The sequence below is a fragment of the Pseudomonas medicaginis genome (assembly GCF_965119365.1).
Classification (GTDB): domain Bacteria; phylum Pseudomonadota; class Gammaproteobacteria; order Pseudomonadales; family Pseudomonadaceae; genus Aquipseudomonas.
The window spans coordinates 5,490,468-5,544,962 of the sequence record NZ_OZ221631.1 but is presented as its reverse complement, the minus strand read 5'-3'; the positions used below and the strand labels follow the sequence as shown (position 1 = coordinate 5,544,962).

Annotated in this window: 54 protein-coding genes, 4 tRNA genes and 1 pseudogene (2 of these 59 running past the window's edge); 35 read left to right on the top strand and 24 right to left on the bottom strand. The window is 59.9% G+C overall.

Annotation, left to right across the window (positions count from 1 at the left end):
• Positions 1–1,199: the 3' portion of a molecular chaperone HtpG gene (gene htpG / locus ACMTA2_RS24270; protein WP_413792103.1), read on the top strand. It extends 706 nt beyond the left edge of the window; 1,199 of the gene's 1,905 nt are visible here — the last part of the coding sequence; its start codon lies beyond the left edge, outside the window; its stop codon occupies positions 1,197–1,199.
• A 68-nt stretch (positions 1,200–1,267) separates the two neighbouring features.
• Complete coding sequence (locus ACMTA2_RS24265) at positions 1,268–1,996, top strand: dienelactone hydrolase family protein (RefSeq protein ID WP_413792102.1); 729 nt, start codon at positions 1,268–1,270, stop codon at positions 1,994–1,996.
• 141 nt (positions 1,997–2,137) lie between these two features.
• On the opposite strand, the gene ACMTA2_RS24260 is transcribed toward ACMTA2_RS24265, so the two are convergent.
• Positions 2,138–2,998, bottom strand: a complete 861-nt coding sequence (locus ACMTA2_RS24260) for a pirin family protein (protein WP_413792101.1) — start codon at positions 2,996–2,998, stop codon at positions 2,138–2,140.
• A gap of 126 nt (positions 2,999–3,124) precedes the next feature.
• On the opposite strand from ACMTA2_RS24260, the gene ACMTA2_RS24255 reads away from it, so the two are divergent.
• Together ACMTA2_RS24255 and ACMTA2_RS24250 are read left to right on the top strand one after the other, a co-directional pair.
• The gene (locus ACMTA2_RS24255; protein WP_413792100.1) at positions 3,125–4,135 is read left to right on the top strand and encodes an amidohydrolase family protein; all 1,011 of its coding nucleotides are present in this window, start codon (positions 3,125–3,127) and stop codon (positions 4,133–4,135) included.
• A gap of 234 nt (positions 4,136–4,369) precedes the next feature.
• The gene (locus ACMTA2_RS24250; RefSeq protein WP_413792099.1) at positions 4,370–4,834 is read left to right on the top strand and encodes a DUF3859 domain-containing protein; all 465 of its coding nucleotides are present in this window, start codon (positions 4,370–4,372) and stop codon (positions 4,832–4,834) included.
• Positions 4,835–5,027: 193 nt separating this feature from the next.
• Here ACMTA2_RS24250 and fabB read toward each other — a convergent pair whose 3' ends face one another.
• From fabB to ACMTA2_RS24225, 5 genes are all read right to left on the bottom strand, one after another.
• Positions 5,028–6,248 (bottom strand): beta-ketoacyl-ACP synthase I, encoded by a 1,221-nt coding sequence (gene fabB, locus ACMTA2_RS24245; RefSeq protein ID WP_053146094.1) that lies wholly within the window; start codon positions 6,246–6,248, stop codon positions 5,028–5,030.
• Between the two features lie 11 nt (positions 6,249–6,259).
• Positions 6,260–6,775: a 3-hydroxyacyl-[acyl-carrier-protein] dehydratase FabA gene (fabA, locus tag ACMTA2_RS24240; RefSeq protein WP_260962987.1), complete on the bottom strand. Its 516-nt coding sequence runs from the start codon at positions 6,773–6,775 to the stop codon at positions 6,260–6,262.
• Positions 6,776–7,022: 247 nt separating this feature from the next.
• Entirely contained in the window at positions 7,023–8,924 is a 1,902-nt protein-coding gene (locus tag ACMTA2_RS24235; RefSeq protein WP_413792098.1) for an ATP-binding protein, read from the bottom strand.
• Positions 8,921–9,853 carry an ABC transporter substrate-binding protein gene (locus ACMTA2_RS24230; RefSeq protein ID WP_413792097.1) on the bottom strand — a complete coding sequence of 311 codons (933 nt, stop codon included), beginning with the start codon at positions 9,851–9,853 and terminating at the stop codon, positions 8,921–8,923. Before ACMTA2_RS24230 ends, ACMTA2_RS24235 begins: the two co-directional genes overlap by 4 nt.
• On the bottom strand, positions 9,854–11,977 hold the full coding sequence (locus ACMTA2_RS24225; protein ID WP_413792096.1) for a TonB-dependent receptor plug domain-containing protein: 2,124 nt from the start codon (positions 11,975–11,977) through the stop codon (positions 9,854–9,856).
• A gap of 199 nt (positions 11,978–12,176) precedes the next feature.
• On the opposite strand from ACMTA2_RS24225, the gene ACMTA2_RS24220 reads away from it, so the two are divergent.
• The 8 genes from ACMTA2_RS24220 (at position 12,177) to ACMTA2_RS24185 (ending at position 18,448) form a co-directional block, all read left to right on the top strand.
• On the top strand, positions 12,177–13,202 hold the full coding sequence (locus ACMTA2_RS24220) for an NAD(P)H-dependent glycerol-3-phosphate dehydrogenase (protein ID WP_053186346.1): 1,026 nt from the start codon (positions 12,177–12,179) through the stop codon (positions 13,200–13,202).
• Between the two features lie 30 nt (positions 13,203–13,232).
• A complete protein-coding gene (locus ACMTA2_RS24215) occupies positions 13,233–13,580 on the top strand; it encodes a DUF4389 domain-containing protein (RefSeq protein WP_413792095.1) in 348 nt (115 codons plus the stop codon).
• Positions 13,577–14,029, top strand: coding sequence for a phosphohistidine phosphatase SixA (gene sixA / locus ACMTA2_RS24210; RefSeq protein WP_413792094.1), 453 nt, complete (start codon positions 13,577–13,579; stop codon positions 14,027–14,029). Before ACMTA2_RS24215 ends, sixA begins: the two co-directional genes overlap by 4 nt.
• Positions 14,030–14,127: 98 nt before the next feature.
• Entirely contained in the window at positions 14,128–14,571 is a 444-nt protein-coding gene (locus ACMTA2_RS24205; protein ID WP_413792093.1) for a hotdog fold thioesterase, read from the top strand.
• A 183-nt stretch (positions 14,572–14,754) separates the two neighbouring features.
• Positions 14,755–15,549, top strand: a complete 795-nt coding sequence (locus ACMTA2_RS24200) for an alpha/beta fold hydrolase (protein ID WP_413792092.1) — start codon at positions 14,755–14,757, stop codon at positions 15,547–15,549.
• Complete coding sequence (locus tag ACMTA2_RS24195; protein ID WP_413792091.1) at positions 15,546–16,397, top strand: alpha/beta hydrolase; 852 nt, start codon at positions 15,546–15,548, stop codon at positions 16,395–16,397. Before ACMTA2_RS24200 ends, ACMTA2_RS24195 begins: the two co-directional genes overlap by 4 nt.
• Before the next feature lie 129 nt (positions 16,398–16,526).
• Positions 16,527–17,345, top strand: coding sequence for a DUF4892 domain-containing protein (locus tag ACMTA2_RS24190; RefSeq protein WP_413792090.1), 819 nt, complete (start codon positions 16,527–16,529; stop codon positions 17,343–17,345).
• 65 nt (positions 17,346–17,410) lie between these two features.
• A complete protein-coding gene (locus tag ACMTA2_RS24185) occupies positions 17,411–18,448 on the top strand; it encodes an AI-2E family transporter (protein WP_413792089.1) in 1,038 nt (345 codons plus the stop codon).
• 95 nt (positions 18,449–18,543) lie between these two features.
• Here ACMTA2_RS24185 and xopAW read toward each other — a convergent pair whose 3' ends face one another.
• From xopAW to ACMTA2_RS24170, 3 genes are all read right to left on the bottom strand, one after another.
• A complete protein-coding gene (xopAW, locus tag ACMTA2_RS24180; protein WP_413792088.1) occupies positions 18,544–19,383 on the bottom strand; it encodes a XopAW family type III secretion system calcium-binding effector in 840 nt (279 codons plus the stop codon).
• 147 nt (positions 19,384–19,530) lie between these two features.
• On the bottom strand, positions 19,531–20,574 hold the full coding sequence (locus ACMTA2_RS24175) for a sensor histidine kinase (protein WP_413792087.1): 1,044 nt from the start codon (positions 20,572–20,574) through the stop codon (positions 19,531–19,533).
• The gene (locus tag ACMTA2_RS24170) at positions 20,574–21,332 is read right to left on the bottom strand and encodes a response regulator (protein ID WP_413792086.1); all 759 of its coding nucleotides are present in this window, start codon (positions 21,330–21,332) and stop codon (positions 20,574–20,576) included. Before ACMTA2_RS24170 ends, ACMTA2_RS24175 begins: the two co-directional genes overlap by 1 nt.
• A gap of 290 nt (positions 21,333–21,622) precedes the next feature.
• Between ACMTA2_RS24170 and pyrF the strand changes: the two genes are divergently transcribed.
• Complete coding sequence (pyrF, locus tag ACMTA2_RS24165; protein ID WP_413792085.1) at positions 21,623–22,321, top strand: orotidine-5'-phosphate decarboxylase; 699 nt, start codon at positions 21,623–21,625, stop codon at positions 22,319–22,321.
• Between the two features lie 122 nt (positions 22,322–22,443).
• On the opposite strand, the gene ACMTA2_RS24160 is transcribed toward pyrF, so the two are convergent.
• Positions 22,444–23,448 (bottom strand): NADP-dependent oxidoreductase, encoded by a 1,005-nt coding sequence (locus ACMTA2_RS24160; protein WP_413792084.1) that lies wholly within the window; start codon positions 23,446–23,448, stop codon positions 22,444–22,446.
• Between the two features lie 227 nt (positions 23,449–23,675).
• Between ACMTA2_RS24160 and ACMTA2_RS24155 the strand changes: the two genes are divergently transcribed.
• The 4 genes and pseudogenes from ACMTA2_RS24155 to ACMTA2_RS24140 all read left to right on the top strand — a co-directional run bounded on the left by ACMTA2_RS24155 (position 23,676) and on the right by ACMTA2_RS24140 (position 28,109).
• Positions 23,676–24,437: an SDR family oxidoreductase gene (locus ACMTA2_RS24155; RefSeq protein WP_413792083.1), complete on the top strand. Its 762-nt coding sequence runs from the start codon at positions 23,676–23,678 to the stop codon at positions 24,435–24,437.
• 205 nt (positions 24,438–24,642) lie between these two features.
• Positions 24,643–26,031 (top strand): aminotransferase-like domain-containing protein, encoded by a 1,389-nt coding sequence (locus ACMTA2_RS24150; protein WP_413792082.1) that lies wholly within the window; start codon positions 24,643–24,645, stop codon positions 26,029–26,031.
• Positions 26,032–26,141: 110 nt separating this feature from the next.
• A pseudogene (locus ACMTA2_RS24145) lies at positions 26,142–27,200 on the top strand (HAMP domain-containing protein); the annotation flags it as partial.
• 27 nt (positions 27,201–27,227) lie between these two features.
• A complete protein-coding gene (locus ACMTA2_RS24140; RefSeq protein WP_413795713.1) occupies positions 27,228–28,109 on the top strand; it encodes a methyl-accepting chemotaxis protein in 882 nt (293 codons plus the stop codon).
• Between the two features lie 159 nt (positions 28,110–28,268).
• Here the strand turns inward: ACMTA2_RS24140 and ACMTA2_RS24135 are convergent, their stop codons facing one another.
• Complete coding sequence (locus ACMTA2_RS24135; protein WP_413792081.1) at positions 28,269–29,027, bottom strand: hypothetical protein; 759 nt, start codon at positions 29,025–29,027, stop codon at positions 28,269–28,271.
• Between the two features lie 371 nt (positions 29,028–29,398).
• On the opposite strand from ACMTA2_RS24135, the gene ACMTA2_RS24130 reads away from it, so the two are divergent.
• The 5 genes from ACMTA2_RS24130 (at position 29,399) to ACMTA2_RS24110 (ending at position 30,718) form a co-directional block, all read left to right on the top strand.
• Positions 29,399–29,474 (top strand) — tRNA-Glu (locus ACMTA2_RS24130).
• Positions 29,475–29,476: 2 nt separating this feature from the next.
• A tRNA-Gly gene (locus ACMTA2_RS24125) sits at positions 29,477–29,552 on the top strand.
• A 105-nt stretch (positions 29,553–29,657) separates the two neighbouring features.
• Positions 29,658–29,733 (top strand) — tRNA-Glu (locus ACMTA2_RS24120).
• Between the two features lie 3 nt (positions 29,734–29,736).
• Positions 29,737–29,812, top strand: a tRNA-Gly gene (locus ACMTA2_RS24115).
• Between the two features lie 273 nt (positions 29,813–30,085).
• Entirely contained in the window at positions 30,086–30,718 is a 633-nt protein-coding gene (locus ACMTA2_RS24110; RefSeq protein ID WP_413792080.1) for a LysE family translocator, read from the top strand.
• Positions 30,719–30,785: 67 nt separating this feature from the next.
• On the opposite strand, the gene ACMTA2_RS24105 is transcribed toward ACMTA2_RS24110, so the two are convergent.
• The 4 genes from ACMTA2_RS24105 to ACMTA2_RS24090 form a co-directional block, all read right to left on the bottom strand.
• Positions 30,786–32,042 carry an aminotransferase-like domain-containing protein gene (locus ACMTA2_RS24105; RefSeq protein WP_413792079.1) on the bottom strand — a complete coding sequence of 419 codons (1,257 nt, stop codon included), beginning with the start codon at positions 32,040–32,042 and terminating at the stop codon, positions 30,786–30,788.
• 62 nt (positions 32,043–32,104) lie between these two features.
• On the bottom strand, positions 32,105–33,250 hold the full coding sequence (locus ACMTA2_RS24100) for a PLP-dependent transferase (protein ID WP_413792078.1): 1,146 nt from the start codon (positions 33,248–33,250) through the stop codon (positions 32,105–32,107).
• Positions 33,247–34,731, bottom strand: a complete 1,485-nt coding sequence (gene amrS, locus ACMTA2_RS24095; protein ID WP_413792077.1) for an AmmeMemoRadiSam system radical SAM enzyme — start codon at positions 34,729–34,731, stop codon at positions 33,247–33,249. Before amrS ends, ACMTA2_RS24100 begins: the two co-directional genes overlap by 4 nt.
• Positions 34,732–34,834: 103 nt before the next feature.
• Positions 34,835–35,548: a YczE/YyaS/YitT family protein gene (locus ACMTA2_RS24090; RefSeq protein WP_413792076.1), complete on the bottom strand. Its 714-nt coding sequence runs from the start codon at positions 35,546–35,548 to the stop codon at positions 34,835–34,837.
• A gap of 189 nt (positions 35,549–35,737) precedes the next feature.
• On the opposite strand from ACMTA2_RS24090, the gene ACMTA2_RS24085 reads away from it, so the two are divergent.
• Positions 35,738–36,169: an Lrp/AsnC family transcriptional regulator gene (locus ACMTA2_RS24085; RefSeq protein WP_063324875.1), complete on the top strand. Its 432-nt coding sequence runs from the start codon at positions 35,738–35,740 to the stop codon at positions 36,167–36,169.
• 80 nt (positions 36,170–36,249) lie between these two features.
• On the opposite strand, the gene ACMTA2_RS24080 is transcribed toward ACMTA2_RS24085, so the two are convergent.
• From ACMTA2_RS24080 to ACMTA2_RS24055, 6 genes are all read right to left on the bottom strand, one after another.
• On the bottom strand, positions 36,250–37,398 hold the full coding sequence (locus ACMTA2_RS24080; protein ID WP_413795712.1) for an MFS transporter: 1,149 nt from the start codon (positions 37,396–37,398) through the stop codon (positions 36,250–36,252).
• Positions 37,399–37,475: 77 nt separating this feature from the next.
• Entirely contained in the window at positions 37,476–38,078 is a 603-nt protein-coding gene (locus ACMTA2_RS24075; RefSeq protein ID WP_413792075.1) for a DUF1349 domain-containing protein, read from the bottom strand.
• 5 nt (positions 38,079–38,083) lie between these two features.
• Complete coding sequence (locus ACMTA2_RS24070; protein WP_413792074.1) at positions 38,084–38,737, bottom strand: HAD family hydrolase; 654 nt, start codon at positions 38,735–38,737, stop codon at positions 38,084–38,086.
• Complete coding sequence (locus ACMTA2_RS24065; RefSeq protein WP_413792073.1) at positions 38,737–39,411, bottom strand: dihydrofolate reductase family protein; 675 nt, start codon at positions 39,409–39,411, stop codon at positions 38,737–38,739. The genes ACMTA2_RS24070 and ACMTA2_RS24065 overlap by 1 nt, the downstream gene beginning before the upstream one ends.
• A 30-nt stretch (positions 39,412–39,441) precedes the next feature.
• Positions 39,442–40,470 (bottom strand): alcohol dehydrogenase catalytic domain-containing protein, encoded by a 1,029-nt coding sequence (locus ACMTA2_RS24060; protein ID WP_413792072.1) that lies wholly within the window; start codon positions 40,468–40,470, stop codon positions 39,442–39,444.
• Positions 40,471–40,778: 308 nt separating this feature from the next.
• Positions 40,779–41,648, bottom strand: a complete 870-nt coding sequence (locus ACMTA2_RS24055; RefSeq protein ID WP_413792071.1) for a response regulator transcription factor — start codon at positions 41,646–41,648, stop codon at positions 40,779–40,781.
• A gap of 298 nt (positions 41,649–41,946) precedes the next feature.
• Here ACMTA2_RS24055 and ACMTA2_RS24050 point away from each other — a divergent pair, with 298 nt between their 5' ends.
• From ACMTA2_RS24050 to ACMTA2_RS23995, 12 genes are all read left to right on the top strand, one after another.
• Positions 41,947–42,144 (top strand): Flp family type IVb pilin, encoded by a 198-nt coding sequence (locus ACMTA2_RS24050; RefSeq protein ID WP_092255763.1) that lies wholly within the window; start codon positions 41,947–41,949, stop codon positions 42,142–42,144.
• 150 nt (positions 42,145–42,294) lie between these two features.
• The gene (locus tag ACMTA2_RS24045; RefSeq protein ID WP_413792070.1) at positions 42,295–42,489 is read left to right on the top strand and encodes a Flp family type IVb pilin; all 195 of its coding nucleotides are present in this window, start codon (positions 42,295–42,297) and stop codon (positions 42,487–42,489) included.
• A gap of 26 nt (positions 42,490–42,515) precedes the next feature.
• Entirely contained in the window at positions 42,516–43,046 is a 531-nt protein-coding gene (locus ACMTA2_RS24040; protein WP_413792069.1) for an A24 family peptidase, read from the top strand.
• A 2-nt stretch (positions 43,047–43,048) separates the two neighbouring features.
• Positions 43,049–44,377: a DUF8689 domain-containing protein gene (locus ACMTA2_RS24035; RefSeq protein WP_413792068.1), complete on the top strand. Its 1,329-nt coding sequence runs from the start codon at positions 43,049–43,051 to the stop codon at positions 44,375–44,377.
• Positions 44,378–44,392: 15 nt separating this feature from the next.
• The gene (gene cpaB / locus ACMTA2_RS24030) at positions 44,393–45,208 is read left to right on the top strand and encodes a Flp pilus assembly protein CpaB (RefSeq protein ID WP_072345784.1); all 816 of its coding nucleotides are present in this window, start codon (positions 44,393–44,395) and stop codon (positions 45,206–45,208) included.
• Between the two features lie 68 nt (positions 45,209–45,276).
• On the top strand, positions 45,277–46,593 hold the full coding sequence (locus ACMTA2_RS24025) for a TadE/TadG family type IV pilus assembly protein (protein ID WP_413792067.1): 1,317 nt from the start codon (positions 45,277–45,279) through the stop codon (positions 46,591–46,593).
• Between the two features lie 8 nt (positions 46,594–46,601).
• Positions 46,602–47,081: a TadE/TadG family type IV pilus assembly protein gene (locus tag ACMTA2_RS24020; protein ID WP_072345788.1), complete on the top strand. Its 480-nt coding sequence runs from the start codon at positions 46,602–46,604 to the stop codon at positions 47,079–47,081.
• Positions 47,081–47,575 carry a TadE family protein gene (locus ACMTA2_RS24015; protein WP_413792066.1) on the top strand — a complete coding sequence of 165 codons (495 nt, stop codon included), beginning with the start codon at positions 47,081–47,083 and terminating at the stop codon, positions 47,573–47,575. Before ACMTA2_RS24020 ends, ACMTA2_RS24015 begins: the two co-directional genes overlap by 1 nt.
• Positions 47,569–48,789 carry an AAA family ATPase gene (locus ACMTA2_RS24010; protein ID WP_072345792.1) on the top strand — a complete coding sequence of 407 codons (1,221 nt, stop codon included), beginning with the start codon at positions 47,569–47,571 and terminating at the stop codon, positions 48,787–48,789. Before ACMTA2_RS24015 ends, ACMTA2_RS24010 begins: the two co-directional genes overlap by 7 nt.
• Before the next feature lie 3 nt (positions 48,790–48,792).
• Positions 48,793–50,235, top strand: coding sequence for a TadA family conjugal transfer-associated ATPase (locus ACMTA2_RS24005; protein WP_413792065.1), 1,443 nt, complete (start codon positions 48,793–48,795; stop codon positions 50,233–50,235).
• The gene (locus tag ACMTA2_RS24000) at positions 50,232–51,218 is read left to right on the top strand and encodes a type II secretion system F family protein (protein WP_413792064.1); all 987 of its coding nucleotides are present in this window, start codon (positions 50,232–50,234) and stop codon (positions 51,216–51,218) included. The genes ACMTA2_RS24005 and ACMTA2_RS24000 overlap by 4 nt, the downstream gene beginning before the upstream one ends.
• A gap of 27 nt (positions 51,219–51,245) precedes the next feature.
• A complete protein-coding gene (locus ACMTA2_RS23995; protein WP_413792063.1) occupies positions 51,246–52,211 on the top strand; it encodes a type II secretion system F family protein in 966 nt (321 codons plus the stop codon).
• 766 nt (positions 52,212–52,977) lie between these two features.
• Here the strand turns inward: ACMTA2_RS23995 and ACMTA2_RS23990 are convergent.
• The 3 genes in view from ACMTA2_RS23990 to ACMTA2_RS23980 are tightly spaced (at most 56 nt apart) and all read right to left on the bottom strand, a layout consistent with a single transcriptional unit that may run on beyond the window.
• On the bottom strand, positions 52,978–53,247 hold the full coding sequence (locus ACMTA2_RS23990; protein WP_413792062.1) for a DUF3613 domain-containing protein: 270 nt from the start codon (positions 53,245–53,247) through the stop codon (positions 52,978–52,980).
• 22 nt (positions 53,248–53,269) lie between these two features.
• Positions 53,270–53,983 (bottom strand): tetratricopeptide repeat protein, encoded by a 714-nt coding sequence (locus ACMTA2_RS23985; RefSeq protein WP_413792061.1) that lies wholly within the window; start codon positions 53,981–53,983, stop codon positions 53,270–53,272.
• Positions 53,984–54,039: 56 nt separating this feature from the next.
• On the bottom strand, positions 54,040–54,495 hold the end of the coding sequence (locus ACMTA2_RS23980; protein WP_413792060.1) for a type II and III secretion system protein family protein. Its footprint extends 768 nt past the window's final position; 456 of the gene's 1,224 nt are visible here — the last part of the coding sequence; the start codon falls outside the window, past its right edge; it ends in the stop codon at positions 54,040–54,042.

Genomic DNA, 54,495 nt, shown 5'->3' with positions numbered 1-54,495 from the left:
CCAGTGCCCTGTGGACCCGTCCGCGCACTGAGGTGAAGGATGAGGAGTACCAGGAGTTCTACAAGCACATCGCCCACGACTACGAGAACCCGCTGAGCTGGAGCCATAACAAGGTCGAAGGCAAGCTGGAATACAACTCGCTGCTGTACGTGCCGGCCCGTGCGCCGTTCGACCTGTACCAACGCGAAGCGCCACGAGGCCTGAAACTGTACGTGCAGCGTGTGTTCGTGATGGACCAGGCCGAGTCGTTCCTGCCGCTGTACCTGCGTTTCATCAAGGGCGTGGTGGACTCCAACGACTTGTCGCTGAACGTTTCGCGGGAAATCCTGCAGAAAGATCCGATCATCGATTCCATGAAGTCGGCACTGACCAAGCGCGTGCTGGACATGCTGGAAAAATTGGCGAAGAACGAGCCCGAGCAGTACAAGAGCTTCTGGAAGAACTTTGGCCAGGTCATGAAGGAAGGCCCGGCCGAGGACTTCGCCAACAAAGAGAAGATCGCCGGCCTGCTGCGCTTTGCCTCGACCCAAGGTGACGATGGCGAGCAGATCGTTGGCCTGGCCGATTACCTGGCCCGCGCCAAGGAAGGCCAGGACAAGATCTACTACCTGACCGGTGAAACGTATGCACAGGTCAAGAACAGCCCGCACCTGGAAGTCTTCCGCAAGAAAGGCATCGAAGTGCTGCTGCTGACCGATCGTATCGACGAGTGGCTGATGAGCTACCTCAACGAGTTCGACGGCAAGAGCTTCGTCGATGTGGCCCGGGGTGACCTGGACCTCGGCAACCTGGATTCGGAAGAAGACAAGAAAGCCGCCGAAGAAGTCGCCAAGAGCAAGGAAGGCCTGGTGGAGCGGATCAAGACGGCCCTGGGCGACGCTGTCAGCGAAGTGCGTGTCTCGCACCGCCTGACCGATTCCCCTGCGATCCTGGCCATCGGTGAGCAGGATCTGGGCCTGCAAATGCGCCAGATCCTCGAAGCCAGCGGCCAGAAAGTCCCGGACTCCAAGCCGATCTTCGAATTCAACCCGGCCCACCCGCTGGTGGAAAAGCTCGACAACGAGCAGAGCGAGGAGCGTTTCGGCGACCTGTCCCACATCCTGTTCGACCAGGCGGCCCTGGCGGCCGGCGACAGCCTGAAGGATCCGGCGGCGTATGTGCGTCGCTTGAACAAGCTGTTGGTTGAACTGTCAGCTTAATCAAGTGAGACAAAACCCGCTTCGGCGGGTTTTGTCATTTCTGGTGTTCAGTCAAAGAGGAGTCCGTCATGAGTCAGGTTACGGTTCGTTCGCTGGTCTATCAGATCGATGGTCAAAGTTATGAGGGTCGCCTGGCCTTCGACGTCAACCAGCAGGGCCCTCGTCCGGGGTTGCTGATGACGCCGAACTGGATGGGCGTTGGGGCGGGCGCCGAGGACATCGCCAAGTCGGTGGCGGCCAACGGTTATGTGGTGTTGATTGCCGACCTGTACGGGCAGGCGGTGCGCCCCAGCAATGCCGATGAAGCAGGGGCGGCGATGATGCCTCTCAAGAACGACCGGGCCTTGTTACGCAAGCGCATGCAGGCCGCGTTCGAACAACTGCAGGGCCAGGGTGAGGCGCAGGTCGACATTTCCCGGTTGGCTGTGTTCGGCTTCTGCTTCGGGGGGTGTTGCGCCTTGGAGTTGGCCCGCAGCGGCGCGCCGCTGAAGGCGGCGATTTCCTTCCACGGCACCCTGGATACACCGAACCCGGCCGATGCGCAGAACATCAAGGGCGCGGTGTTGGTCATGCATGGCGCCTCGGACCCGTTGGTGCCGAAAGAGCAACTGCCGGCCTTCGAAGACGAAATGAACGCCGCCGGGGTCGATTGGCAACTGCTGAGCTACGGCGGCGCGGTGCATTCGTTTACCGACCCGCACGCCAACGTACCGGGCAAGATGATGTACGACGCCAAGGTCGCCGGACGCGCGTTCCGGTCGATGCATAACCTGTTGGATGAAGTGTTCAAGGGCTGAGATTGGGGCGTTTGATACAAAGCCATCGCGAGCAAGCTCGCTCCCACATTTGACCGGGGTGTTCGCAGCACTTTCGAACGACACCGATCCAGTGTGGGAGCGAGCTTGCTCGCGATGACTGCCTGACAGGCAACCTTTAATCTAGGGCAGCTCGATCCGCTCGCTTTCCCCCGGCACCGTCGGCCAGTCCCCGGCCGCCCAGCGCCGACGAGCCTCATCGATCCGCGCCGGGTCGCTGGAAACGAAGTTCCAGTTGATCCGTCGTGGCCCGTCCAGGGGCGCACCGCCGAACAGCACGGCATGGCAGTCACTGTCGGCAAACAGTGTCATTTCTTCCCCTGTTGGCAGTATCACCAGGGAATGGGCCTCTAACGGCTCGCCATCCAATGACGCCTCGCCGCTCAACACATACAGGGCCCGTTCTTCATGCTCGGTGGGGATCAGCAAGGTCGTTGCGGTCTGCAGGTGCAGTTCGGCGTACAACGTAGGCGACAGCACCGGCACCGGCGATTCCAGGCAAAAGCCTGATCCGGCGATCATGCGGATACAGACCCCCAGGTTGTCGCTGACCGGCAAGCTGTGCGCCGGATGGTGGCTGTAATGCCCCGGGCCCTGTTCGTGGGCTTTGGGCGAGGCCAGCCAGACTTGCAACCCGTGCATGACGAAAGGGCTGCCCAGCAGTGAGTCAGGGGTGCGTTCGACGTGGGCGATGGCGGTGCCGGCGGTCATCCAGCTGACATCCCCGGCGTCTACCACCTGGTCGGAACCCAGGCTGTCCTTGTGCTGAAGTTTGCCTTCGAACAGGTAGGTGAGGGTGGACAGGCCGATGTGTGGATGCTGGCGGATGTTCATGCCTTTGCCCACCGGGTAGGGGGTTCGCAACATGTGATCGAAAAACACGAAAGGCCCGACGCTGCGGCATTTGGCGGACGGCAGCGGGCGAAGAATCGGCTGGCCTTCGACGTCTTCGGCGCGGGGGCGAACGGTCAGGAGCGTGGTCATGTTGTCTTCCAGGTTGAACAACGGTTGGGCGAAGCATAACCCGCCCTCGGCAGGCGCGGCACGTGCACCTTGAACCCGAGCGGGACGGTGGGGGTCTATGTTGCTCATGGCTTTTGGAGACTGCCCGTGTCTTTGACCCGTTTGATCCTCGCCTGGCTGCTGGTTGTTTCGAGTAGCGGCGCCGTGGCCCGCGAATATGCCTATAGCGATGCGCACCTGCATTACGTCGATTTCTTTCAAGAAACCGCCGGCATGCCCAAGCTGCTCCAGGCGATGGCGGACAATCGCATTGAGCATGTGATGATTTCCGGCATTCCGGTGGCCAAGAAATGGCATGAGGACGAGCCCAAGCGTCCGCGTTATTACGCCGGCGACGACGCGGACGCCTATTGGTACAGCGCCACCGATGTGGTGGTTGCGGCGGCGGTGAGCAAGCTGACCGACGAGCAACGCCGGCACTTTCATCCGTTTCTATCGGGTTTCAACCCCAACGACAAGAACTCCGCCGCCCACATCCAGCGCATGCTCGATCTCTATCCGGGGTTGTGGCAAGGCATCGGTGAAGTCTTCACACGCCATGACGACCTGACAGCGTTGACCTCGGGCGATACGCCGCGGGCCAACAACGAAGCCATGACCCGGATCTATCATTTGGCGGCCGAGAATGACCTGCCGGTGATGCTGCATTCCAACATCACCTCCAAGCGTGAAAGAAATCCCCTGTACCTGGAGGAAATCGAGGAGCCATTGCGCAATCACCCGCATACGCGTTTCATCTGGGCCCATGCCGGTACCAGCATGGAAATCCACCGTCACCAGACTCGGTTGGATTTTTTGTTACCGACTCTGACTCGCATGCTCGACGCCTACCCCAATCTCTACATCGACCTGTCCTGGAGCCTGCTCACGCCGTACTTGTTGGATGAGGCGGGCAAGCCCCGGGATGAATGGGTAAAACTGGTGGAGCGCTTTCCTGAGCGCTTTATGGTGGGGTCCGATGTGGTAGGGCGTTTCAATAGGCTCGGTAAGAAATTGCACGGCTTCGATCCGTTCCTGGATGCCTTGCCGGAAGAGGTGGCCAGGAAGGTGGCGCGGGATAATTTCCTGGCGGTGTTGCCTCGTTCCGTCCCGCGATAGGGAAGCACCTTGTGGCGAGGGGATTTATCCCCGCTGGACTGCGCAGCAGGCCCAAAACTTCGATGGTGATCGGTCTGACACACCGAGATATCAGGTTTGGGCCCGCTTCGCGAGCCAACGGGGATAAATCCCCTCGCCACAGAGGATTCTCGGTGTATGGGCCAATGCTGGTTTGTCATCAGCCTGTCACTCCCGCGTCATACCCTCGCGCTCATCTCAATCAAGGAGCGCACTATGCACCTCACCCGTTCAAGCGCAGTGGTCGCGCTGTTGTTGACCTGTGGCCTGGTCCAGGCAGAAGTCCGTGTCGAAGGCCCGGTGGAATACGGCGTTTTCGAAGGGCCGCAAGCCGAGCTGCAATCGGGGGAGCGGGTCCTGCGTCGCAGCAACGAGCCGATCCGCCAGACCGAAAGCGTGCCGGCGAAGCTGGGTACCAAGTTCGGCATGCGCTACCAGTTGGCGGGCAAGGTCGCTGACGATCAGCCGTTGACCCTGTTGTACTTCACCCCTGGCATCCGTACCCCTGACGGCATGCGTCACGATAAATTCGAAGTCATCCAGAAACTGGTGCCCGGCGCGCCTCAGGACGTCATGGCCTACGAATTCACCGAAAGCCACGAAGTGGTGCCGGGGGAGTGGCGGTTCATGGTGTTCCAGGGCGATCGGCTGCTGACGCAGCAGCGGTTTGTCGTGCGCTGAATTTCATCCCCCTCAGATCCAATGTGGGAGCGAGCTTGCTCGCGATTGCGGTGTGTCATGCAACAGATAAGTTGACTGGCCTACCGCAATCGCGAGCAAGCTCGCTCCCACAGGGGAACTGTGGCGGATTGGCAGGCAAAAAAAACGCCCCGAACCAGTCGGGGCGTTTTTGTGTGCGGCGTAGCGGCGGGGCTTACTTGCCCTGCCAGCGCTTGAGGACCAGGGTGGCGTTGGTGCCACCGAAGCCGAAGCTGTTGCTCATCACGGTATTGATGGTGGCGTCTTCGCGAGTCTTGGTCAGGATCGGCAGGTCGGCCACTTCCGGATCCAGCTCGTCGATGTTGGCCGAACCGGCCATGAAGTTGCCTTCCATCATCAACAGGCAGTAGATCGCTTCGTGAACGCCGGCGGCGCCCAGGGAGTGACCCGACAGGCTCTTGGTGGAGCTGATGGCCGGCGCCTTGTCACCGAACACTTCGCGCACACCTTTCATTTCCGCGACGTCGCCGACCGGGGTCGAGGTGCCATGGGTGTTCAGGTAGTCGATCGGTGCATCGACGGTGGACATGGCCATCTGCATGCAACGCACGGCACCTTCGCCGCTTGGCGCAACCATGTCATAGCCGTCGGACGTGGCACCGTAGCCGACGATTTCCGCGTAGATCTTCGCGCCACGGGCCAGGGCGTGTTCCAGCTCCTCGACCACGACCATGCCGCCACCGCCGGCGATGACGAAACCGTCACGGTCGGCATCGTAGGCACGGGAAGCTTTTTCCGGTGTGTCGTTACGCTTGCTGGACAGCGCGCCCATGGCGTCGAACAGGAACGACTGGCTCCAATGTTCTTCTTCACCGCCGCCGGCGAACACGATGTCCTGCTTGCCCATCTGGATCTGCTCCATGGCGGTGCCGATGCAGTGGGCACTGGTGGCGCAGGCGGAGGAGATCGAGTAGTTCAGGCCCTTGATTTTGAACGGGGTCGCCAGGCACGCCGACACGGTGCTGCCCATGGTGCGCGTGACGCGGTACGGGCCGACGCGCTTGACGCCTTTCTCGCGCAGGATGTCCAGCGCTTCCATCTGGTTCAGGGTCGATGCACCGCCCGAGCCGGCAATCAGGCCGGTACGCACGTTGGAGACCTGCTCGTCGGTCAGGCCGGAGTCAGCGATGGCGTCCTTCATGGCCAGGTAGGCGTAGGCCGCCGCATGGCCGACGAAACGGTAGATCTTGCGATCGATCAGCTCTTCGAGATTGAGGTCAATGGAGCCGGAAACCTGGCTACGCAGACCCATTTCGGCGTATTCCGGGTTGAACCGGATGCCAGGGCGACTTGCACGCAGGTTAGCGGTGACGGTCTCTTTGTCATTGCCCAGGCACGAAACGATGCCCAGACCAGTGATAACGACGCGGCGCATGCGGATAACCCTTAGAAGTTGTCAGTGGAGGTGAAAACGCCGACCCGGAGGCCTTCGGCGGTGTAGATCTCGCGACCATCCACGGCAACCGAACCATCGGCAATGGCCATGTTCAGCTTGCCCTTGAGGACGCGTTTGATATGAATGTTATAGGTGATTTTCCTGGCGGTCGGCAGGACCTGACCAAAGAACTTCACTTCGCCCGAACCCAGGGCGCGACCGCGACCCGGCAGGCCTTGCCAGCCGAGGAAAAAACCGACCAATTGCCACATGGCGTCCAGGCCCAGGCAGCCCGGCATCACCGGATCACCTTCGAAGTGGCAGGCGAAGAACCACAGGTCCGGAGTGATATCCAGCTCGGCGACCAATTCACCTTTGCCGTACTTGCCACCCTCTTCGCTGATATGGGTGATGCGATCCACCATCAGCATGTTCGGGGCGGGCAGTTGCGCGTTACCTGGGCCGAACAGCTCACCGCGACTGCAGCGCAGCAGGTCTTCCCGGGTAAAGGCGTTTTGTTTGGTCATGCGAGCTCCTCAATAGTCCCATGCGGCAGGTGGGGCAAATCTTCCCGGCCGATCGAAGCGTTCATGCCTCGAATCGACAGCCTACTCATAGACTATTGCGTTGTAGTGAAAGTCACAGCACACGGGAAATGAATGTACACCTGTGCACTGAAATTATTATTCAAGCCCCAATCGAGGCGTGTTCGGGTGCCTAAGACTGCCGCACTTTCGCCTTTCACGCCAGTCACAGATGGTCCAGGGCGCTGTTCTAGTTCACCCAGCGTTGCAGAATCTGCTGCAGGTCGTTTCTTTTGAAGGGCTTGGCCAGGTAATCGTTCATACCCGCCGCGAGGCAGGCTTCGCGGTCACCCTGCAAGGCGTTGGCCGTCAGGGCGATGATCGGCACCTCGTCGCAGCCCGGCAACTGGCGGATCTGTCGCGTGGCTTCGTAGCCATCGATGATGGGCAATCGGCAATCCATGAGGATCGCTTCGAAAATCAGGCTTTCGGCGCTGCGTACGGCCTGGGCGCCATCGGTGGCGACGCTGACGGTGAAACCCAGGCTGCGAAGCATGGCTTCGATCACTGTCTGGTTGACCGGGTTGTCTTCCACCAGCAACACGTTACGGCCTTCGCCATCGCCGCTGCTGGCGGGCAGCCGCGGCGCCAGGGTCGGTGGTGCCTGGCGCGACAGGGCCAGCGGGATCTCGAGGGTGAACACCGAGCCCTGACCTTCTTCGCTCTGGGCCCGTAGCGTCCCGCCCATGCGTTCGGCCAGGGTGCGGGCGATCGGCAGGCCCAGGCCGGTGCCGCCGTAGCGCCGGGAAATCGAATTGTCGGCCTGCTGGAAGGCGTCGAACATGCGCTCCAGGCTCTCGGCGGGGATACCGATGCCACTGTCGCGCACCGTGCAGGTGAACCACAGCAGTTCGTGGTCCAGGGCCTGCCACTGGCATTGCACGGTGACACGGCCTTGCTCGGTGAATTTCAGCGCGTTGCCGATCAGGTTCACCAGGATCTGCCGTATCCGTGTCGGATCGCCCTGGACCTGCAAGGCCTGCATGTCGTCCGGGACCAGCAGGTCCAGGCCCAGCTTGCGTTGCGCGGCGCTGTGCTGGAACGACTGGGCGCAACTGCCCACCAGCTCGGCCAGGTTGAACGGGATGTGCTCCAGTTCCAGGGCCGAGCGTTCGATGCGCGAGAAGTCGAGGATGTCGTTGATCACCTTCAGCAGGTGTTCGGTGGATTCCGACGCCAGCGCTGTGTACTCGTGCTGTTCGTCGGTCATGCGGGTGGTTTCCAACAGCTGCAGCATGCCCAGCACGCCGTTCATGGGCGTGCGCAGCTCATGGCTCATCATCGCCAGGAACTCGGATTTGGCGCTGTTGGCTTTTTCCGCTTCTTCGCGGGTCTTGATCAACTGTGCCATGGCCTGGTGCTGTTCACGGCTGGCTTGTTCCAAGCCGTCGGCCAGGTTGTTGATGTGCCGCGACAAGGCCCCCAGTTCGGCGTCATCGACGATCGGCAACGGGGTGCTGTAGTCGCCTTGTTGGATGGCCTTGACCGCGTTCCCGATGTCACGGATTGGCCGGGACAGGTTGGTCGCCAGCCGACGCGCCACGAGGAAGGTGAATAGCAGCGCGAACAGCGCCAGGATCGCGGCTTTTAACAGGATTTCCTGCTGCCGCTGGCTGAAGGCGTCATTGGACATGCCGACGATCACGCGGCCCAGGTAATCTTCGCCGGACGCCTCCACCGCGGTGCTGGTGCCTTGCAGGAAGTCATTGTTGAGGGTAATGCGCTGCAGGCGCACCGGGGCCTGGAAGACTTCGATCTGCTGGGCGCGGCTATGGACCTGCTCGGGTTGTTCGACGTACACCAGCACCTTGTCGGTGCTGTCCTGTACCTCCAGGAAGCGCACGTGTGGGGTCGCCAGGGTCGCGGTCAGCAGGCTTTCCAGCACTTCGTTGTTGCCGGAAATCACGCCGTACTCCGTGGCGGGGGCCAGTTGATTGGCGATCAGTTGCCCGGTGTGATTGAGCTCTTGGCGCAAGTCCTGGATCCGCACGAAGGTAAAGAAACTGATCAGCAGCATGGTCAGCAGCAACGCCGGGCCGAGGGCGATGAGCTGGGTACGGGTGTTGATGTCCCAACGGCGACGCAAGGTCATGGGCGGTGTTCTCCTTCGGCCAGCGTTGCCGCAACGGATTCGGCGTCAATCGGTTCGATCCCCAGCGAGCGGGAGACCTGGCGGTTGCCCAGGACTTTGAAGCGGTCCGGATACAGCGTGCGCGGCCAGGTCGTGGCGGGGCGGTCGAGCAGGTCGTCGAGAATCGCCAGCCAGTCCTTTTGGTCGCTGTAGGTGCTGGCCAGGCTGCCGGCCTTGACGAATGCGGCGCTGGGCCCGATCAACGCGCGTTGTCGGGCATAGCTGCTGAGCAACAGGTTCTTCACGGTCTTGGGGTTGTACAGGTCAGGGTCATCGAGGCCCAGCAGCACGTCGCTCTGGCCCAGCAGGTTTTGCAGGGGACGGCTGTCGCTGATGTCGTCCCAGCGTTCGCTGACGATCACCAGGCCCAGCGGCGCGGCGGCCTCTCGGATGTCCTTGAGCAGGAATTCACTGTGGGTGTCGTAAAGCACGCCGACCCGTCGCACTTGCGGCAGGATGGTGCGGATCAGCCGCAATTGCCGCGCCATTGGTGGATCGCTCCACAGCAGGCTCAGGTGCGAGGGCGTGGACTCGCCCAGGCGGTCGCGGGCTTGCTGGCGGCTGATGCGCAGGACCAGGGTGGCCGGTCCCCGGGCATCTTGCAGACGCCACTCCAGGCTGGGCAGGTCAAGCAGCACCAGGCGGACATTGTCCGGCAACTTGTCGGGTGCCGGCAGGTTGGCCAACGGGGTAAACCGCACGCTGTCTTCGGGGCGCAAGGTTTTCAGGGCCTGGGTGAAGGACTGCACGCCGGGGCTGTCCTCGGCACCGGTCAACAGGATCTCGGCCGCTCGGGCTTGGAGCGTTGCAAGCCACCCGGCAAACATCAGGCACAGGGCCAGCGTCAGGCGGCCATGGAATGGCGTCTTGCGGGGCGCGCATCGGGACATCTAGAACGACAGCTCCGCGCTGAAGTACACCACATGGCGGGCGTCATAGCGGTTGTCGACGAAGGTCATGGGCTGGTTGTCCAGGCGCTGTTGCAGGACACCCGCTAGTTCCAGGCTGGCCTTGCCGAGGGGAATGCGCCGGGCGAGACGGGTATCCACCCGCTCGAAGCGATAGCCGTTGAGGTGGTCGGCGGCGTAATAGAACAGCGCGCTGTTCCAGCCCTCGCCCCAGTCCCGTAGCCAGCCGGCCGAACCGCTGTTGCGGGCGGTCAATTGTTCGTCGAGGGGGTTGCTGGCCTGGGCGTCGACATAGGCATAGGTCAGGCGCAGGCGGTCGACGCTGGTCATGCGCCAGTCGAACTGGGTCTCGACCCCGGAGAACTGTGATTCGTTGGCATTGCTGGCGATGTACTGATTGTTGCGCAGCGGCTCGCTGATCATGCCGGTGATTTCGTCATGGAACAGCTTCACGTCGACCGCCAGGCCCAGGTTCATGAAGTAACCGTTGTAGCCCAGTTCCCGGGAGCGCATGTGTTCTTGTTCCAGGTTGCCCGGGCCGCGGGTCTGGACGAAGTAACGGGCACTGCTCTGGCCGAAGGCCGCGGGTTGCAGGTTGGTGACTTGATAGCTCCAGTTGACGTTGTTTTCGAACATGTCCGGGGAGCGCACTGCCTCAGAGTACACGGCCCGCAGGCCGTGGCGCGGGGTGATCAGGTAATTGACCGCGACACGCGGCGTCAGCGAGCTGCCGGTCAGGCGGGTGTCTTCGAACATCGCGCCACCCTGCAACAGCCAATGTTCGGTGGCCCGCCATTCGAGCTGGCCGAACAGGCGCCAGGTGGTGTCATCCAGGGTGCCGTTGAAGTAGGTCTCCGAGTCGGCCCGGTCGTAGCGATAGTTAGCGCCGGTGACCAGTCGCAGGCTGTCGGACAGGCTCAGGGTGTCCTGGATCTCCAGGTCGTAGCGCGATTCCCGGGCGCTCTGGTCAATATCGCCGCACAGGGTTTGCGAGGCACCATTGCGCCACTGGTCGAGCACCTGATTGGCCAGCGCCTGTTCCTGTGGCGTGCCGGCTGGCGCGCCGCTGCTGATGTAGCTGGGGATATTGCGCGCCAGCTTCTCGGCATAGAAGGGGTTGAGCTGCCACAGGTCGGTCAGTTGCGGGCTGAAAGACACTTCGGCGTCACAGGCGCGCCAGGTCTGCTGGCGATCCCAATGCTGGATCGAGCCTTGTACATAAAGGCTGTGATCGGGGTCCAGGTCCAGGTTCCAGCGCAGTGAGCCGGCGTAGTCCTTGGCGATGACGTCGGAGTTATCCCCTGCGGCGGTAATCCCTGCAAACACGGGATGGTAGGTATAGGGCCGCTGGTTGGTCCCATCCTTGGCGTTCAATTGCCAGTCGATGCTCTGTCGCTCATCCAGGGTCTGGCTGACGGACAGGTTGAAGCGGTTCAGGCGGCGGCTGTCGCGGTAATCGGCACCGTTGCGGTCGCTGTCAAAGCCATCGTCTTCCTGGCCTGACAGCGACAGCCGCAGGTCGCCGCCTTCCCAGCCGCTGCCCTGGCTGGCGTACCAGTCGCTGATGCCACGCTGGCCCCGGGTGATTTTCAGCCGGGTGCCGTGGCTGTCGGCTGGAGCGCGGGTGATGATGTTGACCACCGCCATCAGCGCGTTGGCGCCGTAGCTGACGGTGTTGGGGCCGCGGAAGACTTCGATCCGCTCGATGTCTTCCATGGCCACCGGAATGTCGCTCCAGTCCACTGTGGCCAGGCCGGCGCGGTACACCGAGCGGCCGTCGATCAGCACTTGCATGCGGCGCGCTTCGCTGGCGTTGGTGCCATGGTAGTTCACGGCGGCCTGGTTGCCGGTGATGTTGCCTACCATCATGCCCGGCACCAGGCGCAGCAATTCGCTGATGTCCCGGGCGCCGCTGGCCTTGATCAGCTCGCTGTCGAGCACGGTCATGCTGCCCGGCACCGCCGCAGGCGATTGCTTCAGGCGCGTGGCCGTCAGGACCTGGGGCAGGGGCTGGCTGTCCACGAACAAGTCGTCGGCCAGCACTGGCGGGCTGATGATCAGTGCCAATAGCAGGGACGAGCCTGAACGGGAAGGGCCAACGGACACGGCACAGCCTATGAGAATGGAGGAATGATCGGCATGTTAACTGAGGTGAACGATTTTTCCATTCACGTTGACAGCATTTTCCTAGGAATTAATGGTCAGCTTCCTACAACTGGCGGTAATTGTTGCCGGGGCTGGTCGCCATCCGGCCGCTCCGTATAATGCCCCGCATTGCCACTTGGTATGGATGAACGGATTGCATATGACTGAACAGCGCCCGATTGCGGTCCTGGGGGGCGGGAGTTTCGGTACCGCCGTGGCTAACCTGCTGGCCGAGAACGGTCACCCGGTGCGCCAGTGGATGCGTGACCCGGAACAGGCCGAGGCCATCCGGGTCAATCGCGAGAACCCGCGTTACCTCAAGGGCATCAAGATCCGCCCGGAAGTAGTACCGGTGACTGACTTGCAGGCCACCCTGGAGGGCAGCGACCTGTTCTTCGTCGCCTTGCCGTCCAGTGCCTTGCGGTCGGTATTGGCGCCCCATGCCGAGCGCTTGAGCGGCAAGCTGCTGGTGAGCCTGACCAAGGGCATCGAAGCCCAGACCTTCAAGCTGATGAGCGAGATTCTCGAAGAAATCGCCCCCAAGGCGCGGATCGGTGTGATTTCCGGGCCGAACCTGGCGCGGGAGATCGCCGAGCACGCGCTGACCGCGACGGTGGTCGCCAGTGAGGATGAGGAACTGTGCCAACAGGTCCAGGCAGCACTGCATGGCCGTACCTTCCGGGTCTATGCCAGCGCCGACCGTTTCGGGGTGGAATTGGGCGGGGCGCTGAAAAATGTCTATGCCATCATCGCCGGCATGGCGGTGGCGCTGGGCATGGGGGAGAACACCAAGAGCATGCTGATCACTCGTGCACTGGCGGAGATGACCCGCTTTGCCGTCAGCCAGGGCGCCAATCCGATGACGTTCCTCGGATTGGCCGGGGTGGGCGACCTGATCGTCACCTGTTCCTCGCCCAAGAGTCGCAACTACCAGGTCGGTTTTGCCCTCGGCCAAGGCCTGAGCCTTGACGAGGCCGTGTCGCGTTTGGGTGAAGTGGCCGAAGGGGTCAACACCCTCAAGGTGCTCAAGGCCAAGTCCCAGGAAGCCGGGGTGTACATGCCGCTGGTCGCCGGGCTGCACGCGATCCTGTTCGAAGGGCGCACGCTTGAGCAGGTGATCGAGTTGTTGATGCGTGGTGAACCGAAGACCGACGTCGATTTCATTTCCACCAGCGGTTTCAACTGAACCGCTATTGACCGCAAGCAGGAGCGAGCCATGAACGATCCGCAAGGGCAACCCCAATACGAATCCATCCTGCTGCGTGTGCTGTGGATGGTGGTCTATCTGCTGGTCTGGCAGGTGGCGCAATTCATCCTCGGCGCCGTGGTGCTGGTGCAACTGATCTATCGGCTGATCTATGGTGCGCCCAGCGCCGGCCTGATGAATTTCGGCGACAGCCTTAGCCAGTTCCTGGCGCAGATCGGCCGCTTCGGCACCTTCCACAGCGACCAGAAGCCTTGGCCGTTCGCCGATTGGCCGACCCCGCGTGCGCCGGAAGGTGAAGCGCCTCACGCCGTGGCGCCGGCTCCGCATCCGGTCCGGGACGAAGAGCCCAAGCTATGAAGCTCTGGGTATTGCGTCATGGCGAGGCCGAACCCTACGGCAGCCGTCCCGATCCCGAGCGGGCCCTGACCGAGCACGGTCGCGAGGAAGTGCTGCGCAGTGCCGCGCACCTGATCGGCCAGCCGTTGGCGGCCATTTATGCCAGCCCCTACCGGCGTGCCCAACAAACCGCGCAACTGGTGCGCGAAGCGCTGGGGTTCGAGCCGGAGTTGATCACCGTCAACTGGCTCACGCCCGAGACCCGGCCGCAAAAGGTCCTGGAACACCTGGCGGATCAGACCCCGGTGCTGCTGGTCAGCCACAACCCGCTGGTGGGCAGCCTGCTGGGCCTGCTGCAACACGGTCATCTGCAACAACCCGAACAGGTGCAGACCGCCGGCCTGGCCGAGCTGGAAGGTGACCTGCCGCTGGCGGGGACGATGACGCTCAAGGGCCTCAATCACCCTTAAGGCAGCGTGCGACAGGCCTGGGAGCAACCCGTGGGAGCAAGGCTTGCTCCCACGGGTTGTCCGGTTTGAGCTCAATGACAACATAAAGGAAAGTAACGATGAGTCTGTGGCGCACCACTCCAAACCTCGAACAATTGAATGCCGCCGGTAAGAACACCATCAGCGAAGTGCTCGACATTCGTTTCGAGTCGTTCGACGACGAATCCCTGACCGCCAGCATGGTGGTCGATCATCGCACCCACCAGCCGTTCGGCCTGTTGCATGGCGGTGCCTCGGTGGTATTGGCCGAAACGGTCGGATCCATGGCGGCCTATCTCTGCGTCGATGCCAGCAAGTTCTATTGCGTGGGCCTGGAGATCAACGCCAACCATCTGCGCGGCGTGCGCAGCGGACGGGTCACGGCCACGGCCCGGATGATCCACCTGGGTCGCACCACCCAGGTCTGGGACATCCGCCTGACCAACGATGACGGTAAGGTCAACTGCGTGTCGCGCCTGACCATGGCCGTGGTGCCACTGGGCGAGCAGCCGCCGGCGCGTTGAGCCGGGGTTAACCCCGGCCCCTGTGGAGAGGGGATAAATCCCCTCGCCACATGAATCTGTGCTCACCGCCTCATGACCCCATTAGCCCAAGCCCGACTGTCATCATTCCTGTCAGTTACGGTCATTGCCGCGCCGTCGGGTTCTGCGGACAATCCGCCCAGTTCCCCCAATGGATCGGCTGTCATGTCGCAACAGATTTTTTTCGCCCACGCCAATGGTTTTCCCTCGGCCACCTACGGCAAGCTGTTCGCCGCGCTGGCGCCGCAGTACCAGGTCGCGCATCTGGAATTGCACGGCCATGACCCGCGCTTTCCGGTGGACGACAACTGGCACAACCTGGTGGACGAATTGATCCATCACCTGGAGCAGCAACCGGCGCCGGTGTGGGGCGTCGGTCATTCCCTGGGCGGTGTGCTGCACCTGCACGCGGCGTTGCGCCGCCCCCAGTTGTATCGCGGCGTGGTCATGCTCGATTCGCCGGTGCTGACCCGTACTGACCAGTGGGTGATCCTGGCCGCCAAGCGCCTGGGGCTCATCGATCGCCTGACCCCGGCGGGCCGGACCCTGGGGCGGCGTGAGGAGTTCGCTGACCTGGAGTCGGCCCGGCAGTATTTTGCTGGCAAGACGCTGTTCCGCGGCTTTGACCCGGATTGTTTCGACGCCTACCTGCAACACGGCCTGCAACGAGTCGGCGACCGGCTGCGGTTGCGCTTCGACCCGGCCACGGAAATCAGCATCTACCGCGGCGTACCGCACACCAGCCCAGGGCGGCCCCGCAAGCTCAAGGTGCCGCTGGCCGTGGTGCGCGGCCGGCAGAGTCGCGTGGTGATGCGCCATCACACCCGTTCGGTGGGGCGCATGCTCCATGGCGAAGCCCTGAGCATGCCCGGCGGCCACATGTTTCCCCTTGAACGTCCCCAGGACACGGCCAACCTGCTCAAGAACCTGTTCCAGCGTTGGGAAGGGCGCAGCGCATGAGTGTGGTCGAGGAAGTCCGCCTGAGCCTGCCGCACATCGAACTGGCGGCCCACCTGTTCGGGCCGGAAGATGGACTGCCGGTCATTGCCCTGCATGGCTGGCTGGACAACGCCAACAGCTTCGCCCGTCTGGCGCCCAGGCTCGAGGGCTTGCGGGTGATTGCCCTGGACATGGCCGGGCACGGTCACTCCGGGCACCGTCCGGCCGGGGCCGGCTATGCCCTGTGGGATTATGCCCACGATGTGCTGCAAGTCGCCGAACAACTGGGCTTGAAGCGCTTCGCCCTGCTGGGGCATTCCATGGGGGCCATTGTGTCGTTGGTGCTGGCCGGTTCCTTGCCGGAGCGGGTGACGCACCTGGGGTTGATCGACGGAGTGATTCCGCCTACCGCCAAAGGCGATAACGCGGCCGAACGCATGGGCATGGCCCTGCAAGCCCAGTTGGATTTGCAGCAAAAACGCAAGCCGGTCTACAAAACCCTCGACCGGGCCATCGAAGCCCGGATGAAGGGGCTGGTGGCGGTCAGCCGCGAGGCCGCCGAGTTGCTGGCCCAGCGCGGCCTGATGCCGGTGCCGGGTGGCTACACCTGGCGCACCGACAACCGCCTGACCCTGCCATCGCCCCTGCGCCTGACCGATGAGCAGGCCATGGCCTTCGTGACACGGGTCGCTTGTCCGGCGCATCTGGTGGTGGCGGCCGACGGCATGCTTGCCCAACACCCGGAACTGCTGGAGCGTCTACCCTTCAGTCATGAGCAGTTGCCCGGCGGCCATCATCTGCACCTGAACGACGAGGTCGGTGCCGGGCTTGTAGCAGACTGTTTCAATCGGTTCTTCACCGTTCCTTGACTTGCGCCAGACAACTGTCGAGGCTGGGCGGGTTGAAAAGGAGACAACCATGACAGACCTCTGTTTGCCAGCCTCGCGGTTCATCGACGACGCCCGTTGTGGCCAGGCGTCCCGGGCCAAGTCGATCCGATGAAATTATCCGCTTATTCACTCGTCCTGCTGGCGTTGGCCTGCTTCAGCCCAGCGTCGTTCGCCGCCGATGTGCCGGGCAGTCGCGATCTGGATCGCGTGCCGCGCATGCCCGACGCACAGATCGTCGATTACCGGCAAGCCAGCGACCTGGAACGCGTCTACCCCATGGGCTCGATCCGCAAGATCAGCGGTCAGTTGCGCTTTGATGGCCAGGTCGACGCCCGTGGGAACGTCACCTCGGTCACCTATGAATTGCCGCCGGAGCATTCCGCGACCCAGGCCTTTACCTCGGCTCGCGAAGCGTTGCAGAAACAGGGCGCCGAGCTGTTGTTCTGGTGCCAGGCCCGCGATTGCGGCGAAAGCAGCCTGTGGGCCAACGAAGTCTTCGGCAATGCCAAGCTCTATGGCGCCGACAACGGCCAGGCTTTCCTGCTGCTGCGCCTGGCGCCGCCCGCGGACAACACGCTGATTGCGCTGTATGCCATCACCCGCGGCAACCGCAAGGCCTACCTGCACGTCGAGCAGTTCGAGGCGAACGCAGCCCTGGGGACCCTGCTGCCGACATCGGCCACCCTGTTGCGCCAGCTCAAGGACACCGGGGTCCTGGACTTGCCGCGTCTTGCCGGTGAGCCGGATGACACCTGGTTGCGCCTGTTGTCCCGAGCGTTGAACCTCGACACGGGCCTGCGGGTCAGTATCGCCGGCCCCCGGGCCGGAGACTGGCTTGAGGCGCTGGCGGGCCTGGGCGTCCGGGCGGCACGCATGGAGATCGCCAGTGGCGAGGCGCAGGGGTTGCACCTGGAGCTGCTGCGCTAAGCTGTGTCGGGGCTGCGGGTTCCACACCGTTGCCCCGGTCCTGTTCTTTTTTTTAGAGACCCTACATGCTCAATAACGATCGGCTATTGGTGCAGATCCTGCTCCTGGTGTTGTTCGGCGCAAGCCTCTGGGTCATGGCGCCATTCTGGTCGGCGCTGTTCTGGGGCGCGGTGCTGGCGTTCGCCAGCTGGCCGTTGATGCGCCTGCTGACCCGCTGGGTCAATGGCCGCGAATCCCTGGCCGCGGCGTTGCTGACGGTGGGCTGGATGCTGTTGGTGGCGGTGCCGCTGGTGTGGCTGGGTTTCAACCTGGCCGACCATGTGCGCGACGCCACGGCCTTCATCAAGGACGTCCAGGTCGACGGGCTGCCCGAAGCGCCAGGCTGGCTGGCCGGCGTACCTTTCGTGGGCGGGCGATTGGTGGGCATCTGGAACAGCATCGACCAGCAGGGGGCGGCGATGATGGTGTCCGCCAGGCCTTATCTGGGCCAGGTCGGCAACTGGCTGCTGGCGCGCAGTGCGCAGATTGGCGGCGGCATCCTCGAGCTGACCCTGAGCATTGTGTTCGTGTTCTTTTTTTATCGCGACGGCCCGCGCCTGGCGGCGTTCGTCCATGGGTTGCTGGAGCGTCTGATCGGCGATCGTGCCGGTTACTACATCGAACTGGTGGCCGGTACGGTGCAACGGGTGGTCAACGGCGTGATCGGCACTGCCGCGGCCCAGGCCGTGCTGGCATTGATCGGCTTCCTGATCGCCGGGGTGCCGGGGGCGCTGGTGCTGGGGATCGTCACGTTCCTGCTGAGCCTGATCCCCATGGGCCCCCCCCTGGTCTGGATTCCCGCCACGGCGTGGCTGGCGTGGAAGGGGGAGTACGGGATGGCGGTATTCCTCGGCATCTGGGGCACCTTCATCATCAGTGGCGTGGACAACGTGCTCAAGCCCTACCTGATCAGCCGTGGCGGAAACCTGCCCTTGGTCATCGTGCTGCTGGGGGTGTTCGGCGGGTTGATAGCCTTCGGTTTCATCGGCCTGTTCATCGGCCCGACCCTGTTGGCGGTGGCCTACAGCCTATTGACGGACTGGAGCAAAAGCCAGGCACGGTAGCCTGAATGCCAAACACCTGTGGCGGGGGAGATTGCTGTGGCGAGGGGATAACCCCCCTCGCCACAAGTGAGTTTCAATCCAGGCTTGCCGGTGAATCAGGTCGCCACGTTCAGGTGCTTCCCTACAGTGGCGACGTTATCCAGCGAGTATTGCCGGCTGAGGTTGGCGATCATCCTGTTCAACGCTTCGCTGACATTGGCCTGTTCGGTGGAGCTGTCGCTGCGATGATTGGCCTGCAAGGCGTTGTTGAATTCGTCGCTGTTGACGTCACCGCTGTTGTCGCTGTCGAGTGCTTCCATCAGCATCGCGCTGGTGTCGGTGCTCGTGGACGTACCGTTGCTGGCCTGCAGGGCACTGCTCAGTTCGCTGGCGGTGACGGTGGCGTCGCCATCGGCATCGAGCTGGCTGAACAGCTCTTCACTGGAGGTCTGTTGCGGTGGTGGCGGTGGCGCGAGGCTGGCGGCGAGTTCGTCGAGGCTGACAGTGCCGTCTTCATTCTTGTCCAATGCCGAGAACACTTGCTGGCTGTCGGCATCGCTGTCCGTGCTGGCCAGGCCGTTGCTCAACTCATCGCTGCTGACTGAGCCATCACCGTCGGTGTCCAGGACGCTGAGTAGCGCATCGGCCAGTTCGGTGTTCGGCGCCTGGTCCCTTGGTGGCGGAGGTGGCGGTGCCATCGCAGCCATTTCCTCGCTGCTCAGGTCACCACTGCCGTCACTGTCCAGGTCGCCAAAGTTATCGCTCAGGCTGACCAGGATGCCATCGTCGCTTTTTTGCGACAGGGCTGTGCTCAATTCTTCCTGATTGACCGAACCGTCCCCGTCACTGTCGAGCTTGCTGAGCAGTTCCTTTTGAAACGGCTGATTGCGGGCATTGCTGGTTGTGGTGCTGCTGGTGCTGGTATAGGTCGAGTAACTGCTGACACTACCAATCATGGGCGCTCTCCTTGGGCTGGGATAGCCGGTGGGTGCACCGGCTTATGCAGCCTCGACGGGGTAGTTGTCGGGGGTGTGTGGAGTTTGTACCGGTGGGCGTACAAACTCCGTCCCGGCGCAGTGTCGAGTGTGGGACATTGGTGGGATTCAGGTGCGAGGCAGGCTGATCACCGCCGTCAAACCGCCCCCTGGCGTCTCTTCCAGGGTCAATTGCCCGCCCAGGCGTTCGGTGGCTTCCCGAGCGATGGTCATGCCCAGGCCGACGCCGCCGGAGTTGCGGTTGCGCGAACCTTCCAGGCGAAAGAACGGCTCGAACACCGCTTCGCGTTTGTCCGCCGCAATACCGGGGCCGTGGTCGATGACCCGGATCAGTAGCTGATGTTGCCGGTCTTGCAGGGTAATCAGGGCATGGCCAGCGTAGCGCAGCGCATTGTCGATGAGGTTGTTGAGACACGAACGCAGTGCCATGGGTTGCACCTGCAGTGGGGCGCAGGCGCCGCTGACCTGCACATCGGCGCCTTGGTCCTGGGCGTTTTCGCTCAATGATTCCACCAGGGCTTGCACGTCCATCCATTGCAGCGCTTCGCTGGTGCGCTGTTCGTGCAAGTAAGTCAGGGTGGCATCGAGCATGCCGATCATGTCGTCCAGGTCCTGGCGCATCTGGCCTTGCAACTTGACGTCATCGATCTGCTCCAGGCGCAGCTTGAGCCGTGAAAGCGGAGTGCGCAGGTCATGGGACACCGCGCCGAGCATGCGCGAACGCTGCTGCACCTGCTCGCGGATCCGTTGTTGCATCAGGTTGAATGTATGGGCCGCTTGCCGTGCCTCGCGGGGGCCGTTTTCATCCAGCGGCGGGCTGTCGAGGTTTTCACTCAAGCGCTCGGCGGCATCGCTCAAGCGTTGTATCGGTCGGGTCAGGAGTTTGGCGCCGTACCAGGCCGCGACAATCAGGAACACGAATTGAAACGTCAGCGGCACTACTGGACCGCCGAACCAGGGACGGGGAGGGCGGTTGGGGCGCGGACCGAATCGCAGCGGGCCTTCGCCTTGCTGGCTCATGCCGGGCGGAGGCCCTGGGGGCGGCTGGTCGTAATGGAAAAACCAGGCAAAGGCCAACAGATGCGCCAGGACAATCGCCAGCAGCAGCACGCCAAACAGGCGACCGAACAGGGAGTCCAGGCGCACTCGCATCAACCGATGTCCCGGGCGTCGAACAGGTAGCCCTCACCGCGTACGGTCTTGATCAGTTGTGGGGCCTTGGGGTCGTCGCCCAGTTTCTGGCGCAGGCGTGACACGAGCAAGTCGATGCTGCGGTCGAACGCTTCGATGGAGCGGCCGCGAGCGGCGTCCAGCAGTTGTTCGCGGCTGAGCACCCGGCGCGGTCGTTCGATGAAGACCCACAACAGGCGGAACTCGGCGTTGGACAGTGGTACCACCAGCCCGTCAACCGAAATCAGTTGGCGCAACACGCTATTGAGCCGCCAGTTGTCGAAACGGATATTGGCCCGATGCTCGCTGCGGTCGTCGCGCACCCGGCGCAGGATGGTCTGGATACGCGCCACCAGCTCCCTGGGTTCGAAAGGCTTGGCCATGTAGTCATCGGCGCCCAGCTCCAGGCCGATGATGCGGTCGGTGGGCTCGCAGCGGGCGGTGAGCATCAGGATCGGGATGTCCGATTCGGCACGCAACCAGCGGCATAACTGCAAGCCATCTTCACCCGGCAGCATCAGGTCGAGCACGACCACGTCGAAGTGCTCGGCCTGCATCGCCTGGCGCATGGCTGCGCCATCGTTCACGCCGCTGGCGCGTATGCTGAAGCGGGCCAGGTAATCGATCAGCAGCTCGCGGATCGGCACGTCGTCATCGACGATCAGCGCACGGGTGCTCCAGCGCTTGTCGTCGTCGGGCATTTTTTGATCGCCAGAATTTGCAACAGGGGTGTTCTGCATGGATGCATCATCTGCCAGGTAGGCTGCCAACGGTATGGAAGGCGGCGAGGGTGAGGCTTCAGCATAGGCGTCGGGCCGCGAGGCGTGAAGCGCTGAAAGCATGGGTTGCGGCGGCGGACGGTAGCGTGTCGAGGTGTTGTACGCATGTCTTGAATGTATCGGCTTCGACACAAAGGCCGGTATCGTCCATGCTGCCGGGGGGACGGTGAGATTTACCGATCATCGGGTCCCGCATGGGCGCTCGTTCCGCTACAATGCGCGCCGATTTCGACTTGCCTGAGAGCCCGCTCATGTCCGCCTGCCAGACGCCCATTATCGTCGCCCTGGATTTTCCCACCCGTGACGCCGCCCTGAAGCTGGCCGACCAGTTGGACCCCAAGCTTTGCCGGGTCAAAGTCGGCAAGGAACTGTTCACCAGTTGTGCTTCGGAAATTGTCGGAACCCTGCGCGACAAGGGTTTCGAAGTGTTCCTGGACCTGAAGTTCCACGATATCCCCAACACCACCGCCATGGCCGTCAAGGCGGCTGCGCAGATGGGCGTGTGGATGGTCAACGTGCATTGCTCCGGTGGTCTGCGCATGATGGCGGCCTGCCGTGAAGTGCTGGATCAGCGCAGCGGCCCGCAACCGTTGCTGATCGGCGTGACCGTGCTGACCAGCATGGAGCGCGAGGATTTGGCCGGGATCGGCCTGGACGTCGAGCCTCAGGAGCAGGTGTTGCGGTTGGCGGCGCTGGCGCAGAAGGCCGGCCTGGACGGTCTGGTCTGTTCGGCCATGGAAGCGGGCGCCCTGAAAGCGGCCCACCCGACGCTGCAGTTGGTAACTCCGGGGATTCGTCCGGCGGGCAGCGCCCAGGACGACCAGCGTCGTATCCTGACTCCGCGCCAGGCACTGGATGCCGGCTCAGACTACCTGGTGATCGGCCGTCCGATCAGCCAGGCCGCCGATCCGGCCAAGGCACTCGCGGCGGTGGTAGCCGAACTGGCCTGACCTGACACCGAAGATCCCTAATGTGGGAGCGAGCTTGCTCGCGATAGCGGTATGTCAGTCAATATCAATGTTGACTGACAGGGCCCCATCGCGAGCAAGCTCGCTCCCACACTTGTTTTGTGTCAGACCTTGAGCACCAACTTCCCGAAGTTCTCCCCACTGAACAATTTGGTCAGCGTCTCGGGGAAAGTTTCCAGCCCTTCGACGATGTCTTCCTTGCTCTTGAGCTGCCCCTTGGCCATCCAGCCGGCCATTTCCTGTCCGGCGGCGGCGAACTGCGAGGCATAGTCCATGACCACGAAACCTTCCATGCGTGCCCGGTTGACCAGCAGCGACAGGTAGTTGGCGGGGCCCTTCACCGCTTCTTTGTTGTTGTACTGGCTGATGGCGCCGCAAATCACCACGCGGGCCTTGAGGTTAAGGCGGCTGAGCACGGCATCCAGGATGTCGCCCCCGACGTTATCGAAATACACATCCACGCCTTTGGGGCATTCGCGCTTGAGGCCGGCGTGGACATCTTCGTTCTTGTAGTCGATGGCGCCGTCGAAGCCCAATTCATCGACCAGGAACTTGCACTTGTCGGCGCCGCCGGCGATGCCCACCACCCGGCAGCCCTTGAGCTTGGCGATCTGCCCGGCAATGCTCCCCACCGCACCGGCGGCGCCCGACAGCACCACGGTTTCGCCGGCCTTGGGAGCGCCGACATCCAGCAGGGCGAAGTAGGCGGTCATGCCGGTCATGCCCAGGGCTGACAGGTAACGTGGCAGAGGGGCCAGTTTCGGATCGACCTTGTAGAAACCTCTTGGCTCGCCAAGGAAATAATCCTGCACACCCAAGGCGCCGTTGACGTAGTCCCCGACCGCGAATCCCGGGTGGTTCGAGGCAATCACCTGGCCCACACCCAGCGCCCGCATCACTTCACCGATGCCGACGGGCGGGATGTAGGACTTGCCCTCGTTCATCCAGCCGCGCATGGCCGGGTCCAGGGACAGGTATTCGTTCTTCACCAGGATCTGGCCGGCTGCCGGCTCGCCCACCGGTACTTGTTGATACGTGAAAGTCTCGCGGGTCGCGGCACCTACCGGGCGTTTGGCGAGCAGGAACTGGCGATTGGTCTGGGCAGTCATGGTTGGCACTCAAGATGAATGAAGTCTTGTTGATAGTCCTTCGAAGCGTTTGCCGCAAGGTTTGCTGATACAGCGAATGCAGTTCGATCCAATGCAGTGATAGTTCGCCCCTGGGCCTTATCACTGGCACCCATGAATGCTCAAACGGCAATTGGATAGTGCTGCCGCGGCGTCGGGACCTATGGCTAGACTGGCGCCATCTCCCGCACTCTTCGAGGAATCTGACAATGAGCATGACGTTTTCCGGACAGGTCGCCGTGGTAACGGGCGCCGCCGCCGGTATTGGCCGCGCCACTGCCCAGGCGTTCGCGGCAGAAGGCCTGAAAGTGGTCGTGGCCGACCTGGATGTGGCGGGTGGCGAGGGCACAGTGCAGTCGATTCGTGATTCGGGCGGCGAAGCCGTGTTCGTACGCTGCAACGTGACGCTGGAAAACGATGTTCAGCACCTGATGGACGAGGTGATCAAGACCTACGGTCGCCTCGACTACGCGTTCAACAATGCCGGGATCGAGATCGAGAAGGGCAAATTGGCCGACGGTACCCTCGACGAATTCGACGCGATCATGGGCGTCAACGTGAAGGGCGTCTGGTTGTGCATGAAGTACCAACTGCCCTTGCTGCTGGCCCAGGGCGGTGGCGCCATTGTCAACACGGCCTCGGTGGCCGGCCTGGGTGCGGCGCCGAAAATGAGCATCTATGCCGCATCCAAGCACGCCGTGATCGGCCTGACCAAATCGGCCGCCATCGAATACGCCAAGAAGAAGATTCGCGTGAACGCGGTCTGTCCGGCAGTGATCGACACCGACATGTTCCGTCGTGCCTATGAGGCGGACCCGAAAAAAGGCGAGTTCGCCAATGCAATGCACCCGGTTGGGCGTATTGGCAAGGTCGAGGAAATTGCCAGCGCCGTGCTCTATCTGTGTAGCGACGGTGCGGCGTTCACCACTGGTCATTCCCTGGCGGTGGACGGCGGGGTCACGGCGTTCTGAGGACGTTTCCCCTGAGCTTGTAGGACAAAGCCCGCACTGGTGCGGGCTTTTTCTTTGGGAGGCGAAAAATCCTTGGAACGGCTCATCAATGTGTTGCAAAGGGTGAGAATCGGCTGTTTTGGCGACGTTGTCGTACATCGTTCGGGGGTGGCCTGTGCTTAACTGTTTCTGGAAATAAAACAAACGCTTAGGAGCTTGGTTACTCATGGAGTTGAGAATCGACCGGCAGGCCTTGGTGCCTGTCGTGCAGCAAATTGTCGACGCGCTGACCGGCTGGATCCGACAGGATGCGATACAACCGGGGACTCGCCTGCCGTCCGTTCGCCAACTGGCGCGGCAGAACCTGCTCAGCCAGTCCTGCGTCAATGAAGCGTGTGAACGCCTGGTTGCCCAAGGTCTGCTGGCGTCCCGGCACGGCTCCAGCTTTTTCGTCGCTCCTCCCCCGGCGCCCGGGCATGCGTCCAGCGACCCGAATCGGCGACTGGATACGCTCGCGGAGGACGCTGACACGCCGCAATGGGCGCTGAATCTGGGGTGTGGCGGGTTGCCCGAGAGCTGGCGTGAAAGCGATGACCTGGGCTATGCGATCCGGCAAGTCACCCGCACCGATATGGCCGGGTTGTTCAACTACAGCACGCCGTTGGGGCTACCCGCCCTGCGTGAGCAGTTGTCCAGGCGCCTGAGGCAATTCAATATCGAGGCCGATAAGACTCAGATCCTGACCACCACCGGGGCCACCCATGGACTGGACCTGATCGTGCGGACACTGTTGCAGCCAGGTGCCTGCGTGGTGGTGGAGAGCCCTGGCCATTCAAACCTGTTCGACCTGCTCAGGTTGCACAAGATCGACATGATCGAACTGCCCAGGACCCCGCGCGGTCCGGACGTCGATGTACTGCAAGACTTGTTGGCGACACACCGGCCCAGTGCGCTGTTCGTCAACAGCGCCTGCCACAACCCGACCGGCAGCAGCCTGGCCCCAGCCGTGGCCCAACGGTTGCTGCAACTGACGAAGCAACACGCCGTGCTGGTGATCGAAGACGATGCCTATGGTGACTTCCAGCGTTCGGCGCGGACCCGGCTCGCCGCGCTGGATGCCGACGTGGTCTACGTAGGCAGTTTCTCGAAGACCCTGAGCAGTTCGTTGCGCGTCGGTTTTGTCGTGGCCGGGCCGTCCATCATCGCGCGCCTGAGCGAGGTCAAGGGGATTACCAGCATGGGCGGGTCACGGTTCTGTGAGTCGGTGCTTGCCAATCTCCTGGCCAATGGGGCGTATCGCAAACTGGTCCAGCGCCAGCGGCAGCGTCTGGGCGTCGATACGGCGGCGCTGTTGCAGGTATTGGAGGATGCCGACTGGGAGGTCTTTGGCAAGCCGGCCGGCGGGCTTTTCATCTGGGCAAAACCACCAATCAGTGACTACGCTGGATTACAGCGTCTGGCCAAGCGTTTCGGCGTGCTGTTGTCTTCGCCTACGGCTTTCAGTCCTTCGGGCGCGGGCAGTGACTGGCTAAGACTCAACGTGCCCTATGCCAGTGATCCCCGGGCGCTGGGGTTTTTCCAGGCCGCGGCCCTGGATCGACCTCAAGTGTCCTGAAAACGACGCGGCTGTAGCTTTTTGCCATTATTCCGACGCCAGCATCTTGTGCAGCAGGGCGTCTCGTTGCGAATCTGCGATCAACACACACTGGCAGAGGACTGAGCGCAATGATTTCGGCCGTGCAAAGACGTTTTGCCAACCTGGGTATGGCAAAAAAACTGGGTATCGGATTTGTCCTGGTGCTGCTGTTGACCGCTGTGGTCGCAGCCATCGGCGTCTGGTCCCTGCAGACCATCAGCTATCGCTTCGATGGCCTTAAACAGATGTCGTCGCTTAACAGCGGGTTGCTCAAGGTCCGACTGCTGGAGCAGGAATACGCTTCGCGTTCCGATCCCAAGACAGCCGACGCGCTGCGCCAGGGCGTCGACGGGCTGGTGGCATTGGCGAACGAACTCAAGGCGCAGTCGGCTGCCAACGTGCCGGTGATGAACGACGTCGAGCAGGCATTGGGCGCGTATCGCAAGGCGTTCGATGAATTTGTCGGGTTGAGCCAGAGCAAGGACCTGGCGTTGGAGATGGCCAGTTGGTCGGTGTCCAGCGTGGCCAACAACCTCGATGTGTTGCAGGCCGGGCTGGCGGATGACGGTACTTATACCTTGAAAGACACCGAAGGCAAGGAAGGTGCCGAGTTCATCGAGCAGGCCAACCAGATCAGCGAAGTGTCGCGGTTGATGTTGCAGGCCATGAACGAAGCGCGGGTCCGCCTGGACCAGAGCCGCAAAGGCAGCGACGAGGGGGCGGGGCAAGGCAGCATCGAGCAGGCCGAGCAGGCCATGAAACAGGCCGAGGCGCTCAAGAGCACGGTCAAGGACCCGGGTTACCAGACTGTGCTTAACGAAGTGGCTGGGCACATCGTCGGGTTCAATGAGCAACTGGCCGAATACACGGGCCTGTTGGCGAAGGAAAAAGTCGTCTACCAGCAACTGCACGAGCGAGCCGACCAGGTGGTGGCTCGGGTCGACCAGGCCTTCAGTGCCGAAGACCATGCCATGCAGACCGAACTGAAGAAGAACTCGCTGCTGATCATCGGATCGTCGGCCTTGGCGTTGCTGGTCGGGTTGATCGCGGCGTGGGTCATCACCCGACTGATCGTGACGCCGCTGCGCAGCGTCATTCGCGTTGCCCAGCAGATCGCGGCGGGCGACTTGAGCGCCACGGTCGAGGTGACGCGTCGGGATGAGATTGGTCAGTTGATGCTGGCCATGCAACAGATGGGCGCGGGGCTGAGCAGTATCGTCAGCGGCTTGCAGGCCGGGATCGAGCAATTGGCCAATTCGGCGCAGTCGCTGTCGGCGGTGACCGAGCAGACCAACCTGGAAGTCAGCAGCCAGAAAGAAGAAACCGAACAGGTCGCCACGGCCATGAATCAGATGACGGCCACGGTGCACGATGTGGCGCGCAACGCTGAAGAAGCGGCCCAAGCGGCCCAGACTGCCGACGACAAGGTCGAAAGCGGCCAGCAGGTGGTGCGCCAGAGCATGGCGCGCATCGAACAACTGGCCGATTCGGCCACGTCGGCCAGCTCCAGCATCGAAAGCCTCAGTGCCGAGATCCAGAACATCGGCACGGTGCTGGAGGTGATCAAGAGCGTGGCCGAGCAAACCAACCTGCTGGCGCTCAATGCCGCTATCGAAGCGGCCCGGGCCGGGGAGCAGGGCAGGGGCTTTGCGGTCGTGGCCGATGAGGTGCGGGCCCTGGCCAGGCGCACGCAACAGTCCACTGAAGAAATCGAACGGCTGGTGAGCGCCTTGCGTTCAGCGGCCCAGGCCTCTGTGCAGCAGATCCAGAGCAGTGGCGAGCTGGTGAAGATGGCGGTCAGCGACGCGCTGCAGACGGAGAGCGCCTTGGGCAGCATTGCAGCTGCCGTGTCGTTGATCCAACAGATGAACCAACAGATCGCCGCCGCGGCCGAGCAGCAGAGCTCGGTGGCCGAAGAGATCAATCGCAGTGTCACCAGCATTCGCGCCAGCGCCGATCAATCATCCCTGGCGATGCGCGGCAATGCCGCGTCCAGCATCGAGTTGGCGCAGTTGGGGGGAGAACTGAAGGGGATGGTGGGGCACTTCAAGTTGTAAGCCGGTGGCGGCTCGACCCTCTATGCCCGTGGCGAGGGAGCTTGCGTCCGTTTGAGGGCGACGCCCCCTCGCTAAAGGGCTGCCGCGCCCGACGCGTCGGGCTGGCCCTGCAAGAGCAGGCTGTCGAGCCACAAGGGCGCTCGATCCCGCTCTGTAATCTCAGTCGTAGACCTTCTTCTTCTTCCACTCGTCGTTTATTTCGTCGTCCTTCAGGCCTTCGGTCAACTGGTTGACCTCGCCCTCGACCGGCTGGCTGCTGGCCAAGACCTGGGCATTGGCGCGGGCCAGGAGCTTTTCCAGATAGGCCAGTTGCTCGGCGTAGACCTGTGGTTCCTGTTGCTTGCGCAGGTACTGCACGCCGCGCTCGAAGGCCAGGCGGGCCTGCCCAGGTTGTTCTTGCTGCAAGGCCTGCTGGCCGAGGTTGTTGAAGAACTCGATGTGCAGCAGCACCAGGATGTGCCGCACTTCACGGATCCAGCGCTTGGCTTCGTTGGGCGGCAGGAAACCATCCTGGGCGGCGCGGGTGATCTGGCCGTGCAAGGCCTCGAGCAGAAAGCGTACGTCCTTGGCCTTGGCTTCGGTCTGGATCGGCGCTGGCGGATTGTTGACCGGGATCGATTCACCCTGGGCTGCCAGTGCGCTCAGTTCGTCCAGCCGTGCCTTGACCGCGGCATTGGTCTTCTCCAGGTTCAGCAAGCGCTGGCAGACATTCATCTCAAGGCGCGTCATCAACAACTTCAGGGCAGGGGTCATCAACTGCCCGGGAAAGGTTTCGGTGAGCTCGCCACAACGACGCATGCGGTCGTTGAGTTCTACCTTGGAGCGGACCTTTTCCAGCTTGTTGTTTTCCACCACGTGGTTCATGTAGCCAATGGCGATCAACAGGGCGATCCCGGCTACGACGAGCAGGGTGATCATGAGTGGTGTCACCGGTAAGACCTCTTTATTAGGGTACGCATGTCATGAGTGTAGTGGCTTGGCTTTTAAGCGCATAGGCCCGAGCGAAGCGATTAGACGGGCGTCGTGCTGTTTATAGGGAGTATGACCGGGCGGGAGCACATTGCCATCATTTGCCGGGCGCGACTATAGCGCCTCGACGGGCGACAGAATATAGGCGTCAGAGACCGGGCGGGCAAAATGTATGGATCGCCCTCAAACCGGGCGAAGTCATTGATTTAAATAAATTTATATCTGGGGGTTGACGATCCCTCAATCCATCCATAGAATGCGCGCCACTTACAGCGTAAAGCACTCAGCCAAACGCTCTAAGCAGTGAATGTTGTACGTGTGTCCCCTTCGTCTAGTGGCCTAGGACACCGCCCTTTCACGGCGGTAACAGGGGTTCGAGTCCCCTAGGGGACGCCAATGCGGGAATAGCTCAGTTGGTAGAGCACGACCTTGCCAAGGTCGGGGTCGCGAGTTCGAGTCTCGTTTCCCGCTCCAATTTTAAACAGCGTTGCTTTCGGGCAGGGCTGAGTGAAGCCAGAGCCGACATCTTCGGGTGCGGATTTGGGCACTGAAATACACACCATGTGTTTCAGTTAGTGTGTCCCCTTCGTCTAGTGGCCTAGGACACCGCCCTTTCACGGCGGTAACAGGGGTTCGAGTCCCCTAGGGGACGCCATTTGCGGGAATAGCTCAGTTGGTAGAGCACGACCTTGCCAAGGTCGGGGTCGCGAGTTCGAGTCTCGTTTCCCGCTCCAAATTCAAAAAAAACGCCGCTCATTTGAGCGGCGTTTTTTTATGCGCGTAAAAAAGCCATCTCAATGCCCAAGGTTATGTATCCGGCGCTCACGGGCCTTTAACCAGCGATTTGCCTTGTCTGAGGGGGCTGGCGACGATTTTCCTTAATATTGAAGGGGAGTGAAGAATACTTCCTGCAAAATTTAAGGGAAAACGCCTAGGAAGATTAATAGTTCATTCCTAAAGAAATGCACTTCTCCTAACCTTCCAGTACCCATTCTGGAGATGCATTTATGCTGGTTTTCGTTAAATCGATGGTCATTGGGCTGTGCATTGCAGCCCCTGTAGGACCCATTGGGCTGTTGTGCATACAGCGAAGTCTGATGCTTGGGTGGAGAGCCGGTTTCGCGACGGGATTGGGCGCGGCCACAGCTGATTCGATCTATGGATTCATCGGTGCCCTGGGTGTCACCGCCATCATTGCGACGCTCATCAGCTTCAAACCCTGGTTGTGCATCTTTGGAGGGTTGTTCCTCGCCTACATTGGCTATCAGACAATACGATCAAAGGGCGGCTCGACGGCCATGGCGGGCGAGCGGGCCAATATGTTCAAAGCCTACTCGACCACGCTGTTCCTGACTCTGTCCAACCCCATGACCATCTTGTCGTTTATCGCGATATTTGCTGCATTGAGTGACGGCATGGCCGGTGATCAAGGTGGCCAGTACGCAGTGCTGCCAATGGTGACCGGTATATTCCTGGGCTCGGCGGCCTGGTGGTTGGGGTTGAGCGGGTTCTCTTCCATTTTCAAGACGCGGATTGCCCAATCGAAGCTAAGGTTGATCAACTACCTTTCAGGGGCAACCATCACCATCCTGGGGGCGTACCAGGTCGCCACTGGCGTCATGCTGGCCACGGGAGCCTGACCTGGAGTTTATGCCTCGCTGAGCGAGGCATAAACCTTGGTATCCCCCTGCGATGCATGCAGACGTTTTATTGCAGCCTGAACTCGACGTACGCCCTGAAACGGCCTATCGCCTGGGTGATTTGCGAGGTGGTTGCATTACTGAACGACAGCCTGACCTGGGTGGTGGCCTCATTCATCAGTGAAAACAACGTGGTGGGAAATACAATCACCTTGAACAGCCTGGCGCATTCGCGCATTTCAGAATATCCAAAGACGAAAGGCAACTGCACATTGATGAAGAAGCCGCCTGTCGGCTGATTCCAGCTGACCGCTCTTTGAGCGCCGGCTTTGAGTGGAAATTCGCGCTCAAGGCATTCAAGCATGTGATTTCTTTTCTTTGTATAAGACAGCACCCTGGGTTGGTTCAGCCCTTTCAACGAGTAGCTGTGCTCGATCAGCAAGCCTGCGACAACCGCTTGGCACAGGGCGGGGGTGTTCACCGTGATCAGGCTTTTGGCTTTGCACAATCGGCCGCTGAAGGACATGACCCCAGTGCCCTCTGGGGCGACCACATAGCCCATGCGCAAGCCTGGGAAAATCGATTTGGCAAAGGAGCCCAGCAAGAACACCCGACGGCTGTCGATGGACTTCATGGACGCAATGGAATCGCCTTCGTATCTGAAGTAACGGTAGGCAGTGTCTTCGAGGATGAAAAATTTCTTTTCATCGGCCAGAGAGAGCATGGCTCTCCTGTCGTCATGGGAAAGGCTGTCGGCGGTAGGATTGCTAAAGTCCGGAATCGCATAAAGCGCCTTGATTCTTTCACCTCTGGATTCCAGTGCTTCGATGAGCCTGCGCAGGGTGATCGGATCAAGAAAGGCAGCCATGGGGACGGGGACTATTTTTATACCCAGCAATTTTGCGATACCCGTGATCCCGGAAAACACCGGATCAGGTACCAATAAAACCCCACCGCCTTCAAAAATGGACAGGAGCGTCAAGGTGCAGGCTTCTTGGAAGCCCATGCACACCACAATGCTTTCAGGGTTGGAAACGTTGATCGCTTCATCCACCTGCAAATGGCTGGCGATTATTTCATTGATGATTCCAGCGGTTTTTCCATATTGGCACAGCAGCGTCGCAAGTGACTGTCCGGTGCCGGCAATGTGATCTTTGTATTGGGCCAGGCCCCTGTCGATGAGTGAAGGGTCGCACTGCTCATCATCGGGTCGACCGGAGGCCAGGGAAATGGCCTCCGGGTTTTCTTGAGCAATCGAGTTTAGTAGGTGAATGACGTTCAGGATGGGGGCGTCGAATATCGTGCTTTCGAATGCGCTGGACACTTTCGCTTCTCCGTAAAAAAGCAACGAGCCATTGAAGGCCCGTTGCTCATGATCAACACCCGCTACGCAGGATCGAGTGAGCTTTCTTGATCGACCTTGCTCTCCATGGCTTCGAATGCCTGCAGCAGGTCTTCCTTGAGGTCATCCAGGTCCTCCAGGCCAAAGCACAATCGAACCAGGCCTTTCTCGATGCCCATGTCCGCTTTTTCCTGATCCGTCATCGAGGCATGGCTGCCGCTGAAGGGTTGGGCAACCATCGACGTCACGCAGGCCATTCCCGTGCCCGTGCCAAACCATTTGAGCGTGCTGGTGAACGTTTTGTAGAAGGGAACCAGGTCGGGTCGAATATCAACAAACACAATGCCGCCATAACCGGTCAGTTGTTTGCCATCGACGCGTGGGTAATAGACATGCTCAATAAAAGGCAGCTCGCGCAGATAGCTGAGCATGCTTGCTGTCGTCTGGCTGTGCTTTTCCATGCGCAGGTTGAACGTCTGCATGCTTCTGCGAAGCAGCCACGCGCTATTGGGCGTTAATATCGTGCCTGAATAAAAGCGACCCTCTAGCAGGCGGTTGTAAATCATTTCACTGTTGACCAGCACCAGGCCGCCCATGACATCGCTATGCCCGGAGAAGTATTTGGTCGCGCTGTACAGTGAAATGTCGGCGCCAAAGTTCAACGGCTTCTGAAATATCGGCGTGGCCCAAGTATTGTCAACCACCACCAGCGCTTGCGGGTTGTTTTGCTTGACGGCCCGGCTGACCGCATGAATATCAATGTCTTTCAGGAACGGGTTGGTCGGTGTTTCGAAAATGACCATGTCGACGTTCGCCGGCAAGGCATTCAACCCGTCTTGCGTGGTGAGATCCAGAATCGTCAGGTGTGCGCCGATGCGTGCCGCATATCGCTGGAACAATTTATAAGAGCAGCCATAGATGTATTTGTTGATGACCAGTGAAGCGCCCGGTTTTAACAGTTCCAACACCATGTAGATGGCGCTCATCCCGGTGCTGTAGGCCAGGGCATATTCGCTGCCCTCCAGGGAGGCGACAACCTGTTCCAATTCACTCACGTTGGGATTGGCCTTCCTTGAGTAGAAGAAGGCCGAGTCAGCGCTGAAGGCGCTGCACTGATAAATAGGCGTGACCGAAGGACGGGCGTCCCGGTCATCGACCTTGATATGAAGTATTTCAGTAGACACTTTCATGCTTGGCTGACCAGTTTGATGACCTGTTCATACATGTTCTGCTTGCCCTCGTAACCAATGGTCGGGGTAATGTCGTTTTGCGAAATACCAATTTCTTCAATCGAATCCGTGGGGAAGTGAGCCCTGTCGAATACTTCATGAAGGTTCGAGTTCACCCCGTCGGGGAGCCAGACCTCAGGACCGGTTTCATCGATGCGTGCCTTGGCAATAATGAATCGATAGCTTTCATGTGGCCGCAGCGTCAGTGATTTCCAATCGCTGTTGTGCCCGTCCGTATAGTTGCGCCGCAGGTAGACGGTCTGTTCGAAATCTTCGGTATTGAGCACTTGGGCGTGCAGCGACACGATATCCCCATGCCACTCGAACTTGCGTTTCTCGTAAGCGCTCAGCACTTCCTCTGGCAGCTCGACAGGAACGTTCGCCGGGTGTTCGCCCAGCAATTTGAAATGCGCATCGTGCCCGCATTGAGAGCAGCAACCCTTGCTGTCCAGCCCGATGATTTCAGCGTTCAAACCGTAGCGGGTGACGAGCAGGGCGTTACAGTTATTGCAACTGGTGTTGGTTCCCTCGACGTCATTCACGTTGCCCAGATAGACATGCTCTACGCCCATGCTCCGAGCAACGTCCCGAGCCTTCAGCAGCCGGTCCACAGGGGTACGGATGCTGTTGCTCATTTTGTAATCGGGGTGGAACCTGACGAAGTGCAGCGGCACATTCGGGCCCAGCTCATCCAATACCCACTGGCTGATTTTCCGGGCCGTTTCCTCGTCGTCGCTGATGTCGGTCACCATCAAGGTGCTGACCTCGACATATTTGCCGGCGTCGTAGACCTTCTTGATACCCGCCAGGACTGGCTCTACCCAGCCGGTGGTAACCTTGCGGTAGTATTCCGGGGAAATGGATTTCAGCGAAATCGAGAATATATCGATGACCGGCAGTAATTCATCAATGGCTTCTTCACTGATAAAGAACGCCGATTTATACAGGTTGATCAGGCCCGCTTCCTTGGCCAGTTTTGCCGTGTCGAGGATGAACTCATGCCAGACAACGGGGTCGTTATACGTCCAGGAAATGACGCGTATTCCGTGCTTGAGTGCGGTTTCCACAACTTGTTCAGGGGTGTAGTAGTAAACGTCTTTGTCGGTGACGTACTTGGCTTGCGAGGTCTTCCAGTTGTGGCAATAACCGCAGTTGAGCATGCAGCCGATATTGCCCAGGGACAGGATCCTCTCTCCAGGGGCAAAGTGGAAAACGGCTTCGGTCTCGATCGTTTCTTCCGTGCTGTGAACGCCTTTGCCGTAGTTCAATGTAACGAGTCTGCCGCCTCGGTTTCCGCGCACTTTGCAAAAACCTACCTTACCCTCCTGTATGACACAGTTTCGCGGGGAAAGATGACACTTGACGACGCCCCCAGGGAGTATTTCTTCCAGTTTTGCCGGGCTGCTTTCCAAGGTCCAGTTTTTATTTTTTGTAGTGTCCATCTTTCTCACTCCTCATCACGGAAGTTGCTATCAGTATCATCGATTGAAAAAAATCGAGGCGAAACAATCCCGCTGCCACGGATGGCAACTATCTTTATGGGTATTAGTAGGCGGATGAAGCGCGAATCAATCCATAGTTCTTGAGAGAAAAGCGCTTGGCATTCATGTTCATGAAGGGTTGAATAAGTGGGCCGATCACTAGGAGGAATGCAATCGTTCCCACGCCGAACGGGCCGCCTAAAAGCCATCCACCCGAAAAGATGCCGATTTCAATGATCATTTTGGCTTTGGTGAATGACCAGCCCCACTTGGAGACCATGGTCAGTACCACGAGGTCCATGATTCTGATTCCAATACCGCTCATGATGATCAGTGCGGAGGAGTAGGCACATAACATCAGCCCCGTCGCCAATAACATGTACTCATTCATTCTCGCGATCAAATACTCTCCGAGCCCCAACCATGACCAGAGGTCAATCAACAGACCGGTCAGCGTTGTTGTAATAAAGGGACTTATCGGCGGGTATTTTTTGTTCCAGAGCATCCACCATGTCAGGAAGAATAGGGACACGATCGCCGAACAAATGCCCATGCCAAGCATAAGTATTTTATCGATAGAAATGATCAAGACGTCTAATGGGTCGGTACCCAGTTGACTGATGATGAAGCACTTGGCACCCACCGAAAAGAAACCGACACCCGTCAAGTACATCAGGACCTGGTCCTTCTTGAAGCGGCGAAAATTTAGTACTTGCGTGCCAATGTGCTGAGTGAATGAGTATGACTTTTTTCCACACGTTATCTTCTCATCTTCCATGCGAACACCATCCCTGGAGAGAATATTTTTATTATGAGTGCGTCACGCTAAAGAGCAGGGCTATTGATTGCCCTCAGGCTTTCAGGCTGGAAATAGACTAGCGCTCTGCTTTATTTTGGTGCATGCTTTTTTTAATGAAAAACGCGGGCTTTTCATTAAAATTTATACTTTTAACCGGGGAAAATGCACATGGATCGTATAGACGTCAAAATCCTGGGTAAGGTACAGGACTGTGGTCGCATTTCCATCACAGAGCTTTCCAAGCACGCAGGTCTTTCTATTCCTGCCACCAATGACAGGTTGCGCAAACTTGAAGACTCAGGAGTCATCAAGGGCTATCACGCTCAGTTAGATCCAACCAAGTTGGGGTACGGCATATCGGCTGTCGTCGGCATCACCACCCTCAAGCCGGCGAAATCCAAATTAATAGCAACACTCACCGACATACCCGAAGTCGTCGAGTGCCTGCACATCACGGGAAACGACTCCTATCTGATCCGGATCTACGCCAGATCCATGGCTGAAATCGAGGACATCATTGCGAAAATCAACGCGTACGGAGAGACGCGTACCAGCATTGTCCTGTCCATTCCTATCGAGAGAAGAAAGCTCGCCCCTTGAGTCAGGGCTGCCTGCCCAGCGGGGCCGGGGAGTGGGGAGTGGTCGAGCTACGAGGCTCTCCCCGGCCATTGGCATCCGGACTAAATCCGGGGAACACCTGCACAAGGGTAGGGATGCTTGCGTGACCAACGAGACATCCATACGAGTAATAGCATCATGGCTGCGGGGCAGAGCGTGACGGCCAGTAAACCGGTGTGCAAATCCGAGTGCGCTGAAATAATCCCTACCAGCCATGGGATCAGACTGCACCCAGCATTACCGGAGGCGGTCAGTACAGAAAACATGGTTGCTCCACCTTGAGGGTACGCATCTGCAGTAATGGCAAGCATTGTTGGCCATAGGCAACTGCCTGAGAACCCTGCGGCGATGGCAGCGGTTAACGCCATCGCAGGGCTGGGGGCGAAGCTGATCACAAAAAACAGGAGGACGGTAACGGCACAGCATCCCAGCATCAGTGAAATGGCGGGTATCCGATCTTGCAGCAGGGCGGCGGCAATGCGCCCGAGTGCCATGCCAACGGAAAAACCGGCGAGCACAAAGCCACCCACCTCTTTCGAATAACCCAATCCTTGCTCAGCGAAAGCGGGTAGCCATTGGGACAGTCCCGTTTCCGTTGCCCCACCCAGGAAGATAGCGATCATGCAGGCGATGAAATAAGGCTGCTTGATAAGCGCGGGCATGGATTCACGCTGCACGTGCTCCTGTACCAAGGGCGGTAACGTTAATCGTGTAAACAATAGAAAGGTTGCCAGCGGCGCGATGATCAAACCCAGGGCAACCAGGCGCCAGGAAATATCCCATTTCAACGCGATGCTTGCGATCAACACCGCACTTACAGCCCCGATGCAGAAATACGAATGCAGCCAGTTCATGGCGGCGCTTCGGCGTTCGGGTTGCAAGGCTGCGACAATGGGGCTGAGGATCATATCCAGCACACCTGCACCAAACCCCATTACGGCAACAGCGAGCAGCAGAAAGGTATAAGACGGTGCAAAGGCCACAAGGCCCAAGCCGAATAAAGTGGTCATCAGCCCAGAGAGAATAATCAGCCTGGCGTCCCCTCTGTCTGCCAGTGGTCCAGTGATCAGAATTGCCATTATAAAACTGAGGAACATGACTGCGGGAATTCGCCCAAGTTGTTCCTTTGTCAGCCCGGACGAAGGGCCAAACGCATCACTGAACGTGGTCAGGTAGACCGGTAGAAAGTTGAGTGCCATGGCCAAGCACATCATGGCTGCATAGCAAGCATAAAGCGCATGGCGATTAGGGGTAGGAGGAGAGAGCATTATGTATATGACTCTTGAGATTAGAAACGAGGGGCGCCGTGCTCTTTCCAGCAGCATTCAGTCCATTCGATCTGCGAGAAGTGCGCGGCGAAAGAGGAGTCGCCCGGGCTACTGGCAAAGAATCCGAATTGAACCAGTTCTTCTGCATGAAACATGTGAAACATGCGCATCATGCTGAAATCCGTCCCGTCAACCGAGTTTTCAAGGAGGAAGTCGCTGCCTCTTCGGCTCAAACGGTAGTACATGGTTTGGGTGATACGATCGAAATTGACCATGGACCAGTCCGAAAAACCATTGTTGGTCACGACCGAGAACAGTTGTTGGAAGCCATTGCTCTGATATTCGATGCCGCTTTTCATCCAGTTGTTTTTATCCTGATAGATAAACAGGCCACATTGGTCGAAGTAAGCGCTTGAGGCAAAAGATACTTTTGCTTTCAATGTCCAGTATTGTTCCTTGCTTGCAGACACAATGGCCGGCGCATTGTCATACTCCAGGCCGTAATAGGTACCTCGCCAGAAATCAGTGTCGGGTGTGGTGTGGATAATTATTTCGTGGTCGCTGATGGATGATCGCTCTGGTGCGTTAATCCAGGTCCAGTCTGAAATATTCAGTGTTTTCATGTTTTTTACTGCCCGAAAAACCAATGGCTTATTTCGCTATGCTGGTGAACACATAAGTCCGCCGCGCTCAGGTTCTGCTGCCCTGAATGGGGATTGAGCAAGCCAATACAAAACATGTTGGCGGCCTTTGCCGCCGCCACGCCATGGGTAGAGTCTTCAACCACCACACAGGACGAGGGTGGGACCCCCAGGCGTTTGGCAGCCATGAGAAAAATCTCGGGATCGGGTTTGCTATGTTTAACGTCATCGCCACAAACTATTTCGTTGAAAAAAGACCGTAGCCCAGCGCTACGCAAAATAAGCTCAACGAGTTCTTGAGCAGAGGAAGAGGCGACTGCACAGGGTATTCCTGCTTTTTTTAAAGTGCCGAGAAGTTGTGTCACACCAGGCAGGGGGGGCAGGGGCTCTGCATTCAACGCATCCACCAACCGCTGATGATGCTCCGCTATAAGGCAATCCAGAGACTGTGCAAGCCTGTATTCAGTTTTGATGGCGCTCCACATAAAATGCTGCGTAGTTCCTACAAAGCGCGACAGTTCTGCTTCATCAAGTATCACGCCGTAGCGCGCATAGGAGTCTCTTTCTTGTTTCATATGGACCGGTTCACTATCAACCAGGACGCCATCCATATCAAAAATGAACCCTTGGATAGCCAGCATCAATGCGCACGCTGCTGTTTAGGGGTGCGCTTGAAATGCAAGAAGTTATAATGCGACCGCGCTTCAAATTCATGCAGTTTGAATGACTTTGTCATCTCGATGTCCTGGAATCCCTCACCGTCTATGAGTGTGGTAGTGTCTGAGCCGCCAATGATGATAGGCAATTGCATAAGCATGATTTCGTCGACTAGATCAAGATTGAATACCTGCCAGTTCAGGTGGCCACCCCCTTCGACCATGATGTGATTTATTCCGCGAGCTTCGAGCATCGGGAAGAGCTGTTTGAAGTCGACTCGTGCGGTTCCTGCAAAAAGGACCTCTTTACCATGTGCGCGGATTTGCTCGACCATCTCGTGGTCACGTGCCTCTTCTGTCGTTGCGATGATAGTGTGTTCGGGAGAGCTCAAGATTTTCGCAGAGGCTGGAAAGTTAAGCGATGTCGTAGGAATGATACGCACAGGATTACGACCGGACTCATACCGATTGGTCAATTGAGGGTCGTCTGTGATAATCGTATTACGCCCGACCATTATGGCATCTACTTCGCCGCGAAATTTATGGATAAAGCGCATGTCTTCATCGTCGAAATGCTGAAAAAGCGGTTTGCTGGATGCTTCATTGCCGAGCGTGAGTTTACCGTCAATGGAGACTTGACTAAAAACAGTAACTTTCATAGGGGGTCCATATTGGAATGTTTGTGAAATTTAGCGTGACAGATATTTTGGGTTTGGTGTGAAAACGCTTTTTATCGCGGGTGCAGATGGATCGTTCAATAAGCTATCGAACGCTGCTGAATACGCTTCAAGGGGATAACGATGCGTGACTAGTTTTCCAAGTTCAGGAAGTCTATGGGCCATGCGCAGCGCTTGTGGAAAGTGCTGATTGTACTCGCCGGCAGCAATGATGCTGATGGCATTGACCAGGAAATGCTTTACAGGAAGTGAGTATTTATAGTTTCCGTTAAATCCGAACAGGACAATCCTGCCGCCTCGACAAACCCTATTGGCGGCTGTCTCGAGTTGATTGCCAACGGTGTCTATGACAACATCAAATTGTTCTTGATCATGCCGGCTGGGTTCAAGTTCGTCGGGAGGCACAATATCCAAACCTAACGATCGCCCGAATTCAATTCGAAAGGTATTCAAATCGGTTGCGCATGTCTGGACACCCATGGCACGCAACAGTATTTGTGCAACCAGGCTCATTGGACCCGATCCTAGAAGCAGCACACGCTCTCCCGCTTTAATGGAGGCTTTATCGATATTGTTCAAAATACACGCTACGGGTTCAATCAGGACGGCTGTTTCCCAGCTCATATCGTCTGGGAGGCCGTGTACGAAACGCTCCTGTGTTATGAAGCGCTCTGCAAATGTACCGTGCTCGTTGACGCCAGCGATGTTCAGGCCGGCATTTGAGCCACCTGTACACAGATGGGTTTTAGCTGAATTACAGTGTTCACAGTTGCCGCAATACTCGTTGGGGTCGACAACTACACGCATACCTTTACGCAGGCGTGTTACACCTGGCCCTACGTTGACAACGATGCCGACTGCTTCGTGACCACGAACGATGCCTATTTGCCCCTCTTCACGCCCTGCTAGTACAGCCAGATCTGTTCCGCAAATACCGGACAGTACAATTTCTATCTCTACACCATCAAAGGGGAGCGTTTCGAGATTGTCTTGATCCACCAGGCTTAACTTTTGTGCGCCTACTAAACTGATTGCCTTCATATACCCATCAGCACTCTATTTGATTTTTTCTGAAGCATCCAAGTAGAGGGTTTGCTCCTGCTGTATCTGGAACGGTCTGCGGAGGTTGAGCCCGTTTCACCAGATCGGCATTATGCAAGGGTGACAGAGTTGGCTTCAGTCAAAAAAGAATTACGGATGAATACATGATGATTCATGTTGTTTCAGTCGGACGTCCCATGCGTAGTAAATGTTGGCTGTGTGTTGTTTTTTTAAGTTGGCAGTGCGCGAATATTATTATTTAGACACAAGTTGAGAAGGCAAGAGATCAATGGGTGTGAAAAGCCGTTTCAGCCCTCAAGGCTGTGCACCAGGTTTTCAATCGCTTCCAGAGCCGCCTCATCCGGAGGTGGTGGTGTAGGGTTTGCGCTGCGCATCTGGTACGCAAGCCGGTACTCACTGGGGGTGCAACTGGCGTATTGCTTGAAGGCGCGAGCGAAGTAGGACGGGTCCTTGAAGCCTGCCTCGTAGCCGATGCTGGTGATGGGCATCTGGCTGTTATCGAGCAGTTCCTTGGCAAAGCTCATGCGTTTGTTCAGCACGTAGTCGGTGAAGCCGAGCCCGTTGGCTTCCTTGAACACCCGGCTGAAGCGAAATGTGGTCATGCCGCAGCGCTTGGCCAGATCGCGTTGATCGATGCTTTCGCGAAAATGCTGGTCGATGTACAGCATGATGTGGCTGAGGGCCTGGTGCTTCTGGTGCCCGGAGGTCAGGCGAATGCTGTCCGGCAGGGTCGGGGAGTGGTCGATCTGCGAGGTCTTTCCCCGGCCATTGGCATTGCGGCGCAGCTCGCACAGTTGCGTCACGGCCGTGAGGTAGCGTTTTCGCTCGACGGCTGACAAGGGCAGCACCATGTATTCCCAGACGCTGGAGCGCATGGCCCACACCGCCAGTTCTTCGGAGTGCTGCACGGTGAACATGGTGATGGGGATGGTCGGAACGGTTCGCTTGATCTCCAGCAGGCGCCGCAAGCCTGGTGTGTCCGGGCGATCGAAGTGGATGCAGATCATGTCGACCTGTTCCCCGCTGGGCAGCATGGCATTTTTTGCCAGCGTGCAGTCGCACGTGTCCTGAAACTGGGAGGCGAGTTCCTTGGTGGACCGATCGTGAGTCAGATCGAACCATAACAGCTTTGGTTTTTCAGTCAGACTTGGCGCCATAGGACGACTACCCAGAGGTTCTTCCTGCCCTTTAGCTAGCAGTATTGTCACTGTGCTATCACTTCGCCGAATAAATTTTTATAAAAGTCCGCTGCTTTAGCGCCACCCCTCGTCATGGGGCGCCCGTTCGTGCGGTCGCGGGGCTGGGTTTTCCGTCCCGGGGCCTCCCCATCCGGCGCAAAAAAATCCTAGCGATGTGCAAAATCCTCCTAACGGCAACGACCACCTGCTGACTAGGGTTGCATCAGGCAGTTCGCAATGTACTGCCCCTGATAAACAACCCGATGAGGTGTGCGAAATGACTCTTCAAACAATCAAGGCTTCGGTGCTGAAGTTCGCCAAAGATGAAGATGGCCTGACCATCGTGGAATACGCCGTGGCCGGTGGGTTGATCACCGTATTGGTGGCCGCGGCGTTTGTGCTTCTGGGCGGGGCCGTGAATACCAAGATCCGTGCACTGTGCCAGGCAGTCAACGGCAACGTGGCCTGCACGTAAGCAAGCACATGCCTGGGGACACGGTAACTATCAAGGAATAACGCTTGCGACTCTTTTGCAGTGAGTACAACGAATCAATCAAATGGACTTCGCGCTGTCCCCTCCAACCAAGTTCATAACAGTACTTCTTCCGCGCGTGAGGTTCATGAAATGACTCTCCAGACAATAAAAACTTCGATCAGCAAGTTCGCCAAAGATGAAGACGGCCTGACCATCGTTGAATACGCGGTGGCGGGTGGCTTGATCACGGTGTTGGTAGCGGCGGCATTCGTCCTTCTGGGCGGCGCCGTGGACACCAAGATCCGGGCGCTGTGCCAAGTCGTCAATAGCAACGTCGCCTGCTAACGAAAATCACCCTAAGGAGACGCATCATGTCCATGGAACTGCTGGTGTCGACGGTACTGCTGCTAGGACTGCTGGGTGTGGCGGTGGTGAGCGATCTGCGTCGCCACCGCATCCCCAATACGCTGGTCCTGTTGGGCCTTGCCTTGGGGTTGGCCGGCCAGGTTTATACCGGTGGGATCGGTGGCCTGGGTGACAGCCTGTTGGGCATGCTGATCTGTTTCGGGTTGTTCCTGCCCATGTATGCGGTCGGTGGCATGGCCGCCGGTGACGTTAAGCTGATGACCATGGTCGGCAGCTTCCTGCCTTTTCATTACGCACTGTGGGCGGCCCTGTTCAGCCTGATCGCCGGCGGTGTATGCGGTTTCCTGATCGTCCTGGCCCGCGGCCAACTGCTCCAGACCCTGGGACGCTACTGGTTGATTGTGCGAGCCCAGTCCTATCTGGCGCCGACTTCCGATGAAGTGGCCGGCAAACCCTTTCCTTATTCGATCGCGATCCTGATCGGCACCTTGAACAGCGTCTACTGGCAATTGGTTGCCGGCGGCTGGGGAGTCTAGTCATGCACGTCATCAATGATAGCGATGCCTATCCCAGCGAACGGGAAGCGGTCCAACGCCTGGCGCCACAACCCTGCACCATTCGCGACACCGGCCTGACCGACAGCTTTCTCGGTGAATTGGTGTGCAAGCATCTGCACGATGGCGGCGTGCTGGACATGTCGCGGCTGGTGGAGCGCCTGGCCCTGACCGGCGCGGTGCTGGAGGAAGTGCTGGCGTTCCTGCGCAAGGACGGTCGCGTCGAAGTGCTGGGCCAGTTGGGGCAGACCGGCGTGCAGACGCTGCGCTATGGCCTGACCGAGCGCGGCCGCAGTTCGGCCCGTGATGCCCTGGCCCGCAGTGGCTATATCGGCGCGGCGCCGTTCCCGGTGAGCACGTATCGCTCGCTGATCAAGATCCAGACCATCCATCACGGTCGCATTACCGCCAAGGACATGAACCAGGCCTTGGCCGGCCTGGTGCTGAGCCAGGGCATGCTCGACCAGTTGGGCGTGGCCTTGAATTCCGGACGGGCAATCATGATCTACGGCCCGGCAGGCACCGGCAAGACCTACGTCAGCAGCCGGCTGATCCGGTTGTTTGCCGAAGCCATCTGGGTGCCCCACGCGATTGTCATCAACGAGTCGGTGATCGAGATCTACGACCCGCAGGTGCACCAGCGCCTGGACGATAATGGCCAATCCAACAGCCTGATGCTCAACGAAGGCATTGATCGTCGACTGCTGTGCTGCAAACGCCCGATCGTCATCACTGGCGGCGAGCTGAACATGGAGCAGTTGGATGTTCGCTACGACCCGTTCACCCGGCAATACCAGGCGGCGTTGCAGCTCAAGGCCAGCAACGGCCTGTTCATCATCGATGACATGGGCCGCCAGCGCATGGCCCCGGCCGAGTTGCTCAATCGCTGGATCGTGCCCATGGAGGAAAAACGCGACTTCATCAACCTCGGTGGCGGTCGGCATTGCGAACTGCCATTCGACCTGGTGCTGGTGTTTTCCACCAACCTCAATCCCCTCGAACTGGCCGACGAGGCCTTCCTGCGGCGCATTGGCTACAAGGTGCAGTTCGGTTACCTCAAACCCGAGGAATACGAACAGATCTGGCGCCAGGAGTGCGAACGCCTGGGCATCCCGTATGACCCGCTGTTGGTGCGCTATGTCCTGCAGCGACTGTATGCCGGCGAAGGCATGCCGCTGGTGCCTTGCCATCCCCGTGACCTGTTGAACATGGCGCTTGACCGCCAGCGCTACCTGGGCGGTTCCGGACCCCTGTCGCCGCAAGAGCTGGAATGGGCCTGGCACAACTACTTCGTTCAGCTCGACTTCCTTTGATCTGGAGATACCGACATGAGCTCTCGTACGCTTCCCCTGATAGGCGTTTCCCTGGTAATGGGCCTTGGTGCCGCATGGATGGCTGACTCCTGGCTGAGCGCACGACTCAACGCGACCCCTGATGATCATTTGCGAAGCGTGGTGGTCGCCACGGTGGAAATCCCCTTCGGGCAAATGGTCGAGGCCCAGCAGGTCACGACCGTGCGCATGCCCATGGACACGATCCCGGACGACGCCTTCGATTCCAGCGAGCAGGCCGTGGGCAAGATCGCCACCTTCGACATCCTGCGCGGCGACATCGTGCGGGGCGCGCGGCTGAGTGAGCACCTGGGTGGCAGCACCCTGGCTTCGCTGATCGCACCGGACAAACGCGCCATTTCGGTACGTGTGGATGATGTGGTCGGCGTGGGTGGCTTCCTCTTGCCGGGCAACCGGGTCGATGTCTTGGCGACCAAGACCACCAGTGCCGGCAGCAATAGCGCGACGTCCCGGACCCTCCTGGAAAACCTGCGGGTGCTGGCCGTGGACCAGACGGCGGGCACCGACAAGACCCAACCGGTGGTGGTGCGGGCCGTGACCCTGGAAATGTCCGCCACCGAAGCGGAATTGCTGGTCACTGCACAGACCGAGGGCAAGTTGCAATTGGCCTTGCGCAACCCCTTGAACCTGGAGAAGAAGGCTGTGGCCGTTGCGCCGCCAGCCCCTGCGCCGGTCATGGCGGTGGCGGCAGCCCCAGTGCCAAAACCTGTGGTGCAGCGCAGTGCCAAGCCGCAAGGCGGGGCGATCACGTTGATCCGTGGGATTGAAAGCAGCGTGATCAATGTCCGCTGAGTGACACCTCCATGCCAGGCCCTTGCGGCCCTGGCCATGCCGATCCTCAAACGTTGTATGAGGGCTCGATGATGAATGCCAATATCCGGCGCCAGGGAGGGGCGGTGAGTGTACTGATGGTGATCGCCCTGGTGGCGATTTCCATGATGGCGGCGTTGGCCCTCGATGGCGGGCACATGCTGCTGAACAAGACGCGCCTGCAAAATGCGGTGGATGCCGCGGCCCTGGGTGGCGCCAAGACCCTGAGCCAGGTGAGTGGCAGCATCAACATGGCCAGCACCACCCGTGCGGCGGCCCTGGACACGCTCAACAGAAACGCCAACGCCGCCGGCAACACCGAACTGGCGACCGCCGTCGCCGGCAACCCAGGTGCGTTTGCCGTGGTGGAATTGTCCAGCAGTGTCTACGGCCCGTTCTCCTATCCAGGGCCTTCCGATGCCAAATACGTACGAGTGTCGGTGTCCAGCTATCAGTTGAGCGGGTTCTTCTGGAGTTTCGTGCAAACGATGGGCAGTGCCGGCTTGGGCGCCAAGCGCGTGGCGGCGATTGCAACCGCAGGTCCCAGCCCCACTTCTCCTTGTGACATGGCGCCCCTGATGGTCTGCGGCGACCCTGCTCAATACGACCCTGGCGCCGGCAACTTCTGGAGCTATCGCTTTGGCGACCTGGTGGTCTTGAAGACAGCGGCGGGGAATACCTCGCCGATCGGGCCGGGCAACTTCCAACTGCTTGATTTCGGCTCGGGCGGCAGTTCGGTCCGTGAGGATCTGGCGGGTGGCGGCGCGGTCTGCCGCACGGTGGGGGACAATGTCCAGACTTCGCCGGGTAACACCGTCGGTCCCGCGTCCCAGGGTTTGAACACACGCTTTGGCATCTACAACGGTCCGGTCAGCGCATCCGACTATCCGCCGGACCTGGTGACGACTTCGAGCTCACCGGCGATGACTTACAACGACACGCTCGCGCGGCCGCAATACAAAGGGCAGCCCGTCACCTCCAATGGTGGCGATCTCTCGGCGGGCGGCGAGGCGATACAGGACTACAACGACTGGCGGACCCAGGTCGCCGCCTGTGTGGCGGGAAGCGGCAGTGGCTGCCAAAGCAACGGGGTCTTCGAGCGCCGGATGCTGAAAATCGTGATCGGCAACTGCACCGGCAAACAAGGGGGCTCGACTTCGATTCCTGTGCTGGGGTTCGGCTGCTATTTCGTCGTGCAGCCCATGAACGGCGGTGGTACCCAGGCGCAGATATTCGGCCAGTTCGTCCATGAATGCGAGGGTGACAACGTCCCCGGCCCGACGCCCTACAACGACGCCGGCCCGCAGATCATCCAGCTCTACAAAACCTATCTCGACAGCAGCGGCACTCCGAGCACCGACTCGTAGGAGGCGTCATGAGACTTGCCCGATTCAAGCCACCGCAAGCCCAGCAAGGCGTGGCGCTGGTGGAGTTCACTCTGGTGCTGCCGTTGCTGCTGTTGTTGCTGCTGGCCTTCGGCGAGTTCGGTCGCATGCTCTACCAGTACAACGTGCTGTTGCAGGCCAGTCGCGATGCCGACCGCTTCGTCGCCAGCCAGGCGTGGAACTCCACCCTCGGCGCCGTCGCCTTGGGTAGCACGCTCCTGACCCAAACGAAGAACGTTGCGGTGTATGGCGTGCCCAGCGCTACCGGAACCGCCGTGGTGTCCGGGTTGACCACGGCTAACGTGCAGGTCGCCGCCGTGGGCGTCGATCATGTGCGCGTCACCATTACCTACACCTTCTGCCCGGTGATTGGTGCGGGCAGCTGCAATGGATCGATCCCCGGTTTTTTTGGCAACGCCATTCCGCTGGGCATCCAGTTGGTGGCGACCACTGTCATGAGGGCGCTCTGATGAACAATAAGCACATGCGCGGCACTTACGTCGTGGAGTTCGCCTTCGTTGGGCTGTTGGTGTTTACCCTGCTGTTCGGTGTGGTGGAGATGGGCCGGTTGTATTTCACCGTCAACGCCCTGGATGAAGCCGCGCGGCGCGGTGCGCGGCTGGCCGCGGTGTGCAATATCAGCGACCCGGTGGTGTTGCGTCGAGCCATCTTCAACGCGGCGACGGATTCAGGCTCCAGTCAACTGATCAGTAACCTGACGACCTCGAACCTGGCGTTGACCTACCTGGACGTCAACGGTGCCGTGGTGGCAAACCCCGCCGACACGTCCGGCGTCACAGGATTTCGTGCCATCCGCTACGTCCAGTTGAGCGTACAGAACTTCGTGTTCAACCTGTTCATTCCCGGACTGGGCGTGCCCATTACCTTGCCCGCCTTCAGGGCAACCTTGCCACGCGAAAGCCTTGGGCGTCATACCGATTCAGGGGAGATCACACCATGCTGAATACTCGGGAAACTCCGCTTGTGAGCACCACCGGCAAGGCCGGGCTGCGGCTGCTGATCAGCAGCCGCGACGCCACATCGCTGCGCGATTTGCAATGTGTCTGCCAGCGCATGCCCGGCCTTGAGGTGAGCACGCGCCTGGTGAGCAACGGGCACGTCGATCCACTCTATGGTCTGGACCGCATGCCCGACCTGCTGTTGCTGCGCGTCAGCCACCTGTGGCGCGAAGAATTGTCAGCCTTGCTGCAACGTCCGGCCCATGAACGCCCCCCCATGTTGGTGTGCGGTCTGCTGAGTGAGCAGGAGAGCATGCGCCTGGCCATGCAGGCCGGTGCTCGCGACGTGCTGCCCGAACCCATTGCAGATACCGAATTGGTGGCGGCGTTGAATCGCCTGGTCGCGGATGTGCGCCTGGGCAGTGGCAACGAAGGCAAGCTGGTTGCCGTGATCAGCGCCAAGGGCGGCTCCGGTGGAACCCTGGTGGCATGCAACCTGGCCCAGCAGCTCAGCGCCCGGGCAGGCAATACCTTGCTGCTGGACATGGACCTGCAATTTGGCAGCGTGACCCATTACCTGGACGTGGCGCAGTCCCACAGCCATCTGGAAGTGCTGCAGCAGATCGATGACATGGACAGCGTCGCGCTGCGGGGTTTTTGCAGCCACTTCAGCCCGACCCTGCATGTACTGGGTGGCCGGGCTGGCGAATTGTGCCTGCCCCAGGACGCCCAACCGGAACAGCTTGACGCCCTGCTGCAACTTGCCCGCGCCAGTTATGACTGGGTGGTGGTGGACCTGCCGCGGCAGATCGATCACCTCACCGGCTCGGTGCTGGAGCAGGTGGACCGGGTGTACGTGGTGGTGCAGCAGAGCGTCAGCCACCTGCGCGATGCCAGCGCCCTGGTGCGGATCCTGCGTGAAGACCTGGGCGTGCGCGGGGATCAGTTGCAGATCGTGGTCAACCGCTATGACAAATCCGCCGCCGTCAGCCTCAAGGACATCGGCGAGGCCCTGCGTTGCACGAACCTGTCGAAATTGCCCAATGACTTCAACCTGGTCAGCCAGAGTCAGAACACTGGTGTGCCGTTGGGGCTGCATGCGCCGAAGGCGGCTATTACCGCCGCCCTGCGCGATTTGACCGAAGACCTGGTCGGTCACCAGATGGCCACCGACAAGGGCCTGCTTAAACGTGCCTTCAACCGTTTTTTCGGGGGATGACCCATGATCAGCGACTTTCGTAACCGCTTGCGCAAACAGCCCGCCAAACCTGGCGCTTCAGTGGGCTCCCAGCCCGGCGCCGGCCTGCCTGACCCGACAGACGCCTTGATGGCCTGGGAGCAGGCCATCCCGGACGTGCTGTATGAGACCCGCAGCCAGGTCACGCCGGTGGAGGCCGAGTGGCGGGAAAAGATCTACCAGCAACTGCTCAAGGTCATGGACCTGTCGTTGCTCGATGCCCTTGAACAAGTCGAGGCCGCGCGGCAGATCCGCGATATCTGCCAGCGTCTGCTCGAGGAACATTCGGCACCGGTGAGTACCGTCAGCCGGCAGTTGATCATCAAGCAGATCACCGATGAAGTGCTCGGCCTCGGGCCACTGGAACCGCTGTTGGCCGACCATAGCGTATCGGACATCCTGGTCAACGGGTTTGCCTCGGTTTATGTCGAGCGCTTCGGCAAGTTGCAACGCACCGACGTGCGTTTTCGCGACGACCAGCATTTGCTGAACATCATCGACCGCATCGTTTCCAGCCTGGGTCGCCGTATCGACGAGTCCTCGCCCTTGGTGGACGCCCGGCTCAAGGACGGTTCGCGGGTCAACGCGATCATTCCACCGCTGGCTATCGACGGTCCGAGCATGTCGATCCGGCGTTTCGCCGTGGACCTGCTCAACACCGAGAGCCTGATCCAGGTCGGCACCATGACCCCGGCCATTGCCTTGCTGCTCAAGGCCATCGTTCGCGGGCGCCTGAACGTGCTGATCTCCGGCGGGACCGGCAGCGGCAAGACCACCATGCTCAACGTGCTGTCGAGTTTCATTCCCCATAACGAACGCATCGTCACCATTGAGGATTCGGCCGAGTTGCAACTGCAGCAACCTCACGTGGTACGCCTGGAAACCCGGCCGTCGAACATCGAGGGGCGCGGCGAGGTGAGCCAGCGGGAGTTGGTGCGCAACAGCCTGCGGATGCGTCCGGACCGCATTGTCATTGGCGAGGTGCGTGGCGCCGAGGCGATGGACATGCTCACGGCGATGAACACCGGCCACGACGGTTCGCTGACCACCATTCACGCCAACACGGCACGGGATGCGTTGGGGCGAGTCGAGAACATGGTGTCGATGACCGGGGCGACGTTTCCGATCAAGGCCATGCGTCAACAAATTGCCTCGGCCATCGATGTGGTGATCCAACTGGAGCGTCAAGAAGACGGCAAGCGGCGTGTGGTGAGCATGCAAGAGATCAACGGGATGGAAGGGGAGGTCATCACCATGACCGAAATTTTCTCCTTCGTGCGCCAGGGCATGGGTGAACATGGCGAGGTGCTTGGGGAATATCGGCCCAGTGGCATGATCCCGGCGTTCCGCGATGTGTTGGCCAAGCGCGGCATCGAGTTGCCGCTGACCTTGTTTCGCCCTGAGTGGATGGAGGGCCGGACATCATGAACAGTATCCCCAGTGAATTCATCCTGATGTTCCTTGGCATGGTATTCATCGCCGTGTTCTTGTTGTCCCAGGGCGTGGTGGTGCCGGTGTTCGGCGAGGCCGGCAAAATGCGCAAGCGCATTCGCGGGCGCCTGCATGTGCTGGAGAAGGCCAACCACTTACCCAACATGCAGACCGTGCTTCGGCAGAAGTACCTGACTCGCCTCTCACCCCTGGAAGCCCGGTTGGAGCAGTTGCCGTTCATGGCCAACCTGACGCAATTGATCGAGCAGTCCGGTCATGAATACCGGGCCTATCGGGTCATGTTGCTGGGGCTGGTCCTGGGGGTGGCGGCCGGTGCCCTGGTGTTGATGGTCTCGCCCGTCTGGTGGATGGCGCTGCTGACGGCCTTTGCAGTGACCTGGGTGCCGGTATTGAAAATCCTGCGTGACCGCAACAAGCGTTTCGCCGCGTTCGAGGAAGGTTTGCCGGATGCGCTGGACGCCATGTGCCGGGCCTTGCGCGCCGGGCACCCGTTCAACGAAACCCTGCGCCTGGTCGCCGAGGAGCACAAGGGACCGGTCGCCCAGGAATTCGGCATGACCTTTTCCGACATCAACTATGGCAACGACGTGCGCCGGGCCATGCTCGGCCTGCTGGAGCGGATGCCGAGCATGACGGTGATGATGCTGGTGACTTCGATCCTCATCCACCGCGAGACCGGCGGCAACCTGACCGAAGTGCTGGAGCGCTTGAGTCGGTTGATACGCGGGCGTTTCCGGTTCCAGCGCAAGATCAAGACGTTGTCGGCGGAAGGGCGCATGTCGGCCTGGGTGCTGGTGGCGATCCCGTTCGTGCTGGCGATCGCCATCGTGCTCACCAGCCCCAGCTACATGCCGGTGCTGATCAATGACCCTATAGGGCACAAGCTGATCATCGGCGCGTTCTGCGCCATGTTGATCGGGATTTTCTGGATAAGGAAGATCATCCGGATCCAGGTTTAAGCGCTGTTGCGCCGAGAGGTTTCAGTCATGGACTTTTTGCTCGGATTATTGAGTCGGTTTACCGGCAACGAAGAGCTGGCACGCCTGTTGTTCGTCACCGTGGTCGGCGTCAGTACGGTGCTGGCGGTCGTCGCGCTCATGCTATTGATGTTGGGCTTGCAGGATCCGGTGCAGCGGCGCTTGGCGCTGATCAAGCGCGGTTACGCTGGCAACACTGTGGGGCAGGGGGCGCCCAGTAACCTGCAGCTCTTGCTGGAACGGGTCGGCCAGCGCTTTGCCTCCACCGACCAGGCCCACACGTCCGCCACCCAGACCTTGCTGACCCATGCCGGTTACCGCTCTGCCTCGGCGGTGCAGATGTATTGGGCGGTGCGCCTGATGTTGCCGCTGCTGCTGGTCGGCGTTGCGTTGTTGCTGCTGCCGATGGTCAAGGTTTCAGTGGCCATTGGTCTGCTGGCGATCACCCTCATCGCGGGAATCGGTTGGTTGCTGCCGGCGATCTACGTCGGTAAACGCAAGCAGGCGCGCCAAGGCCGGCTGCGCGCCGCGTTCCCGGATGCGCTGGACCTGATGGTGGTTTGCGTCGAATCGGGCCTGGCCCTGCCCACGACGATCGAGCGGGTGGCTGAAGAGATGTCGGTCAGCCAGGTTGAACTGGCCGAGGAACTGGCGCTGGTCAATGCGCAGATCCGCGCGGGCATCACCAGCACCGAGGCCCTCAAGCAACTGGCCGTGCGCACCGGTCTGGAGGATATCCAGGGCCTGGTCAGCCTGTTGGCGCAAAGTATCCGCTTCGGCACCAGCGTGGCCGATACCCTGCGGATCTACGCCGATGAGTTTCGCGACCGGCGTACCCAGGCTGCGGAAGAAATGGGGGCCAAGATTGGCACCAAGCTGATCTTCCCGTTGATCTTCTGCCTGTGGCCGAGCTTTTTCCTGGTTGCCATTGGTCCGGCCATGATTGGTGTGTTCAGGGCCTTCGGGAATATGTAGATTCCCCGTGCCCTGCCGCAAGTCCAATGTGGGAGCGAGCCTGCTCGCGATAGTGGTTTGACAGTCAATGACGGTGTTGAATGTCAGTCCGCCATCGCGAGCAAGCTCGCTCCCACAAATGATCCTGGGTGTTCATGAGTCTTGTGTTCAGCACAGTCCCATTGTGGGAGCTTGCTCGCGATAGCGGTGTGTCAGTCGATGAAGGTGTTGGCTGTCAGCCCGCCTTCGCGAGCAAGCCCGCTCCCACAAGTGATCCTGGGTGTTCATGAGTCTTGTGTTCAGCACAGTCCCATTGTGGGAGCGAGCTTGCTCGCGATAGCGGTGGGTCAGTCGATGAAGGTGTTGGCTGTCAGTCCGCCTTCGCGAGCAAGCCCGCTCCCACAAATGATCCTGGGTGTTCATGAGTCTTGTGTTCAGCACAGTCCCATTGTGGAGCTTGCTCGCGATAGCGGTGGGGCAGTCAATGAAGGTGTTGGCTGTCAGTCCGCCTTCGCGAGCAAGCTCGCTCCCACAGGTGATCTTGGGTGTCCATGAGTCTTGTGTTCAGCACAGGCCCATTGTGGGAGCGGGCTTGTTCGCGATAGCGGCGTGATAGTCAATGAAGGTGTTGAGTGTGCGACCGACATCGCAAGCAAGCTTGCTCCCCGAGGTTTTTCCGGTGGTCCGCCGACCGTTCAAACCAAAAGACCGCAGCCCTCGGCAGTTTCTACATCGGATCAAATGTAGGCGCTGTCGAGGGCTGCGGTCTTTTCGTTTCCCACGTGTTTCATTTGCTACTGGTGATTTCTCCTGCCGAGTCCTGGTCAAAGAACTCCGGGATCGGGTAATTGAAGCTGTTGAGCCAACGCTGCATGGCCATCTCGCGCTCGGCGGCAGAGGCGGTTTGCAGGGTGGTGGAGGCCACCACGCCGCGAATCTGCAGTTGCATCCAGCTCTCGGTGCCTTTCTGTGCGGCCGAGGAGGGGCCTGGCTCAATGGCCCAGGCGGCGGTGGACAGGCCCACCATGCATACGATCATCAATTGTTTGCTCATCATTTCCTGGACTCCTCGTAACGCTCTACTTGACGGCGCCGGTTGAAGCATCGACAACCTCGGTCAAGCGGTTGGCGGGTGATGTCACTGCCTGAGGGGCCGAGCCCCTGATCTTTTCCGCACGGGCCTGGGCATCTGCCACTTGCCGGGGGCTCAGTTTGGCCATGTCCGCGAGTTCGGCGGCCTGCTTCCAGTTGTCCTGGTAAATCAGCAGGGTCACCATGTTGAGCGCGGCCAGCGTGTCGGACTGCTGGAGCTCCATGGCGGTCATGAACTCGAAACGGGCTTCTGAAATGCGTCGTTGATTGAGGTAGACAACCCCCAGGTCATTGCGGATCTTGCCCTCGGTCGGGGCCATTTTCGCGGCGCGTTCGAGGTATTGCGCAGCGGCCGCATTGTCATGCTTGGCGGCCGCCAATTGACCCAGGCCATGCTCACCGTCAGCGGCCAGGCAAGTGCCCTGCAGGCTTTTGTACAACGGTTCGGCCTCGGTCCGGCCCATCAGGCGCAGCACCCGAGCCTTGCGCAGGCGAACCTGGACCAAGTCCTCGGGCAAGCGTTCGAGGTTCGCCAGGCTGGCGTATAAACGACCCTCGTTGGCCATGTCTTCGGCCATGTTCAAGGCCAGTTCCTGGTCGGCTCCGGGCTTGGCGCAATCGGCCGGCCGTGACGCCACCACGCCGTTGCTGGCACAGCCGGCCAGCATCAAGGTCGCCGTTAATGCGATCACTGTTTTCATGGAATACCCCCTGGCCAGCCGTTGGACATTGGACGTCTTGCACACCGGGCGCCGGCTCATTGGGAAAGCCCGCTGCGGTTGTCGAACTCGCCATGTTCGAGGAAGTACATGCGGTAGAAGTTCGGGTCGTAATTGCGCAGTTGTTCGCCCGGCAAAGTTGGCAGTTGCGCGTCGGCCGCCAACGGTTGGACCAGGTGCGGCGTGACGATCATCAGCAGTTCGCGTTCTTCACGGTTGATGGAGTTGTCACGAAAGAACGCGCCGAGAATCGGCACATCGCCCAACCCAGGAAACTTGTTCACCTGGGAACTGTTGCGGGTGCTGATCAGGCCGCTGATGACAAAACTTTCGCCATCGGCCAGGGCGATGCTGGTATCGGTGCGGCGCACGGTGAGGGCGGGGACCAATGTCCCGGCGATGTTCACTGCGTTGGTGAAGTCCAACTCGCTGACTTCCGGTGCCACCTTCAAGGCGATGCGATTCTTGCCGATGACAGTGGGGGTCAGGGTCAG

What these genes read in the sequence shown, in the direction of transcription:
- ACMTA2_RS24265 (WP_413792102.1), top strand. Translation starts at nt 1,268, where the DNA reads ATGAGTCAGGTTACGGTTCGTTCGCTGGTCTATCAGATCGATGGTCAA.
- ACMTA2_RS24185 (WP_413792089.1), top strand. Translation starts at nt 17,411, where the DNA reads ATGCTCAATAACGATCGGCTATTGGTGCAGATCCTGCTCCTGGTGTTG.
- ACMTA2_RS24235 (WP_413792098.1), bottom strand. Translation starts at nt 8,924, where the DNA reads ATGACCTTGCGTCGCCGTTGGGACATCAACACCCGTACCCAGCTCATC.
- ACMTA2_RS24070 (WP_413792074.1), bottom strand. Translation starts at nt 38,737, where the DNA reads ATGCTGGCTATCCAAGGGTTCATTTTTGATATGGATGGCGTCCTGGTT.
- ACMTA2_RS24160 (WP_413792084.1), bottom strand. Translation starts at nt 23,448, where the DNA reads ATGACTGCCCAGACCAATCGCCAGTTCCTGCTCGCCAAACGCCCGGTA.
- ACMTA2_RS24050 (WP_092255763.1), top strand. Translation starts at nt 41,947, where the DNA reads ATGACTCTTCAAACAATCAAGGCTTCGGTGCTGAAGTTCGCCAAAGAT.
- xopAW (WP_413792088.1), bottom strand. Translation starts at nt 19,383, where the DNA reads ATGATTGGTAGTGTCAGCAGTTACTCGACCTATACCAGCACCAGCAGC.
- ACMTA2_RS24220 (WP_053186346.1), top strand. Translation starts at nt 12,177, where the DNA reads ATGACTGAACAGCGCCCGATTGCGGTCCTGGGGGGCGGGAGTTTCGGT.
- ACMTA2_RS24090 (WP_413792076.1), bottom strand. Translation starts at nt 35,548, where the DNA reads ATGGAAGATGAGAAGATAACGTGTGGAAAAAAGTCATACTCATTCACT.
- ACMTA2_RS24080 (WP_413795712.1), bottom strand. Translation starts at nt 37,398, where the DNA reads ATGTGCTTGGCCATGGCACTCAACTTTCTACCGGTCTACCTGACCACG.
- ACMTA2_RS24250 (WP_413792099.1), top strand. Translation starts at nt 4,370, where the DNA reads ATGCACCTCACCCGTTCAAGCGCAGTGGTCGCGCTGTTGTTGACCTGT.
- ACMTA2_RS24000 (WP_413792064.1), top strand. Translation starts at nt 50,232, where the DNA reads ATGAACAGTATCCCCAGTGAATTCATCCTGATGTTCCTTGGCATGGTA.
- ACMTA2_RS24020 (WP_072345788.1), top strand. Translation starts at nt 46,602, where the DNA reads ATGAGACTTGCCCGATTCAAGCCACCGCAAGCCCAGCAAGGCGTGGCG.
- ACMTA2_RS24015 (WP_413792066.1), top strand. Translation starts at nt 47,081, where the DNA reads ATGAACAATAAGCACATGCGCGGCACTTACGTCGTGGAGTTCGCCTTC.
- ACMTA2_RS24085 (WP_063324875.1), top strand. Translation starts at nt 35,738, where the DNA reads ATGGATCGTATAGACGTCAAAATCCTGGGTAAGGTACAGGACTGTGGT.
- ACMTA2_RS24260 (WP_413792101.1), bottom strand. Translation starts at nt 2,998, where the DNA reads ATGACCACGCTCCTGACCGTTCGCCCCCGCGCCGAAGACGTCGAAGGC.
- ACMTA2_RS24230 (WP_413792097.1), bottom strand. Translation starts at nt 9,853, where the DNA reads ATGTCCCGATGCGCGCCCCGCAAGACGCCATTCCATGGCCGCCTGACG.
- ACMTA2_RS24075 (WP_413792075.1), bottom strand. Translation starts at nt 38,078, where the DNA reads ATGAAAACACTGAATATTTCAGACTGGACCTGGATTAACGCACCAGAG.
- ACMTA2_RS24065 (WP_413792073.1), bottom strand. Translation starts at nt 39,411, where the DNA reads ATGAAAGTTACTGTTTTTAGTCAAGTCTCCATTGACGGTAAACTCACG.
- ACMTA2_RS24175 (WP_413792087.1), bottom strand. Translation starts at nt 20,574, where the DNA reads ATGCGAGTGCGCCTGGACTCCCTGTTCGGTCGCCTGTTTGGCGTGCTG.
- ACMTA2_RS24190 (WP_413792090.1), top strand. Translation starts at nt 16,527, where the DNA reads ATGAAATTATCCGCTTATTCACTCGTCCTGCTGGCGTTGGCCTGCTTC.
- fabB (WP_053146094.1), bottom strand. Translation starts at nt 6,248, where the DNA reads ATGCGCCGCGTCGTTATCACTGGTCTGGGCATCGTTTCGTGCCTGGGC.
- amrS (WP_413792077.1), bottom strand. Translation starts at nt 34,731, where the DNA reads ATGGACACTACAAAAAATAAAAACTGGACCTTGGAAAGCAGCCCGGCA.
- ACMTA2_RS24035 (WP_413792068.1), top strand. Translation starts at nt 43,049, where the DNA reads ATGCACGTCATCAATGATAGCGATGCCTATCCCAGCGAACGGGAAGCG.
- ACMTA2_RS24155 (WP_413792083.1), top strand. Translation starts at nt 23,676, where the DNA reads ATGAGCATGACGTTTTCCGGACAGGTCGCCGTGGTAACGGGCGCCGCC.
- ACMTA2_RS24110 (WP_413792080.1), top strand. Translation starts at nt 30,086, where the DNA reads ATGCTGGTTTTCGTTAAATCGATGGTCATTGGGCTGTGCATTGCAGCC.
- ACMTA2_RS24195 (WP_413792091.1), top strand. Translation starts at nt 15,546, where the DNA reads ATGAGTGTGGTCGAGGAAGTCCGCCTGAGCCTGCCGCACATCGAACTG.
- ACMTA2_RS24140 (WP_413795713.1), top strand. Translation starts at nt 27,228, where the DNA reads ATGCTGGCCATGCAACAGATGGGCGCGGGGCTGAGCAGTATCGTCAGC.
- ACMTA2_RS23985 (WP_413792061.1), bottom strand. Translation starts at nt 53,983, where the DNA reads ATGAAAACAGTGATCGCATTAACGGCGACCTTGATGCTGGCCGGCTGT.
- ACMTA2_RS23990 (WP_413792062.1), bottom strand. Translation starts at nt 53,247, where the DNA reads ATGATGAGCAAACAATTGATGATCGTATGCATGGTGGGCCTGTCCACC.
- sixA (WP_413792094.1), top strand. Translation starts at nt 13,577, where the DNA reads ATGAAGCTCTGGGTATTGCGTCATGGCGAGGCCGAACCCTACGGCAGC.
- fabA (WP_260962987.1), bottom strand. Translation starts at nt 6,775, where the DNA reads ATGACCAAACAAAACGCCTTTACCCGGGAAGACCTGCTGCGCTGCAGT.
- ACMTA2_RS24005 (WP_413792065.1), top strand. Translation starts at nt 48,793, where the DNA reads ATGATCAGCGACTTTCGTAACCGCTTGCGCAAACAGCCCGCCAAACCT.
- ACMTA2_RS24040 (WP_413792069.1), top strand. Translation starts at nt 42,516, where the DNA reads ATGTCCATGGAACTGCTGGTGTCGACGGTACTGCTGCTAGGACTGCTG.
- ACMTA2_RS24055 (WP_413792071.1), bottom strand. Translation starts at nt 41,648, where the DNA reads ATGGCGCCAAGTCTGACTGAAAAACCAAAGCTGTTATGGTTCGATCTG.
- ACMTA2_RS24200 (WP_413792092.1), top strand. Translation starts at nt 14,755, where the DNA reads ATGTCGCAACAGATTTTTTTCGCCCACGCCAATGGTTTTCCCTCGGCC.
- ACMTA2_RS24215 (WP_413792095.1), top strand. Translation starts at nt 13,233, where the DNA reads ATGAACGATCCGCAAGGGCAACCCCAATACGAATCCATCCTGCTGCGT.
- ACMTA2_RS24170 (WP_413792086.1), bottom strand. Translation starts at nt 21,332, where the DNA reads ATGCAGAACACCCCTGTTGCAAATTCTGGCGATCAAAAAATGCCCGAC.
- ACMTA2_RS24060 (WP_413792072.1), bottom strand. Translation starts at nt 40,470, where the DNA reads ATGAAGGCAATCAGTTTAGTAGGCGCACAAAAGTTAAGCCTGGTGGAT.
- ACMTA2_RS24045 (WP_413792070.1), top strand. Translation starts at nt 42,295, where the DNA reads ATGACTCTCCAGACAATAAAAACTTCGATCAGCAAGTTCGCCAAAGAT.
- ACMTA2_RS24010 (WP_072345792.1), top strand. Translation starts at nt 47,569, where the DNA reads ATGCTGAATACTCGGGAAACTCCGCTTGTGAGCACCACCGGCAAGGCC.
- pyrF (WP_413792085.1), top strand. Translation starts at nt 21,623, where the DNA reads ATGTCCGCCTGCCAGACGCCCATTATCGTCGCCCTGGATTTTCCCACC.
- cpaB (WP_072345784.1), top strand. Translation starts at nt 44,393, where the DNA reads ATGAGCTCTCGTACGCTTCCCCTGATAGGCGTTTCCCTGGTAATGGGC.
- ACMTA2_RS24025 (WP_413792067.1), top strand. Translation starts at nt 45,277, where the DNA reads ATGATGAATGCCAATATCCGGCGCCAGGGAGGGGCGGTGAGTGTACTG.
- ACMTA2_RS24135 (WP_413792081.1), bottom strand. Translation starts at nt 29,027, where the DNA reads ATGATCACCCTGCTCGTCGTAGCCGGGATCGCCCTGTTGATCGCCATT.
- ACMTA2_RS23995 (WP_413792063.1), top strand. Translation starts at nt 51,246, where the DNA reads ATGGACTTTTTGCTCGGATTATTGAGTCGGTTTACCGGCAACGAAGAG.
- ACMTA2_RS24150 (WP_413792082.1), top strand. Translation starts at nt 24,643, where the DNA reads ATGGAGTTGAGAATCGACCGGCAGGCCTTGGTGCCTGTCGTGCAGCAA.
- ACMTA2_RS24100 (WP_413792078.1), bottom strand. Translation starts at nt 33,250, where the DNA reads ATGAAAGTGTCTACTGAAATACTTCATATCAAGGTCGATGACCGGGAC.
- ACMTA2_RS24205 (WP_413792093.1), top strand. Translation starts at nt 14,128, where the DNA reads ATGAGTCTGTGGCGCACCACTCCAAACCTCGAACAATTGAATGCCGCC.